The 57,671-nt window shown below is 38.4% G+C and carries 41 protein-coding genes and 1 tRNA gene (1 of these 42 cut by a window edge); 21 read left to right on the forward strand and 21 right to left on the reverse strand.

Going from position 1 to position 57,671, the window contains the following annotated elements; all coding sequences use genetic code 11:
- A protein-coding gene (gene murF, locus LQ227_RS09870) for a UDP-N-acetylmuramoyl-tripeptide--D-alanyl-D-alanine ligase (RefSeq protein WP_230149198.1) crosses the window boundary here: on the reverse strand, positions 1-506 show its 5' end (the start). Its footprint begins 796 nt before the window's first position; 506 of the gene's 1,302 nt are visible here — the first part of the coding sequence; the start codon lies at positions 504-506; its stop codon lies off the left edge, out of view.
- A gap of 181 nt (positions 507-687) precedes the next feature.
- Here murF and LQ227_RS09875 point away from each other — a divergent pair, with 181 nt between their 5' ends.
- The 10 genes from LQ227_RS09875 (at position 688) to LQ227_RS09920 (ending at position 24,291) form a co-directional block, all read left to right on the forward strand.
- Positions 688-3,735, forward strand: coding sequence for a SusC/RagA family TonB-linked outer membrane protein (locus LQ227_RS09875; protein WP_230149199.1), 3,048 nt, complete (start codon positions 688-690; stop codon positions 3,733-3,735).
- An 11-nt stretch (positions 3,736-3,746) separates the two neighbouring features.
- The gene (locus tag LQ227_RS09880; RefSeq protein WP_230149200.1) at positions 3,747-5,177 is read left to right on the forward strand and encodes a SusD/RagB family nutrient-binding outer membrane lipoprotein; all 1,431 of its coding nucleotides are present in this window, start codon (positions 3,747-3,749) and stop codon (positions 5,175-5,177) included.
- A gap of 184 nt (positions 5,178-5,361) precedes the next feature.
- Positions 5,362-7,851 (forward strand): M14 family metallopeptidase, encoded by a 2,490-nt coding sequence (locus LQ227_RS09885; protein WP_230149201.1) that lies wholly within the window; start codon positions 5,362-5,364, stop codon positions 7,849-7,851.
- Between the two features lie 359 nt (positions 7,852-8,210).
- Positions 8,211-11,381, forward strand: coding sequence for a SusC/RagA family TonB-linked outer membrane protein (locus LQ227_RS09890; RefSeq protein ID WP_230149202.1), 3,171 nt, complete (start codon positions 8,211-8,213; stop codon positions 11,379-11,381).
- A gap of 16 nt (positions 11,382-11,397) precedes the next feature.
- Positions 11,398-13,068, forward strand: a complete 1,671-nt coding sequence (locus LQ227_RS09895) for a SusD/RagB family nutrient-binding outer membrane lipoprotein (protein WP_230143109.1) — start codon at positions 11,398-11,400, stop codon at positions 13,066-13,068.
- A gap of 22 nt (positions 13,069-13,090) precedes the next feature.
- A complete protein-coding gene (locus LQ227_RS09900; protein WP_230143111.1) occupies positions 13,091-13,966 on the forward strand; it encodes a hypothetical protein in 876 nt (291 codons plus the stop codon).
- Between the two features lie 578 nt (positions 13,967-14,544).
- Positions 14,545-17,478, forward strand: coding sequence for a TonB-dependent receptor (locus LQ227_RS09905; RefSeq protein ID WP_230143113.1), 2,934 nt, complete (start codon positions 14,545-14,547; stop codon positions 17,476-17,478).
- A gap of 17 nt (positions 17,479-17,495) precedes the next feature.
- The gene (locus LQ227_RS09910) at positions 17,496-18,980 is read left to right on the forward strand and encodes a RagB/SusD family nutrient uptake outer membrane protein (protein WP_230143115.1); all 1,485 of its coding nucleotides are present in this window, start codon (positions 17,496-17,498) and stop codon (positions 18,978-18,980) included.
- Between the two features lie 634 nt (positions 18,981-19,614).
- Positions 19,615-22,776, forward strand: a complete 3,162-nt coding sequence (locus tag LQ227_RS09915) for a TonB-dependent receptor (RefSeq protein ID WP_230143116.1) — start codon at positions 19,615-19,617, stop codon at positions 22,774-22,776.
- 18 nt (positions 22,777-22,794) lie between these two features.
- Positions 22,795-24,291: a RagB/SusD family nutrient uptake outer membrane protein gene (locus LQ227_RS09920; RefSeq protein ID WP_230143118.1), complete on the forward strand. Its 1,497-nt coding sequence runs from the start codon at positions 22,795-22,797 to the stop codon at positions 24,289-24,291.
- 90 nt (positions 24,292-24,381) lie between these two features.
- On the opposite strand, the gene LQ227_RS09925 is transcribed toward LQ227_RS09920, so the two are convergent.
- Positions 24,382-25,059, reverse strand: coding sequence for a hypothetical protein (locus LQ227_RS09925; protein WP_230143119.1), 678 nt, complete (start codon positions 25,057-25,059; stop codon positions 24,382-24,384).
- A 336-nt stretch (positions 25,060-25,395) separates the two neighbouring features.
- On the opposite strand from LQ227_RS09925, the gene LQ227_RS09930 reads away from it, so the two are divergent.
- Genes LQ227_RS09930 through LQ227_RS09940 form a run of 3 tightly spaced genes read left to right on the forward strand, consistent with a single transcriptional unit; the run spans position 25,396 to position 30,476 of the window.
- On the forward strand, positions 25,396-28,524 hold the full coding sequence (locus LQ227_RS09930; protein WP_230143121.1) for a SusC/RagA family TonB-linked outer membrane protein: 3,129 nt from the start codon (positions 25,396-25,398) through the stop codon (positions 28,522-28,524).
- Positions 28,525-28,542: 18 nt separating this feature from the next.
- Positions 28,543-30,018 carry a SusD/RagB family nutrient-binding outer membrane lipoprotein gene (locus LQ227_RS09935; protein ID WP_230143123.1) on the forward strand — a complete coding sequence of 492 codons (1,476 nt, stop codon included), beginning with the start codon at positions 28,543-28,545 and terminating at the stop codon, positions 30,016-30,018.
- Positions 30,019-30,026: 8 nt separating this feature from the next.
- Positions 30,027-30,476, forward strand: a complete 450-nt coding sequence (locus LQ227_RS09940) for a hypothetical protein (protein WP_230143125.1) — start codon at positions 30,027-30,029, stop codon at positions 30,474-30,476.
- Between the two features lie 66 nt (positions 30,477-30,542).
- On the opposite strand, the gene LQ227_RS09945 is transcribed toward LQ227_RS09940, so the two are convergent.
- Both LQ227_RS09945 and LQ227_RS09950 read right to left on the reverse strand, forming a co-directional pair.
- Entirely contained in the window at positions 30,543-30,950 is a 408-nt protein-coding gene (locus LQ227_RS09945) for a DoxX family protein (RefSeq protein WP_029274842.1), read from the reverse strand.
- Positions 30,951-31,850 carry an LD-carboxypeptidase gene (locus LQ227_RS09950; protein ID WP_230149204.1) on the reverse strand — a complete coding sequence of 300 codons (900 nt, stop codon included), beginning with the start codon at positions 31,848-31,850 and terminating at the stop codon, positions 30,951-30,953.
- 40 nt (positions 31,851-31,890) lie between these two features.
- Between LQ227_RS09950 and metG the strand changes: the two genes are divergently transcribed.
- From metG to LQ227_RS09975, 5 genes are all read left to right on the forward strand, one after another.
- Positions 31,891-33,999 (forward strand): methionine--tRNA ligase, encoded by a 2,109-nt coding sequence (gene metG, locus LQ227_RS09955; RefSeq protein WP_230149205.1) that lies wholly within the window; start codon positions 31,891-31,893, stop codon positions 33,997-33,999.
- 193 nt (positions 34,000-34,192) lie between these two features.
- Positions 34,193-34,264: transfer RNA gene (locus LQ227_RS09960), tRNA-Arg, on the forward strand.
- Between the two features lie 144 nt (positions 34,265-34,408).
- On the forward strand, positions 34,409-35,419 hold the full coding sequence (locus LQ227_RS09965; protein ID WP_230149206.1) for a site-specific integrase: 1,011 nt from the start codon (positions 34,409-34,411) through the stop codon (positions 35,417-35,419).
- 388 nt (positions 35,420-35,807) lie between these two features.
- A complete protein-coding gene (locus tag LQ227_RS09970) occupies positions 35,808-36,137 on the forward strand; it encodes a JAB domain-containing protein (protein ID WP_230149207.1) in 330 nt (109 codons plus the stop codon).
- Between the two features lie 290 nt (positions 36,138-36,427).
- On the forward strand, positions 36,428-37,114 hold the full coding sequence (locus LQ227_RS09975) for a hypothetical protein (RefSeq protein ID WP_230143131.1): 687 nt from the start codon (positions 36,428-36,430) through the stop codon (positions 37,112-37,114).
- 313 nt (positions 37,115-37,427) lie between these two features.
- On the opposite strand, the gene LQ227_RS09980 is transcribed toward LQ227_RS09975, so the two are convergent.
- Complete coding sequence (locus LQ227_RS09980) at positions 37,428-38,279, reverse strand: hypothetical protein (RefSeq protein WP_230143132.1); 852 nt, start codon at positions 38,277-38,279, stop codon at positions 37,428-37,430.
- 331 nt (positions 38,280-38,610) lie between these two features.
- Positions 38,611-40,416: a sulfatase-like hydrolase/transferase gene (locus tag LQ227_RS09985; protein ID WP_230143133.1), complete on the reverse strand. Its 1,806-nt coding sequence runs from the start codon at positions 40,414-40,416 to the stop codon at positions 38,611-38,613.
- A gap of 140 nt (positions 40,417-40,556) precedes the next feature.
- On the opposite strand from LQ227_RS09985, the gene LQ227_RS09990 reads away from it, so the two are divergent.
- Entirely contained in the window at positions 40,557-41,168 is a 612-nt protein-coding gene (locus tag LQ227_RS09990) for a GIN domain-containing protein (protein WP_230143134.1), read from the forward strand.
- A gap of 319 nt (positions 41,169-41,487) precedes the next feature.
- On the opposite strand, the gene LQ227_RS09995 is transcribed toward LQ227_RS09990, so the two are convergent.
- Genes LQ227_RS09995 through LQ227_RS10005 form a run of 3 tightly spaced genes read right to left on the reverse strand, consistent with a single transcriptional unit; the run spans position 41,488 to position 44,356 of the window.
- A complete protein-coding gene (locus LQ227_RS09995; RefSeq protein ID WP_230149208.1) occupies positions 41,488-42,516 on the reverse strand; it encodes an ABC transporter permease in 1,029 nt (342 codons plus the stop codon).
- Entirely contained in the window at positions 42,461-43,474 is a 1,014-nt protein-coding gene (locus LQ227_RS10000) for an ABC transporter ATP-binding protein (protein ID WP_230149209.1), read from the reverse strand. Before LQ227_RS10000 ends, LQ227_RS09995 begins: the two co-directional genes overlap by 56 nt.
- Positions 43,475-43,498: 24 nt before the next feature.
- Positions 43,499-44,356 (reverse strand): NEW3 domain-containing protein, encoded by an 858-nt coding sequence (locus LQ227_RS10005; protein ID WP_230149210.1) that lies wholly within the window; start codon positions 44,354-44,356, stop codon positions 43,499-43,501.
- A 372-nt stretch (positions 44,357-44,728) separates the two neighbouring features.
- On the opposite strand from LQ227_RS10005, the gene LQ227_RS10010 reads away from it, so the two are divergent.
- Positions 44,729-45,340, forward strand: coding sequence for a GIN domain-containing protein (locus LQ227_RS10010; RefSeq protein WP_230143138.1), 612 nt, complete (start codon positions 44,729-44,731; stop codon positions 45,338-45,340).
- Between the two features lie 1,038 nt (positions 45,341-46,378).
- On the opposite strand, the gene LQ227_RS10015 is transcribed toward LQ227_RS10010, so the two are convergent.
- The 11 genes from LQ227_RS10015 to LQ227_RS10065 form a co-directional block, all read right to left on the reverse strand.
- The gene (locus LQ227_RS10015; RefSeq protein WP_230143139.1) at positions 46,379-46,906 is read right to left on the reverse strand and encodes a thermonuclease family protein; all 528 of its coding nucleotides are present in this window, start codon (positions 46,904-46,906) and stop codon (positions 46,379-46,381) included.
- 267 nt (positions 46,907-47,173) lie between these two features.
- On the reverse strand, positions 47,174-48,022 hold the full coding sequence (locus tag LQ227_RS10020; protein ID WP_230149211.1) for a hypothetical protein: 849 nt from the start codon (positions 48,020-48,022) through the stop codon (positions 47,174-47,176).
- A gap of 10 nt (positions 48,023-48,032) precedes the next feature.
- The gene (locus tag LQ227_RS10025; protein ID WP_230149214.1) at positions 48,033-49,361 is read right to left on the reverse strand and encodes a hypothetical protein; all 1,329 of its coding nucleotides are present in this window, start codon (positions 49,359-49,361) and stop codon (positions 48,033-48,035) included.
- Positions 49,362-49,415: 54 nt separating this feature from the next.
- The gene (locus LQ227_RS10030) at positions 49,416-49,787 is read right to left on the reverse strand and encodes a DUF6804 family protein (protein WP_230149216.1); all 372 of its coding nucleotides are present in this window, start codon (positions 49,785-49,787) and stop codon (positions 49,416-49,418) included.
- A complete protein-coding gene (locus tag LQ227_RS10035) occupies positions 49,787-50,425 on the reverse strand; it encodes a PH domain-containing protein (RefSeq protein ID WP_230149218.1) in 639 nt (212 codons plus the stop codon). Before LQ227_RS10035 ends, LQ227_RS10030 begins: the two co-directional genes overlap by 1 nt.
- A gap of 161 nt (positions 50,426-50,586) precedes the next feature.
- The gene (locus LQ227_RS10040) at positions 50,587-50,925 is read right to left on the reverse strand and encodes a hypothetical protein (RefSeq protein WP_230149220.1); all 339 of its coding nucleotides are present in this window, start codon (positions 50,923-50,925) and stop codon (positions 50,587-50,589) included.
- Positions 50,926-51,094: 169 nt separating this feature from the next.
- Complete coding sequence (locus LQ227_RS10045; RefSeq protein WP_230149222.1) at positions 51,095-52,159, reverse strand: type I restriction endonuclease; 1,065 nt, start codon at positions 52,157-52,159, stop codon at positions 51,095-51,097.
- 11 nt (positions 52,160-52,170) lie between these two features.
- The gene (locus LQ227_RS10050) at positions 52,171-52,503 is read right to left on the reverse strand and encodes a YegP family protein (protein WP_230143151.1); all 333 of its coding nucleotides are present in this window, start codon (positions 52,501-52,503) and stop codon (positions 52,171-52,173) included.
- 224 nt (positions 52,504-52,727) lie between these two features.
- Positions 52,728-53,393: a response regulator gene (locus LQ227_RS10055; RefSeq protein ID WP_230149224.1), complete on the reverse strand. Its 666-nt coding sequence runs from the start codon at positions 53,391-53,393 to the stop codon at positions 52,728-52,730.
- A 10-nt stretch (positions 53,394-53,403) separates the two neighbouring features.
- On the reverse strand, positions 53,404-55,071 hold the full coding sequence (locus tag LQ227_RS10060) for an ATP-binding protein (RefSeq protein ID WP_230149226.1): 1,668 nt from the start codon (positions 55,069-55,071) through the stop codon (positions 53,404-53,406).
- 124 nt (positions 55,072-55,195) lie between these two features.
- Positions 55,196-55,405, reverse strand: coding sequence for a hypothetical protein (locus LQ227_RS10065; protein WP_230143157.1), 210 nt, complete (start codon positions 55,403-55,405; stop codon positions 55,196-55,198).
- A 365-nt stretch (positions 55,406-55,770) separates the two neighbouring features.
- Between LQ227_RS10065 and LQ227_RS10070 the strand changes: the two genes are divergently transcribed.
- The gene (locus tag LQ227_RS10070; RefSeq protein WP_230149228.1) at positions 55,771-56,796 is read left to right on the forward strand and encodes a hypothetical protein; all 1,026 of its coding nucleotides are present in this window, start codon (positions 55,771-55,773) and stop codon (positions 56,794-56,796) included.
- A 91-nt stretch (positions 56,797-56,887) separates the two neighbouring features.
- On the opposite strand, the gene LQ227_RS10075 is transcribed toward LQ227_RS10070, so the two are convergent.
- Entirely contained in the window at positions 56,888-57,439 is a 552-nt protein-coding gene (locus tag LQ227_RS10075) for a hypothetical protein (RefSeq protein WP_230149230.1), read from the reverse strand.
- Between the last annotated feature and the right edge of the window lie 232 nt (positions 57,440-57,671).

Here is a 57,671-nt window from a genome sequence, read left to right on the forward strand (position 1 = left end):
TGTGTGGGCTGAGCAATGGTACAAAGCAGCTCTATTTCCTTCTGATGGTTTGCTCCCATTTCGATTACCGCGATCTGCACCTCACCGGTGATGGACAAGATAGATAACGGAACACCAATGTGATTGTTTAAATTGCCGAATGTGGCAAAGGTTTTGTATCGTTCTGCTAAAACAGCATTTACCAATTCTTTGCTGGTTGTTTTGCCATTACTGCCCGTTAAACCAATTACCGGGATATTTAATTGTTTGCGGTGATAACGTGCCAGATCCTGCAGAGTGCTTAATACATCGTCAACCAATAGGCATTGACTGTTTTTGGCATACTTTTCTTCATCTACAACTGCATAAGCTGCGCCTTTTTCAATAGCTTGAGCAGCAAATTCGTTGGCATTAAAAAGATCTCCCTTAAGCGCAAAAAAGATACAACCCGGGCTAATGTTTCTGGTATCGGTAGAAATAATATTATGCTGTAAGTAATGCTGATAAAGGGTTTCTGTATTTGTCATTTTAAATAGATTGCGAAGGTAAAATTACGAATCAAGCCCAAATAAAACACTCTTTTTCCAATCTTCACTATTTCTTCATCAATTTCCTTCAGAAAGACTCTACATTCATTGCTGAATAAACGAATTGCGGCAGTTTTTGAGCATTGCTTTTCGATCATTATTAACTAAACTAATTTAAATCATGAAGAAACTATTACAAAGTTTGTTCGTTCTGTTGCTATTTGCATCCATCGCAATGGCACAAGAAAGAACCATTACGGGTACGGTTACCGCTAAAGAAGATGGAACGCCAATTCCCGGGGTAAGTATTAAGGTAATCGGTACCAATATAGGTGTGTCATCCGGAGCAGATGGGAAATTCTCTCTAAAAATTTCGTCGGGTGCAAAAAGTTTACAATTCTCTTCCTTGGGATTCTTGATGCAAACAGTAAACATAGGTTCTTCTAATGTAATCAACGTGGTGCTACTTCCAGATTCGAAAATCTTAGGAGAGGTAGTAGTAACAGCCTTAGGTATAAAAAGGGAGAAACGTACGCTTACCTACTCTACACAAGAGGTTAGCGGAAGCGCGTTGGTAGATGCAAAAGAAAATAACCTGGTTAATGCCCTGGCAGGTAAGGTTGCTGGTGTGCAGATTACCAATTCAAGTGGTGCTGCGGGAGGCTCCTCAAAAATTGTAATTCGAGGAAATACTTCATTAACAGGAGAAAACGGCGCGCTTTTTATTTTAGACGGAGTGCCAATTGATAACTCCGAAGCAGGTAATCCTGATGGAGCATTAAGTGCCGGCGGAACATCGAACCGTGCCATAGATATTGATCCAAATATTATTGAAAGTGTAACCATCTTAAAAGGAGCTGCCGCGAGTGCCTTGTATGGTGCTGCTGCCGCTAGAGGCGTAGTCATTATTACCACCAAAACAGGAAAAGGAAAACCTTCTGTGACCTTAAGCTCAGGAATAACATTTGATAACCCTATTTTTCCTGAGTTTCAAGATAAGTATGCTCAAGGCAGCAATGGCGTTTATGTTGATGGGAATAATGGCCAACTCAGTTCATCTTCATGGGGGCCACTTATTGATGGTTTAACGGTAAATGGACAGCCGGTGCAAAAGCACGACCCTAGAAAGGAGTTCTTTAAAACAGGCTTTACAACTGATAATACTTTAGCAGTAAATGGTTCAACAGATAACTCAACTTATCTGGTTTCTTATTCCTATCTAAAAACGAACGGAACAGTGCCATCAACAGATTTTGGAAGACACTCGTTATTCACGAAATTTTCTAATAAAATCACAAAAGATATCACTGTTACCGGACAGTTTAATTATGTTAATTCTGTAAATAACCGTTTAGCAGAAGGAAATGGATTGGCTAGCCCTTATTGGACTGTTTATGCTGCCCCTATCTCCTGGGATCCATTCCCAACCACAAACCCTGATGGCTCGCAACGTGTATATAGAGCGGCCAGAAACAATCCATATTGGTTGGTAGATAATACTAAGTTTGTATCTGCAGTTAACCGTTTTTTACCTGTACTTACTGTGAGTTACAATCCTTTACCATGGTTAACCATAACTGAACGTGGTGGTGCTGACATTTACAATGATAACAGTAACTACCATGAGGCACAAGGAATAGTAGGTGGAGAATCTGAAGATGGTAAGATGTATAACCGTGAAATAAATTATAAGCAATTTAATAATGACATTATTGTTGAGGCCAAGAAGAACTTTAATGAAGATTGGTTTGGTAGCATATTAGTAGGTAACAACATTCTAAGCAACTCGCAAAGGATTGTGTTTGATAAAGGAGTAGGTTTATCGGCGGCTGATTTTTACAATATTAACAATGCCTCTACTCAAATATCTTCCATAAATAATTACACCAGAAGAAAAGTTGGGTATTATGCACAATTAACAACCGAATATAAAAGAATGCTATCCTTTTCATTAACCGGGCGTTATGACGGAACTTCGGTTTTGAGTCAGGATAAAAATTATTATCCATATGGTTCAGCATCGGCAGCTTTTATTTTTACCGAGCCACTTCATTTAGAAGATAATGACATATTAAATTTTGGTAAGATCAGACTGTCGTACTCTTATGTAGGAAACGATAACGTAGGCCCATATGCACTAACTACACCTTATCTTCATCCTGTAATTTCGAACATCGAATTCCCTTACGATAAAAACAATGGGTTTTTAATGACCAATACCTATGGTGATCCTAATCTTAAAAATGAAGGATTAAAAGAGTTTGAAACAGGGCTTGAGCTAAAGATGTTCAGAAGTAGACTAAGTATAGAAGCGACTTACTTCGACAAAAAAAGCGTTGATTTGATTACCACTACTCCAATTACGCCGTCATCAGGTTTTAATGCTGCAACAATTAATGCCGCCAGCATGTACAATAGGGGGATAGAGTTAATACTTAACGGCACACCGATTAAAACAAAGGATATTACCTGGAATATTGGACTTAACTTCTCAAAAATTAAAAATGAAGTTACAGAACTGGGTAAAGATTTGGATAATATCCAATTTGCCGGCTTTACAAACCCAGGTATTTTTGCCTACAAAAACCAACCTTATGGTGTAATATATGGTTCCAGGTATAAAAGAAATAACGATGGTAAGTTATTAATCGATGATGAGGGCTATCCGATTATTGATGATCAACTTGGCGTAATCGGAAACACAACACCAAAATGGAATGCCGGTTTAACTACAAGTTTCACTTATAAAGGTTTTAGTTTATCAGCCGTATTCGACATGAGGTATGGCGGCGATGTTTATAATCTAGATGGCCATTATTTAGATTTTTACGGGACAACCAAAAAGACTGAAGATAGAACGGCAACAACAGTTTTCGACGGAATCAGAGAAAGTGACGGGAAGGTAAATACAACGGTTGCAAAACTGGATCAGGGATACTACCAAAATAATGAGAGCGTGGTAGATGAAACAGGTGTAGAGGATGGCACTTATTATAAATTAAGACAGGTAACCTTATCTTACAGTTTTAATCCATCGCTTCTAAAGAGAACTCCATTTAAAGGATTGAGTATAGCTGCCACTGGCAGAAACTTATGGATCTATGCCCCCCATTATACTGGTTCAGATCCAGAGGTGAGTTTGTATGGAACAGGTAATGGCGCAAGTTTTACCAATTTTGTTACCCCAACAAACAGGAGTTATAATTTTGCAATAAAAGCAACCTTTTAATCTAAGCAAACATGAAAGTTATATATTATTCAATAGCCACTTTATTACTGCTTTCTTTTAGTAGTTGTAAGAAATTCCTTGATATCAATCAAGATCCCAATAATCCATTAAAAGTACAGGAATCGTTAATTTTAACCCCTGTTGAGCTTTATACCACTACGCAGATTGCTGGGGGGTACCCGTCAATAACGACGGCTTATTGGACACAACAGCTGGCGCTAAATCAAGAATCGCCAAATATCGATACCTATCGCATTACTCCAACAGATGTAAACAATACCTGGAGCTTTGACCTTTATCCTGCTATTTTTTACAACCTGCGCAATATGATCAGCGATGCGGATAAGAAAAGTAATACCAGTTATTCGGGTGTAGGTAAAATTTTATTGGCCTATAATTTAGCCGTTTGTACCGATTTGTGGGGTGATATACCTTACACCCAGGCTTTTAATGCTTTGGATGGACTTAAGCCAGTTTACGATTCGCAAGAAAGCATTTATAAAGTTATTCAAACAACTCTTGATGATGCCATTGTGAAGCTAAATGCACCAAATACGAATAAGGCTATGGGCGGAGATGACCTTATTTACGGGGGGGATTTGGCTGCCTGGAAAAAATTTGCTTATACCCTTAAAGCAAGGTACTACCTGCGTTTAAGTAAAGCAGCAGGCTACAATGCGGCAACTCAGGCAGATTTGGCACTTACCGCTCTTCAAAACGGTTTCGAGTCAAATGATGATAATGCCAAGCTAATCTATGCTGGTGGACCAAAAGCCGAAAATCCTTGGTACCAGAATACTTTACCAGGTGCGGGAGGTGTTGTTTTGTCCTCATATTTTGTTAATGCTTTAAAATCAAACAACGATCCAAGATTACCAATATTAGCAAATCCAGGTTCTGGTAAAGATTATATTGGCAGAACGAGCGGTACTGCTGCGGCCACGGACCCAGCTACTTACGCTACCGTCGGTTATTTTTATGGAGGGTATGTTGACAAAGATGAGATCAAACAGGGCATTGCACAAGCAGCCCCGGTTTATCTGGCTACCTATGCAGAAGCATTATTTATTAAAGCGGAGGCTACACTTTATAAATCAGGAGCGGCAGCGGCTACGCCGATATATAACAGTGCCGTTGCTGCCCATATGGATATGCTAAAAGTTGCTGCAACAGATAAGGCTACTTATCTGGCAACTCACGCAACACTTGATGCTGTTACTCCGTTAAAAACTATAATTGGCGAAAAATATGTTGCTGATTTTTTATCTCTTGAAGTGTACAACGACTGGCGTAGAACAGGATATCCAAGTTTATCTGTGGTACAGAATGCCTTTAAGCCTTATATCCCACAGCGCTTTCCTTACCCTTCACAAGAAATCACGTCAAATCCACAGCCCCAGCAAAGTATAGCTACGTCAACTAAAGTTTGGTGGGCCAATTAGATTTGGTTTACATGGCAGGCCAATATGGTGTAGCTATATGATCTGATTTTAAAATAAAATAAAGCCTCCGGTAATGGAGGCTTTATTTTTATTAAGAAGAAGTACTTGACCACAAAAATGATATGAATGTGGGTGTTCAAATCATATTTATTTTATGTATTATTGGTTAAACAATTATTTTTTCATGAGATACGTTCTGTTCTGCCTTGCTTTATTCATTAATCTAAACGTTTATAGCCAAATACAAAGTCCTGATGATTTTTTGGGCTACCAGTTAGGTTCGCACTTTACTCCACACCATAAAGTAGCCGATTATTTTAGGCAAACCGCTGCGGCTTCTACTAAAAACATCAAACTGATAGAATACGGTAAAACCAATGAAGGCAGACCCTTAATGGTGGCAGTTGTTTCTTCACCAGAAAACATAAGCAAACTCGAACAGATTAGGAACAACAATTTAGTTTTAGCAACGGGCACTACCAATAGTGTCGATTTAACAAATCAGCCTGCTATACTTTGGTTAAGTTATAATGTGCACGGTAATGAGGCAAACTCAACTGAAACTTCAATGAAGATGCTTTATACCTTAGTTTCGGGTGATAATAAACCTGCAACTGAATGGTTAAAAAATACAGTTGTAGTGATTGACCCTTGTTTAAACCCCGATGGAAGAGACCGTTATGTGAATTATTTTAATAGTGTAGTGGGGAAAACCCCCAACTCCGATCCATTATCAAGAGAACACATAGAGCCATGGCCAGGTGGTAGGCCAAATCATTATTATTTCGATTTAAACCGCGATTGGGCCTGGCAAACACAGGTTGAAAGCGTGCAAAGGTTAGCGTTGTATAACCAATGGATGCCTCAGGTGCATGTCGATTTTCATGAGCAAAGCTATAATGAACCTTACTATTTTGCACCGGCGGCAGAACCGGTTCATCAGGACATTACGCCTTGGCAAAAAAGTTTCCAGGTGGTAGTCGGTAAAAATAATGCCAAATATTTTGATGCAGAAGGATGGCAGTACTTCACCAAGGAACGGTTTGATTTGCTATACCCATCTTATGGCGATACTTATCCTTTATATAACGGATCAATTGGTATGACCTATGAACAGGGAGGAATCAGGGCCGGGTTATCTGTAGTAACTAATGATGGCGATACGTTAACCCTAAAAGACCGTATAGCACACCACTTTACAACAGGGATGTCGACCCTTGAAGTAACCTCTTTAAACCATAATAAATTATTAGAGGAGTATAAAAAATATTTCCAGCAAGAATTGGCCAATAGTCCCGGCATTTATAAAAGCTATATCATCAAAGCAACTAATTTGTCACGCTTAAAAAAACTGGCTGAACTGCTAACAAAAAATAAAATCGAATTTGCTTTTGGTGGTGATAAAACAGGAAGAGGTTATGACTATGATACCCAAAAGGAAGAAAATTTTAGCATCACCCGTAACGATTTAATTGTTAATATTCAGCAGCCAAGGGCAGTTTTGGCTAACGTTTTATTAGAGCCCCAAACCCTCGTAACGGATTCTAATACTTATGATATTACAGCCTGGGCCCTACCTTATGTGTACGGATTAAAGGGCTATGCCAGCAAAGAAAGCATAAAAGGAAAATTCTCAGTGATTGAAGAGCCAAAGATAATCAGTAATGAACTTGAGAAGCCCCTAGCCTGGTTGTTTAGTTGGGGAACAAGCGAAGATGTTCAGGTTTTAACGGCACTACAAAAAGAAAACATAAAAGTTAGGCAGGCCGATCAGCCCTTTTCTGTAAATGGTAAAGACTATCCTGCAGGAACCCTAATTGTGTTGAGGGCAGAAAACGAAAGACTGATCAAAGGGATGAAAGATAAGGTTGCATCGATCGCCAAAAACTTGAACAGACCAATTCAGGCAATTAGCAGTGGTTTTGTAGAAAAGGGGAAAGATTTTGGCTCTAACGTTTATCCATTGTTAAAACAGCCTAAAATTGCCATTGTATCTGGTATGGAGGTTTCTTCTCTTGCGTTTGGCGAAGCTTGGTTTTTTCTTGAACATGATCTAAATCTTTCACCAAGTATTATTAATGCCAAGGATCTGAATAACCTGGATATTAATAAGGTAAACACCTTGATTTTACCAGATGGAAGTTACAGTGCTTTTATAGGCGATGGTTTAACCGCGTGGCTGAATAAAGGAGGAAGATTGATTTTGATGGAAGATGCCATCGAAAGTGTATTCGAGAAAAAGGGATTTGATATTAAAAAGAAGGAGGCCGTTGTAAAAAAAGATGAAAAGCCAGAGGCAAACAAACTTCTTTTCAAGGATAAGGACAGAGATGATTTCGAAACTACCATACCAGGTGCCATTTATCGGATCAATCTCGATGCTAGTCACCCGTTTTCCTATGGTTTGGGTAAAACTTACTACAGTTTAAAAACAGACCGGAAGATTTATGAGCCTTTTGTTAAAGGTTGGAATGTGGGTTTAATTAACGAAAAAAGCTTAATGGCAGGTGTAGTTGGTAAAAAAGCAAGGGAAGAGCTTAAAACCGGGCTCCTTATCGGCGTACAAGATTTCGGGCGTGGCCAGGTCGTTTATTTGGCTAACGATCCGCTGTTTAGAAACTTCTGGGAGGGTGGGAAAACCTTATTCGGGAATATAATTTTTTGTAATTATTAAAGTTATAAATTCTATCATACATACCTTTTGATTTCTAAATCGTTAGGCAAAGCGTACGCCCAATTAGATGAATTTTTGTAGATTTTATTAGAATAGTTGAGCTAAAAATTACATTTAGCTCCTGAATCTCTAGTTTGAACGGTGGAATTTAAGGTTAAGGAGGACATGAAATCGCCATTAATTAATATTATATTAACATTTTTTGTCGCTAAAATAATATTTAACATTTCGTAATGTATTGTATTAAAGGCTATTAGTTTTTGTTTTGTTGCTTTTGTTAAAAATTGTTAAAAAAAATTTTCTAACATCCTTTTCATCCCTTAAATTAGGCCCATCATTAACTAACCTATTTTCTAATTATGAAAAAACTTCTACAAAGTTTGTTCATTCTTATGTTTTTTGCTGTAAATGCAATTGCACAAGATCGAACGGTTACTGGTACTGTTACTTCTCAGGATGATAAACTTCCGATTCCTGGGGTAAGTGTAAGGGTAAAAGGAACACAGAATGGCACTACGACAGATGCCAGCGGTAAATTTTCAATTACTGCAAAAAACGGATCAGTTTTGGTCTTTTCTTACATCGGATATGCCGCATCAGAATCAACTGTAGGCGCATCAAATTCGATTAATATTTCATTAGCGCCAGATGCAAAACAATTAAATGAGGTAGTAGTTACTTCTTTCGGTGTTGTGCGTCAATCAAGATCTCTTGGTGCAAGTGTTGGAAAAGTAAACAACGAACAAATTACCCAGGTTTCTGAGCCCGATGTATTAAAAACACTTCAAGGGAAGGTAGCGGGTGTTGATATTCGTGCGTCTCAAGGTACACCTGGATCGGCTACGCGTATACAGATTCGTGGTAATACCTCTTTTACTGGTGATGCACAACCATTAATTGTTGTTGATGGGGTACCGTATAGCAATGATCAGGTAACTACATCAAGCCAATTAGGTGGTGGTGGTGCTTACGGAAGTGGTTTTGCGAACATCGATCCAAATGATATTGCTTCCATTCAGGTACTTAAAGGATCTGGTGCTGCAGCTTTATACGGTTCCAGAGCCTCAAATGGTGTATTGTTGATTACCACAAAATCGGGTAGTGCAACAGCGGGAAAAAAAGGACTGGAAATCAATTTAAAGAGTTCAGCTTCATTGGAGCAAATCGCCAAATTGCCTGAGCTTCAAAACAATTATGGTACGGGTTCTTATGGCAACTATTCTGCTTCCAACGGTTCATGGGGCCCTAAATTTGGTGGAGCGCTAAAAGAAATTCCAGCTTGGCCTGCCTATTTAGCCGCCTATCCAGAATTATTCCCTACGGGTAAGGTTCCTTATCAGGCTTATCCGGATAACGTGAGCAGCTTGTTTAAAGATGGTTATGTTTTAGAGAATTCCATCAACCTAAATGGTGGTAACGAAAAAAGCGCTTTCGTAGTTACGGCATCGCAATTAGATCAAAAGGGATATGTTACCAACTCAGATTACAATCGTACAAATATTGCGGTTGGTGGTAGTTCTAAATTGGATAATGGTTTAAATATCCGTGGAAACTTAAGTTATAGCCGCTCTGTACAAAATGGGGGCTATTTCGGTGAAACCCAGAATGGTGCGCCTTCATTGTTTTCAAGAACATTATTTTTAGGACGTAACTGGGATTTAAGTCTTCCTTTTGAGGATAAAAACGGAAACAGTATTATTTACGCTGGTGCTGGGCAGTTTGATAACCCATTGTGGTCTGCTAAATATAATACTACGAATACTGCGGAAGAGCGTTTTATTGCAAACTTAAAAGCAGATTATGATATTACCAAATGGGCTAATTTTTCTGTTGCTGTAGGAACAAACGTAAATACACTTGGTAGACGTGAGGTGATCGAAGTAAGCTCTAGAGCTGCTGAAGGATTGGGTAGATTAACACTAGACAATTATCGGAAACAAGAAATCGAATCAACTGCTTTATTAAACTTAAAACCAAAAATTAACGAGGATTTTACTTTCAACGGTTTACTTGGTTTTAACTTTAATCAGAGAACGACCACTAGACAGGCTAATAGAGGAAATCAATTTATTGAGCGAGGGATACATAATCTAAACAATACGGTTCAGCAGTCGTTCTTAGTAGATTCGTACGGCAGAAGAAGGATTTTTGGTGTCTTTGCTGAAGCAACATTTGGCTATAAAAACTACGCCTTCATTACTGCCACCGGACGTAATGATTGGTCTTCAACCCTACCAACAGATAACAGAAGTTATTTCTATCCGGCAATTTCAGGAACATTCATCTTTACTGACGCTTTTCAGTTGAAAAGTAAAGTGCTTGATTATGGAAAGTTAAGAGCAAGTTATGCAAAGGTAGGACGTGATGCGAACCCATATGGAATAACCAATGGTTTTAGTTTTAACACAAATTTCTTAGGTGTACCTAATGCAAGCTCAAATATTACAGCAAACGATCCTAATTTAAAACCAGAGTTTACCAAAGAGTTTGAGGTGGGTACAGAATTAAGTTTCTTTTCTCAAAGAATTAACTTTGACTTCACTTACTATAACAAAATCTCAACCAATTTAATTCAGGCAATAGATGCACCTGCAAGTTCTGGGTATCAATTTTACAATACCAATATTGGACAAATCAGTAATAAAGGTTTTGAGGTACAATTAACAGGAGTGCCTGTTAGAACTAAAGATTTTAACTGGAATCTTACTTTAGCCTTCACCCGTAATAAAAATATGGTTGATAAGTTGAAGGATGGCGTAACTAGAATCGATTTAGCTGGTTTCGCAGCTTCAACAGGTTATTCTGCTTATGCAGAAGCTGGGATGCCATATGGTTATTTAAGAGGTACTACAAGTGCACGTGATAATGAAGGTAATCTATTGATTGATCCCAATACAGGTACGTTGATTGATAATATTGAGCCGAGTTTTATCGGTGATCCTAACCCTAAATTTAAATTAGGCTTTACCAATACCTTTACTTATAAGGGGATTGTGTTAACCGCTTTGTTAGACTATACTAAAGGTGGAAGTATTTACTCTACAACTATCCAAAATGAGTTGGGTCGTGGTACAGGAAAGCTAACTGATGATAGAGAAACGACATGGGTAATTCCAGGTGTTTATGGAGATGCCAATACATTTCAGCCAATTTTAGATGCTAACGGGAACAAGATCCAAAACATTACCAGATTAACTACTAACGATCTTTATTTTAATGGAGGTGGAGCACCTACTTTCGCTACAAACGGAGCAAATGAGTGGAGTGTGTATGATGGAACAGTGTACCGGTTAAGGGAAATAAGCTTAGGTTATAATCTTCCAAAAGCTTGGTTTAAGAAAACGCCAATTGGCTCGATCCGCGTAAGCGCAACAGGTAGAAATTTATGGTTTTATGCTCCTAATATTCCAAAAGGAACCAATTTTGATCCAGAAACCAACAGTTTTGGAGCAACCAATATCCAGGGAATTGAACTTTCTACTGCACCTACAGTTAAGCGCTATGGTTTTAATGTTAACATAACTTTCTAACAAAAAACATACGATAATGATACGTAAATTAAAATACTTTATACCCGCGGTGATTTTGTTAGCGACCTCTTGCAAAAAATCACTGGATATTAATACAGACCCTTATAGTCCTACTTCTGTAAGTGTAAATAAATTACTGCCTGCAGCTCAATTAAACCTAGGTGTAAATTTGGCTACTTCAAGTGGGATCTCCCAAGTGCTGGAAGTGTATATGCACCGTCTGGTAGTTAGAGAAGATCCGAATCAGTACAATGCTACAGGAGCGAATTTCAATATTGTGAATAGTTGGACGGGCATGTACACTGCTGTTTTTACCAATTTGGATTTCATCATTTCGGAAGGTACTGCAAAAGGTAACTTGAAGTATGTTGGGATTGCAGAGATATTGAAGGCCTATGGTTACAGCCAAATGGTTGATATTTATGGAGATGTTCCATTTAGTGATGTGAACAAGTTAGTCTCTGAAAATAAATTTGGTGCAAAATTCGACAAAGGGTCTGAGATCTATCCTCAATTAATTGCTTTATTAGATAAAGGTATTGCTGATCTGAATGCGACAGCATCAAATCTTATTGTGCCCGGTAATGATGATGTAATCTATAAAGGCAACATCTCTAGATGGATTAAGGCTGCAAATACCATTAAATTGAAGCTATTGCTGCAACAGCGTTTAACCAAAAATGTGACGGCTGATGTAAATGCATTAATTGCAGCTAACAATTTAATTAGTACAACGGCTGAGAGTTTCTTATTGCCATTTGGCCCTAACGGTGCAACGGATGATCGAAATCCAGGTTTTGGTGATTATTTTGCCGCGCAAAGATCACAATATCAAAGTCCTTGGTTTTATGAAATTTTAAAAGGATATAATCCCAACATTTATACAGGAATTAAAGACCCACGTCTTCCTTATTATTTTTACAATCAGATAAAAGCAACAGCTTCAGCAACAAATCCAACGGAATATAGAGATGGTGGTTTTCTATCTATCTATTTTGGTTCAACAGGACCAAACGCTGCACAGTCGCAACAAAACTTTATGACACTGTTTGGTATATATCCAGTTGGTGGTCGTTATGATGATGGTGCAGGTGGTACAGCGAGTGCGGCAAGTGGTACTGGAGCAGCTCCTTACCGTTTTATTACTTATGCTGATGTATTGTTTATGAAAGCAGAGCTAATGAAAGCAGGTGTGATTGCCGGTGATGCAAAGGCAACTTTACAGGCCGCCATTACCGAGGCATTCGCCCAAGTTGATTATGTGGTCACCACCTATGTAAAACCTGCTCAAACAGTTCCTGCTGTTGCAGGTACGCCAGCGGCAACGGCTTACATTGCAGCAGTTATGGCTCAGTATGATGCAAAGCCTGCGCAACAATTAGAATCTATTATGACACAAAAATGGATCTCAAGTTATGGTAGTGCAGTAGATGCATATACAGATTATAGAAGAACTAAATTCCCTGTGCTGTTTGATCCTTCTAACCCTGCCCAAGCGCCAGGAGGAAAAGTTCAACCGCCAATAAATGGAGATCCATCTCAGGCCATTCAACCAGCAGTAGATGTTCAGGTATCTAAAAAGTACCCATTAACTTTACCTTGGTCTAATACAGAATTATCTGCAAATGGTAGTGCTCCTGCACAGAAATCAGATCCATCTACTTTTAAGCCATTCTGGTTACCATAAAACATTATTAAATTAACTTAATATGAAAAAATTAGTCATATATCTATTAATGTCATCGTTCTTTATCGCGGCATGCCGTAAAGAAGATAACCCTAAATTGCCGGCACTTGAAAGGGTACCTCTTCCACAGTTAACGGTTGATAAAACGGGTGATGCTACAATTTCTGCATTAGCTCCAGATGCTTTTGTTGGAAAATTTTCGGTTTCATTGTTTTATCCAGAAGATGTAAAGCCTTCTAAATTGGATATTGTTGTAATTAAAAATGGTAATGCTGCAGTTGTTAAAACTATACAGGCTGGTGTTACCTCTTATCCGACAAACATTACACTTACTGGTGCCCAGATTAAATCGCTCTTTGGCGTATCTTCAGTTCTTGGTGATTCTTATACCATTGGTGCTAATATCACGACAGAAAGTGGGAAATTTTATCCTGCCTTCTCAACTTTAGGAGAGACCAATAATGGTGGCTTATCTTCAGTTGCAGGCTCTACACCTCAAATTACCTTTGCTGCAGTTTGTCAGTTTAAAATGAGCGATTATGGTGCTGTTGGTACAATTGTGCCTTATACAGTGGTAACCGATGAATGGGCTGATTATTCAGCTGGACAAACGGTTCCTGTAACCATTATTGATGCTACACACCTATCTTTCTTTTATGGAACTGATGTGAGTGTTAAGCCTATTGTAATTACGATAAATCCTACAGATAATACTACATCAGCAGCAAGTGTAGCGTATGGTGGCTATGGTGGCCCGCCAATATTCACTGCTGTTAGTGTGGCTGGTAGTGCAGCAAATGCTGTAGCGCCGTGTGATTTAACAGTTGGTGTAAGATTATCACATACCTCTCCTTTGGGAAGTTATGGTGATTTTACAATAAAACTTAAAAAGAAATAATAACAATAAGTAGCTAATCCTTTAGCAGCTTACATAAGCTTACCTTTGCGCCGCTCTAAAATGATTCCTTTCAAAGGCTAATCATTTTAGAGCGGCGCTTTTTTATATTGATCTTTTATAAATTGTATAGAAAATTGCTATAAATTTTCATAAACGAATTTGATAATTGTTTCTATCTGTTTACCAATCTGAGCTAACCTCACTAAGCATTTAGAACTACAACAAATAGGATTTTCTTAAGATGAAAATCCTATTTGTGTTTAAAGCCTAATTTAGCGTGTAAAGTGCGTGCACATAAAATTTGATTTTTTGGCACAGTTTTTTTGGATTATTATTATATAATATATGGACATAAATGGGCAGTTTTCGCCTATTTGGGGATAAAATACGATTATAATCGCCCATAATATTCTACGTTTTGCGGAAAAACTCCCCAAAAACGCCTTTTTAATCAGACAGGATCATTGTCAAAATAGCGTCATTATGAGGGTTAATTTTGTTAAATTTTGTTAAACTCTTACCAAACTATTTTATATTTAGCGCTTCAAATAACTATATCATTATCTAACTTAAATTTCATGAAAAAACTTCTACAAAGTTTGTTCATGTTCTTGTTTGTCGCGGTTAGCGCAATGGCACAGAACAGAACAATTTCAGGAACAGTTACATCGTCTGAAGATCGCCAACCTCTTCCCGGTGTAAGTGTTAAAATCAAGGGCTCCAATGCTGGTGTTTCAACAGATAGCAAAGGAACCTTTAAAATCACAGTCCCATCAGGACAAAACGTATTGGTATTTACTTTTATCGGTTATAATACCGCAACCAGACAGATTACAGGCTCAAATGATATTAATGTATCGATGAGTCCAGATGCAACCCTGCTTAATGAGGTCGTAATCAGTAATAACTATATCACTAAAAGGAAAGGTGCTGAAACTGGTTCTGTATCTTTAGTTGATGGAGATAAAGTAGCATCAAGGCCTTCAGGAAATATGCTCCACAACTTACAAGGTCAGGTTCCGGGTGTTGTAGTAGCAGCAGGAAGCGGTAGACCAGGTGCGGCTCCTCAAATTTTTATCCGTGGTCAGGGATCGATCAACTCTTCATTGGCTCCGCTTTATGTTGTTGATGGACAGCCTGTTGATGCCAGCGATTTTGCACAGCTTAATCCTGAGGATATGGACTCTTTCAATGTATTGAAGGATGCATCTGCAACAGCAATTTATGGTTCGCGTGGTGCAAACGGTGTAATTTTGGTAACAACCAAAAGAGGTATAAAGTCTGGTACTGATATCAATTATCAAGCTTATTATGGTTATGAACAAATTAATAACCAAAAATTTAAGATGATGAACACGCAGCAAAGATTGGATTATGAAGTTGCGATTGGTCGTCGTGCAGCCAACGATCCTGCTATTCCTGAACTGTTAAAGTCGGATTTTAACCAGGTCGATGAAGTTTTCCAAAAACCTCAAACACAATCACATTCTTTAAGTATCAGAACAGGTAACGAAAAAACACAGGCGTTTTTCTCTGGAGAGTATGCGCAACAGAATGGTATCTATTTCGATTCTAAATGGGAAAGGTACGGTGCCCGTGTGACTGTTGACCACAAAGCAAAAAGCTGGTTGAAGATGGGTATCTCATTATATGCTGGTAATACCAACGAGCGTCAGCCAAATGAGACCAGGAATAGTACTGCGAACACTGGTATGATGGCTTATCTGTTACTGCCTTATGAAAATATCCGTGATGCTGAAGGTAACTTTAAACAAAGGCTACAGTATGGTGGATATGCAGGTGCTTATAATAATCTTTGGGTTCGCGCGAATGATTATCAGCATACTGATTATCAAAACTTAAAATTGCTTGGAAATACTTACCTAGAAGCTGATGTAACAAAGGATATCAAATTGAGGTCTAGTTATGGGGCAAACTACACCAGTTATTATGGTGGTGGATATAATGCACCTCTAATTGCTGCAGCTGATAATGGTAATGCCAACAGGTATTATTCATCATGGATGGATGGTATTCAAAGGAATACCTTAAACTATAACCATACTTTTGGAGATCATTCAATCGCAGCCGTAATTGGGTCCGAGTACAATTTCCATAACGATATTGTGTTTAGTGCAACTGCAAAGAACACCTCGTCACCACTATTGTTGGAATTCGGTTCTTTTCAAACCCCGTCAGCAACGAGCGGTTCTTTAAATAAATACAGAATGTTCTCTGCATTGGCAAACGTAAACTATGGCTATAAAGATAAGTATTATGTAGATTTGAGTATCAGACGGGATGGTTCATCTAAATTCGGAAGAAATAACCGCTGGGGTACTTTTTGGTCAACAGGTTTAGGGTGGAACATCAAAAAAGAGGCATTCTTGGAAGATGTTAGCTGGTTATCGCTTGCAAAAATCCGTGGATCGATCGGAACAACTGGTAATGATGGTATCGGTTATTATCCTTCCTACGATCTTTTCGGCTCAACAACTTATAACGGCGCTGCGGGTTTAACTCCAACCCAAGCAGGAAACCCAGATCTATCATGGGAAATCAAACGTAAATTTAACGTTGGTTTCGATGCGGCATTCTTTAAAAACAGATTAACATTCACTGCTGATTTTTATAATGACGTAACATATAATATGGTACTTAATGTGCCGGTTTCGTACCTTACAGGTTATTCTTCAATCTATCAAAATATGGGAAGAATGTATAACAGGGGTATTGAATTGGGCTTAGGTGCACAGATCGTTAAATCTAAAGACTTTACTTTAAACTTTAATACAAACTTTACGTATAATAAGAACCGGGTTACTGAACTTTATGGTTTCAGGGATGAGCTGTTAGGAACTGGTACAGGTGTTTATACTGCTGTAGGCTACATGTATGGTCAGTTAAAATATAACAGATTCTCACATATCGATGGACAAACAGGTAATGAGGTCTATTTGGATAAAAACGGTAATCAAACAACAAATTTCGACGGTGGCGACGCTGTAGTATTGGACGGAAAAGGTTTCTATGCACCATATAATGGCGCAGCTTCTGTAGATTTTTCTTATAAAGGCTTTGGTCTATTTATGCAATGGAACTACGTAGTAGGTAAATATACGATCAACAATACCAGGGCATGGATGGAGTGGAACAACGCTTCTTGGAGTAACTACAACAGGGTTGCAGATCTTTATGAAAGAATGTGGAAAAAACCTGGTGATAACGATGCCAAATACGGTAAGTATGGTACAGGTACAAACTTCGACGATCGCTATATTGAAAATGCTTCTTATTTAAGGCTGCGCGATCTTACTGTTTACTACAACTTTAATAAATCTTTGTTGAGCAAAACCAAGTTCTTAAATAAAGCAAGAGTTTATGCTAGAGCCAATAACTTAGTAACCATCACAAAATATAGCGGTTACGATCCAGAGTATTTCAACAACCTTGAGCTGGGTATTTATCCTGTTTCTCAAAAATTCACTTTTGGTGTTGATGTAACATTTTAAGAAAGGAGAAAATTCAAATGAAATTAAATAAGACAATTATATGTACGCTAGCAGTTGCATTAACTTTATCTAGCTGCAAGAAACAACTGAACCAGTTGCCCCCTCAGGCACTAACATCAGATTTGGTGTTTACTAACATTACGGCTGCTGAATCCGTATTAAATGGCACTTATGCGCCTTTAAGATCTGGTAATTACTATGGACGTAACTTTGTTGTGATGAACGATATTACTACTGATAACCTTATCGCAACATCTTGGTTTAGCAATAACTATTCAGATTGGCAAAGAAACACTTACAATTCATCGACATACGAAACAAGGGATTTCTGGTCAACTTTATATAATGCTATCCATAGGGTTAACACATTTTTGAAAAATGTCGATAATGTAAGTCCGATTGCTGGCGAAAATGCAACTACAGTTGCGGCATCAAAGCAGTCATTCAAAGCGCAGGCTTACGCTTTGAGGGCACTTTATCTTTTCGACTTGTTGCGTACTTACTCTAAAATTGATCTGAATGACCGACTTGGTGTACCTATGGTATTAGAGCCAACAACGGAAATCCAGATCCCTCGTCAAACGGTTAAGCAAAATTACGATCAGATCATCAGCGACCTTAATCAGGCGGAAAGTTTAATCGGAGAAACAAATGTAACTTCACAGATTAAGGTAAATAAATACTTTATTGCAGCACTTCAGTCAAGGGTTTATCTATACTATAAAGATTACCAAAAGGCTTCTGACGCAGCAGATAAAGTAATGGCTGGCAGCTTTGGCTATGAAACCACAGCCGCTGGATTAACAAGCCTTTGGACAAATGACGTGAGTACCAAAGAGATTATCTTCAAAATTGGTATCGAAGCGGTTCAGGAATCTGGTGCAGTTAATTATGGAGTGTTCTTTATCAATGATAACGGAGGCTCTTTGTTACCAAATCCTGATTTTATTCCATCTAAATCTGTTATTGATCTATTTTCTGCTACGGATCTGAGAACAGCTCAATATTTGAAGAGCTATACGGTAAGGCAATTTGCTACCCCTCTTACATTGGTGCAGAAATACCCAGGTAACCCTAGCTATAAGTCTTATTCCGATAAAGCTAATGCCCCTAAGTTATTAAGGTATGCAGAAGTTGCTCTTAATAAAATGGAAGCGCAATACTATTTGAGTAAAACAACTGCGAAAACGCTTCTAAAAGCACTAAGATCGGCGCGTATAACCGGATATAATACCGCTTTGGTAGATGCCTATGATGATGCAACCTTACTAAATGAAATTAGGATCGAAAGAAGAAGGGAGCTAGCATTTGAAGGACACGAGTTTTTCGACCTTAAGAGATGGGGATTAGGCTTTTCACGTCCTAAGGATGGCACTTATATGGCAACCGAAAATGCTATCGGTGATGTTCCTGCAACGAATTATCGTTTCCAATGGCCTATTCCTCAGGCTGAGAGAGAATCGAATAAAGCAGCAGAGCAAAATCCTGGATATGCAAACTAATTAATTGAATTTTTCTCTATGAAAAGCCTGAATGTATTCATACATTCAGGCTTTTTTTATTATTAAACAATTAGATTCTAAAGTTTCGTGGCTATTCTAATGCGTTTTTAATCTACATGTATCATGTTTGATAAATAAAAAATTAATTTAGGAATCAAATAACTATTTCCTGGATAAAAAAGTTCGTTTTTTTTTTGATATGGCAACTTTTTTTAAATAAAAATCAAGAGGAAATCTATTAGTTTGATCTCATAGTATTTGCATTATAGAATGAATACCTGTATATTGTGATATTAACCGAAACTAGACAAACTTGTATGAAAAAACTCGTGTAGAGATTGTTCTTCTTTGCTGTTTATTGCAACCGGAGCAGTAATCAACATCGAATAATCATGGGCTCTAAATGCTCATAACCAGTTCCAGATAAATACCAATCTAAAAATGTAGCTTTCGAAAACTACATTAGTTGCATATTGAGGTATATTATGGGGGGGTACTCATTGTTCCTAATATCAGTTGTTTAGCTCGATTTAATCAGGATACAATAAAAAGTATTATTTTTTATTGTAAAATTTGCATTACAAACCACTTAGTCCTATATTGGATTATTATTAACTAAACTAAATTATTTTTTATGAAAAAACTTCTACAAAGTTTGTTCATATTGCTATTTATTGCAACTTCGGCAATAGCGCAAGAAAGAACAATCACTGGAACAGTTACGGGTAAGGAAGATGGGATGCCACTTCCAGGCGTAAGTGTTAAAATTAAAGGTACAACAGGCGGAACCACAACTGGCGCCGATGGTAAATACACGGTTCGTGTAACTTCAAAAGCAACAGCTTTAGAATTTTCTTACATTGGTTATATTACTCATTCAAGATCAATTGGAGGAGGATCAACAATTAATGTTGCTTTAGAGAGCGACTCTAAAACATTAACAGATGTTGTGGTAACTGGTTATGGTATTGTAAAGAAGAAAGACTTCACAGGTTCTGTTTCGACAGTTAAAGGTGACGATCTGAAAAACAAACCAGTACAAAGCTTTACGCAAGGACTAACTGGCCAGGCGGCTGGTGTTAGTATTGTGCAACCAAATGGTTTATTGAATAATCCTCCTGTTATTCGTGTGAGGGGTGTGAGTTCAATCTCCTTAAGTTCATTCCCATTGGTTATTGTTGACGGAATTCCTTTCCCGACAGGCGATGTTTCTGCCAACTCTTCAGCAAATAACCCGTTGGGCGACATCAATCCTGCTGATATTGAGACTATCGACATCCTTAAAGATGCAGCTTCAACCGCATTATATGGATCAAGAGCTGCTGCCGGTGTATTGGTGATTACCACTAAGAAAGGTAAATCAGGATCAGCAAAAGTAAGTTATGATGGATGGGTAGGTGTTAACAATGCTGTTAGATTACCTGAGTTATTAAATGCAGAGCAATATATCCAGTCGAAAAATACAGCGATGAAAAATGCTTTGGCTTTGAACCCAAATACAGTTCCTGCGTCTCAGAGAAATGCAAACGGCGAGAGTTTCTTTCCAACATTAAATGCTGATGGATCGATTGTTGATACAAAGTGGTATGATGTAATTTATCGTACCGCCTATTCTCAGAACCATGCTGTAACCGTTTCTGGAGGAACAGATAAAACAACTTATTATCTCTCAGGAGGTCTTTCTGATCAAGACGGTTTCTTAAAGGCAAACTCATTTAAAAGATATTCAGCCCGGGCAAATCTTACCCACCAGGCAACAAGTTGGTTAAAATTAAACGCAAACATCAACTATAACAATAGTTTAAATAGTTCGCCCAATAGCGGTTCTATACCGGGAGCTGCCTTTAACTCATCTGGCTTAGGTCGGATCGCAGTTGTAATGGCTCCGAACATTAAGCCGTTTAACAACGATGGTAGTTATAGCGTGTCTGGTAATAATATTGGTAGCGGCGCCAACTTAGTGCCTATTACCTATGTTAACCCTCAGGTTATTATTGATAAAGATCTTAATACATCAGAATCAAACAGGTTTCTTACTAATCTAGGTGCAGAAATTAAGATTGCAGAAGGATTAACGGCAAAAAGTACTTATTCTTGGGATAGAAGTAACACCGAAAATATTCAGTTTTGGAATCCTATTAATGGTGACGGTTTTTCTTATCCAGGTTATGCATACAACAATTCGGCAAGAAGAAACAACTGGAACTGGATTAGTACTTTATCATATAACAAAACTTTTGGCGAAGGCCACAACTTAAGTTTGAACGTAAGTTCCGATATCCAAAACACAAGAACGGTAAACTGGGGTTCTGTTAGACAAGGGTTGGCAGATCCTTCATTCTTTACCCAATACCAAGGTACTTTCACTACAAACGTAGCTGGTGGTAACGGAATTAATGAGCAATCGTGGCAAGCATATATTGGAAGTGCTAACTACAACTATAAAGGACGATATTTCTTAAGTGGTAACATCAGAAGAGATGGTAACTCGGCATTCTATATCGATAACCAATGGGGAACCTTCGGAGGTGGATCTATTGGATGGGAAATAGGGCAAGAAGACTTTTTCAAAAACTCATCACTAGGGTCAACCATTAATTCTTTACGTTTACGTGCAAGTTACGGTAAAGTTGGTAATGCTAATGTTGCTGCTTACCAAGGCTACACCACTTATGGATCTAGTATCTACGGCGCTGGAGTATTGGCGTGGTCATTTACTGGTGCGGCAAACAAAGAACTTAAATGGGAAACCAGTAAACAAACAGATATAGGTTTAAATGTTGGCTTATTAAATAGCCGCATTACCTTTGAGATGGATTATTTCTACAAAGATATCGATAACCTGATTTTAGGTGTTACTCAAGCACCATCGAAAGGTATTCCGGGAGGTGTAATCAATACCAACGTAGGTTCAATGTACAACCGTGGATTTGAGTTTGCTTTGAGTGGTTCGCCAATTAAAGACAGCAATTTTACATGGACTTCGAGCCTTAACTTTACAACAATCAAAAATAAGGTTACGGCACTTGATCCATCACTTCCTAAGTTAACTGAATCTACAGGAGGACTTGAAACAGCAAGTATAACCGTAGAAGGCAAGTCGATCGGAGGAATCTATGCCGTTGAGACTAGAGGTGTGAATCCAGCAAATGGAAGAAGAATCTTTGTTAATAAAGATGGCAGAGAAGTTCAATACTTACATCAAGGTGGTGTAAATGCCTGGACTTACCTAGATGGTACTGCTGCTAATCCAGTTAATGCAAATGATCAAAAATACATTGGCAACACACTTCCAACCTGGTATGGGGGCTTTAACAATACATTTACCTACAAAAACTTTGACTTTAATTTCATGTTCACTTACTCTGGCGGAAATTATATCTACAATGGTTCTAAGGCGGGTTTACGTGATCAGCGTTTTTGGAATAACTCGACAGATGTGTTAAATGCCTGGACAACAGCCGGCCAACAAACCAATATTCCAAGAGTGGTTTACGGAGATAACATTTCGAACGGATCGTCATTCCCGATTTCTGAAAATGTTGAAAAGGGAGATTTCTTACGCTTACAGGCTGCTACTTTAGGTTATAAAGTCCCTACCAGTGTTTTTGGAAAAACAGGAATCACAAGCTTAAGAGTATATGCATCTGTAAATAATGCTTTCATTATTACAGGATACTCTGGTGTTGACCCTGAAATCTCGACGAATGGTAACTCAAACTTAGCTGCAGGTGTTGAGCGTAACAGTATTCCACAGGGTAGACAGTTCACTTTTGGTCTTAGCTTAGGTTTGTAACAATTAAATATTAACTACATGAAAAAATACTTAAAATCATATAGGTTACAATTGGTCAAAGCGGCTATTGTAGCTATTCCTCTAATTACAGGCATCACATCTTGTAAAAAAGAAACATTGCAAATTGCACCAGAGTTATCATTATCTGATGTAAATGCTTACGAAACCCCAGCACGTATAGAAGCTTTGGTGACGGGATTATATTCAACCGCAAAAAGCGGATCTTTATTTGGCGGACGTTATCAGATTTATAATGACATTAGAGCTGAAGAATTTATAAATCGTACTTCTAATGGTGTAACCGGCTCAACTGTTTATAATTCGACCAACAACAACGGCGATACTTATGTTGCTAACTTTTGGAACCAGGGATATTTACTAATTAACAGGGTAAATGTTTTCCTTGATGGACTTGAGGCTAATAAAAGTAAAGTAACGCAGGCGCAATACGATCAATTTGCATCTGAGGCCAAGTTTTTGCGTGGTTTGACCTACTTCAGCTTAGTTCAAATCTTTGCCAAGCCTTATATTTCAAACGCTGGTGCTTCAAGAGGGTTGCCACTACGCTTGCTTCCTGAAATTGGTACAGCGAATAACATATTAAAAAGCAGTAGTGTTGCTGAAATCTATACTCAGATTCTTAAAGATCTCGATGCTGCAGAAACCGGTCTTCCGAATACGTATTCAACAGCTTTGCTTCGCACAACAAGAGCGCATAAAAACACAGCTATTGCATTAAAAACCAGAGTATATTTAACGATGGGCAACTATGCTAAAGTTGTTGAAGAGGGCGATAAAATTGTTCCCGCAGCGGCCCCTTTCTCTACCTCTGCCCGTGCGCCACATGCTTTAGCAGCTTCAGTTAGAGCGGTGTTTACTGCACCATATACAACATCAGAATCTATCTTCTCTTTTCCTTTTGCTGATACAAATGCCCCAGGCACTCAAAATCAGATTGGCTACTACTTCAGCTGGGACGGTGGAGGTAACTTAGATTATGCCCTAAACACCACTACAGGTACTTATTCTGGTATATATACTGATCCAATTTGGCCTGCTACTGATGCAAGAAAAACATCAGCTTTAATCTCTACAGCTACTATTAGTGGTACGTTATATACTTACCCAACAAAACATAGTGCTGTAAGTCCTTTTGTAGATTATGTAACCATGATCAGATACGCAGAAGTGTTGTTGAATGTTGCTGAAGCAGAAGCTTTACGCGCAGGAGGTAACCTGGTTCGTTCAAGAGCTTTGCTTGATGCTGTTCGTAAGCGTTCGGATGCCACTTATGACTTTGGTGTTTTGGCAACTGGTGCCCAACTTGCTGATGTGATCCTTAAGGAAAGAAGAATTGAGTTGTTAATGGAAGGATTCAGATACAATGATATCGCCAGAAAGAACTTACCACTGAAATCATATGGAGCCAACGCTACTATTCCTGTAGCAGATGTTAGATATTCATTACCTATTCCTGCCCAGGAGATTATTAGTAACCCTGCAGCTGAATGGTAAGGTAACACAGTATAAAGTATTTTAAACGAAAAACAGCCTTTCAAATTTAATTTGAAAGGCTGTTTTTATTATAGGGACTCCTTGAAATGATTAAGTAGCAGAGAGAGAATTGTAATACTCAAGCAACATTTGAATATCCTCATCCGATTTGAAACTTAACTTTTTGTCGACGATAAATTTAGTCAATGGCTCCTTTTTATCATTCAACGCATTCAGCAAACTTTTCTTGTCTTTTTTCACCTTAAGCAGCTGTCCGTTGTTGTAAATGAAATATAACTCACTGTTAACAACCGTTTTTTGACTTCTTGCAGATCCATAGGGTGTAACTTCAACAATAGCTTTTACAGGTTTTTTTAAAGCAATAGCCTTTCCTGAATTTAAAACCATGTAATAGCTTTTCTCTGTATAAGTGCCATAGGGTGGAAACCCATTTCTAAAAACTTCGAGATATATAGGTGATGTTTTAGGCTTAATAAGCTGGAATTCTTTAACTGGGTTTTTAAAGGCCATCTCTTGCCCCCCGCTTAAAAAAACTAATCTATCAGACATTACGTCATAATTGAGATCCATGTTGTTAAAGTATTTTTCATCGGCCTGAAGAACATGACCTTTAATAAAGCTGTCGTAAAGGTATTCGGTACCAACAAACGTCCTTTCTTGCTTGGTACCGATAGGAGTTCCTACAATATCTTGCGAGATTTTAAATTGTGCCTGTGCAGTATAAACAGAAATGCTAAGCAATGAAGCTAAAAAAAATCCTTTGTTCATTTTAAGTACGGGTTATATGTGTATAATTTAAGAATATCTTTCTGATTATCAAAGTAGATATGTTTATTTCTTAGCTCCACTATATTTCGCTAGCTGGATAAAGAACAATCCGGAAAATACAATGCCTAATTCATTTCCAGGTTATCATCTTTTTATATGCATCTAAATAGCAGCAATCATTTTCTTTAAAACCAGGGGGTGCCTTCTAAAAGCGAACTTGCTTGCTATAAGCGCTTTAATAATATATAAATGGTTGCAAATTTAGGAGTGTAAAATTTGCATTACAGAATACTAAACCATATCTTGGATTATTATTAACTAAACTAAATTATTTTTATGAAAAAACTTCTACAAAGTTTGTTCATATTGCTATTTATTGCCACTTCAGCAATAGCGCAAGATCGAACAATCACTGGAACAGTTACGGCCCAGGAAGATGGATTACCCCTCCCGGGCGTAAGTGTAAGAATTAAAGACGCATCAAACTCTGGCGTCTCAACAAATGCCGCAGGTAAATTTTCCATCAAGGTAAGTGCAGAAGCCAAGGTGCTAATTTTTTCTTCGGTTGGCTATTCCACACAAGAAATTGCCATTAGAGGTAGTGTCGTAAATGCATCTTTAGAAACAGATTCAAAGTCTCTATCAGAAGTTGTGGTAACGGCATTGGGCCAAAAAAGAGAAGCCAAATCGTTAGGTTATGCTGCTACAACAGTTAAGAATAGCGATTTAACGGCAGGCCGTTCAACCAATGTGGTTAATGCATTGGCAGGTAAAGTAGCAGGTGTAAAAATTCTATCAACAGGCGGTGCAACAGGAGCATCATCAAACATTAATATCAGGCAAGCCACAACTTTTACCGGATCGAACCAACCGCTATGGGTATTAGATGGTATTCCGATTGATAATGGTGGGGGTGCACAAGGTGTTAATACTGGTAGTACAAATTCAAACAGAGGTATTGATCTAAACCAGGATGACATTGAATCTGTAACCATTTTAAAAGGACCTGCTGCTGCGGTGCTGTATGGTTCAAGAGCCGTTGCTGGTGCGGTAATTGTAACCACTAAAAAGGGAAGCAAAGGCCAGGCAGGAAGAGTAGAATTAAGCAGTAACTACAATTACATAGAGGTTAACCGTTTACCAGATTATCAGAACGGATACTCACAAGGAACCAATGGGTTATACGATCCTTTCTCTCAAATGTCGTGGGGAACAAAGGTAACCGGGCAAACAGTTACCAATTACCTTGGTAATGCTGAAACCCTTACCGCATATCCAGATAATGTTAAGGATATATTTAAAGGAGGTTATAATTTACAGAACAATGTTACTTTTTCTGGTGGTACCGAAAAAACAGCCTACTACTTTAATTATGGAAATTTTAAAGAAAGTGGATATATGGATAATAACACTTTGGCTAAAAATAACTTTACTGTTAATGCAAGTACACAATTGAGTAAAAATTTAACCATTAGTTCTTCAATTCAGTACATCCACAATAATTCTGTGGGTACTCCTACGGGTAATGCAAGGTCTAATCCTTTATTTGATGGTATGACTTTGCCCAGAACATACAACCTCGCAAATTATCCATTTGAAACAGCAGCAGGTTTAAATAATATACCAACAAGTCGTGTTCCCAATGCAGGCTATACTTATTACAATATTTTAGGATCAGATAATCCATTATGGTCTATCAAATATGTTCTTTTTAAACAAAAAATAGACCGTGCCATTGGTAATGTTGGTTTAGATTATAAAATAGCAGACTGGTTAAGTGCTAATTATAAAATTGGTATAGATCAATATACAAATGTATCGAAAACAATTAATGAGAAATCATCTAACAATAACCAATCGGCAAGCAGGGCTGGTTCTATTATTGATAATACCACCAATAGACGTGAGGTAAGCTCGTATTTCAATTTAGTGGCCAACAAAAGGTTTTTAAAAGATTTTGGTGCCAGATTTTTATTGGGTAACGAGATTAACTATAGAAGAACAGATCAATTACAGGTCACTGGTAACGGTATACAGGCTGCCCATAACTACAATATTTCTAATACCTTAACGTATGTTCCGTTTCAAGCCATAACAGAACAAAGCCTGGTTGGGGTATATGCCGATATTAGTTTAGATTATAAATCTTTTGCATACCTGTCTTTTACAGGCCGTAGAGATGTTTCTTCAACTTTTGCTCCTGATAAAAGAAGTTATTTTTATCCTAAGGTTGATGCCAGTTTCATTGCTACAGAGGCTTTCCCTGAATTAAAGAAAAATGACATTTTAACCTATTTAAAAATCAGGGCCAACTATGCGAAAGTTGGTAGAGAGGCACCAGTTTATAGTACCGGCACCTATTTTGGTACTGCAGGCCCATCTGATGGCTTTGGTCCAAATTTAATTTTCCCGTTTAATGGTGTAAATGGGCAAACGTATTCGGATGCTGCTGGTAACATTAATATCAAGCCCGAATTTACGGCTTCAAGAGAAGTTGGTTTAGAGGCCAAGTTTTTAAAAGACAGGTTGAGCATCGATGTTGCCTACTATAGTACAAAAAGTACCGACATTATATTTTCTGTTCCCAGTGCGCCTTCTTCTGGTTTTAGCAGTACTTTACTTAATGCCGGAACCTTAAAAGCCCATGGTATTGAGTTGTTGATCAGTGGAACACCGGTAAAATCTACTGACTTTATCTGGGATTTATCTGTAAACTTTACTAAAGGAAGAAACGAAGTAGTAGAATTAGCGCCGGGTGTACCTTTTATCGGTAACGGTGGTTTTACCAATCCCCAGGGCCGTATTGTTACTGGTTATCAATATGGAACGTTATTCGGACAGGTATTTAAGAAACTTAATGGGATGGATGTTGTGGATGCGAACGGTAGGTTGAGTTCTGGCCAGATCAATACCACAGAATTGCAGCCAATTGGGGATCCAAATCCAAAATGGACAGGTGGTGTAAATACTACATTCTCTTATAAAGGTTTATCATTAAGTTTATTTGCAGATATCCGCTATGGTGGTGATATTTATTCGAGAACAATTACCGACTTAAGAAGATATGGTGTTGCTGAAGAAACAGGAAATAGAGATCGTTTATATACGCACAATGCAGTATATGCTGATGGTACGCCAAATAATACATTAATTACAGCCGAACAATATTATAGTGATTTATACTCTTCGGCAGCGCAACAGTATGCGGTTTTTGATGGTTCCTGGATCAGGTTACGTGAAGCTACATTATCTTATCGTATCCCAAGCAAATTATTAAACAAACTGAGCTTTATAAAAGGAATTAATGTTGGGTTAACGGGAAGAAATCTTTTGATGTATGCACCTAATTTCCCTCACTTAGATCCAGAGAATAACCTTTTAGGTGTTGGTAATGGGCAAGGTATAGAGTATAATGGCCAGCCTCAAACTAGAACCTATGGTGGATTTTTAAAATTATCATTTTAGTATTAGGAGAGTTTAAATATGAAAATTAATATAAAGAAAATAGTTTTTGGACTGGCATTAGCCATGACAGGACTGAGCTCGTGCAAGAAATTTGTAGACATTAATGATGATCCTACACGATTAAAAGATCCTGATGCCAGTTTGGTTTTACCTGCAGCACAGGGCAGAGTGGGCTTTACAATGGGCTCTGATATTCATCGGTTTACATCCTTATGGGTACAACAGTTTGCGGCACAAGGTGGTGGCGCGGCTCAACCTACTCAATATGATAAATATGCAGTAGGTGAAAGCGACGTCAATAATACATGGGCAGCTACTTTTTCGGGAACATTGGCAGATTTGCAGAAAGTGATCGAAAAAACCAAAGCAACAAGCCCAAAATATGCGGGTGTTGCAGAGTTGGTAAAGGCTTATGTTTATCAAACCCATGTTGATGCATTTGGAGATCTTCCCTATTCAGAAGCCATTGGTTATGAAGCGAATTTAAAACCCAAGTTTGATGGATCTTCAGCTATATATGATAATCTGTTTGGTTTAATTGATGAGGGAATTGCAGATATCAAAAAGGCATCTTTACTGGCACCTACAACCGATGACCTATTTTATGGTGGTGACATGGATAAATGGGAACGTTTTGGAAATGCTTTAAAACTAAGAATGTTTATCCACTACTTTTCTACCAATGGAACAGCTGCAGATGCAACAAGAGCTAAAACAGGCATAACTGCTATATTGGCTGCGAATAAACTGTTAAGAGCAAATACCGACAATTTTCAGATGCGCTTTTTAACTTCTGCCAATCAAACCAACCCAATTCACCAATTTGAAGGATCAAGACCAAACCAGTTTTTCCCGAGTAAAACATTGGTTGATATCATGAATGCCAAGAGCGATAGTAGAAGAAATTCATTTTTCACCTTACAGGGAACTGCATATGTTGGCGCAACGAATGGCAATGGTGATGTAGTGGTAAGTACTGCTTTTTCGCGCATGAGCACTTATCTCAGAGGGAAACTTTCAGCAGGCGCATATTCTGGTGAGGCACCGATAAGAATGTTAACTTTTGCTGAGCAAAATCAGATTTTAGCTGAATATTTTGCCAGAACAAACGGAGGTAATGATTTAACCACAGCAGATACCTATTATAAAGCAGGTATAACCGCTTCATTTGCAAGTGCAGTTGAATTTTCAGATGGGACGGAAGCTGCGGCCGTAACCGCCGGTTTAGCTACTTATCTGGCTTCAACTAATGGAACATTGGCAACAGGCAATGCCCTGCAAAAAATTATCGAAGAAAAGTTTGTATCCAACTTTGGGGTTGCTATAGAGCCCTGGACGGACTGGAGAAGAACAGGCTTTCCTGTACTATCACCAGTGTCTCCTGCAACAGCCATTCCGCGTATATTACCATACTCATTCAACGAAAGAAGCTACAATCCTAACACACCAGCCCGACCTTCAGTATTTGTAAAATCTGTATTTTGGGATAAATAATTATAACTATGAAAAGAATTTTAATCATACTATTTGCATCAATTTTAGGCTTGGCCTCATGCAAAAAAGACCCAAAGCAACCTGAAACGCTTGATACACCCGCTACAATTACATTTGATGGCAACTTAAATACGGTATCCGGTACATATTCAAGCTATGCTAGTGCTACTCCTTCCACAAAAGGAACAGGAACAGTAAGTATTGTAATTACCTATAGTGGAGATGTAAAAACACTTTCGTTTACTACACCAACAGGCACAGTTATTAACAACCTGGGTACAGCTACAGTAAGTGGCGGTTCTTACACTTTTACCAAACTCGTAAAAGATTTACGTGGTGCGGCTGATGCCCCACTCCCAACCTCTGGCACAAGTGGAGCAGTTGTTTTAACGGTTACCGCTACCCTCGGGAATGGACAAACGGTAAAACGCTTTTTTACCATTAACATTACCGGATAATTTGTTCGAAAGAAAGGCTTGGAAATTTTCCAGGCCTTTCTTTTTTAAATTGAAAAGAATTTAAGCTTATTTCTTATCCACACTATACTTGCCCGGACCAATAAAAATCAGTCCGAAAAATACAATGCCTAACTCTATTGCATGACTGGCACCGCCTAATCCATCTCCTTTACCAAAATGAACCAGTGCTGCTATAATCATCGTAAAGATTAATAAAATTAGCGCCGGACGGAAAAACAATCCTACAATTAGCAAGAAACCACCAAAGGTTTCGGTAGCGGCGGCCATAAAGCCCCAAAATATAGGTAAAAAGTCTATGCCGATTACTTTCATACTTCCTCCCAGTCCAGTCCAGCCATTTGGCCCCCCTGCAAGTTTCGGGAAACCATGAATAATAAACATGGTGCCTAAACCAATGCGTAGCAGCAACAAGCCCGTATTGCGGTATTTTCCTAAATTATCTAAAATTGCCATCTATAAATATTTAAATTGAACGTTATTTGTTTCTATTTTTAAGTTCACCTCAGCACCTAAAACCATACTGAGGTTGTTATCGATATGTCCCGTTGGGAAATTAAAGCAGACTGGAAAATCATAGTCCTTAACAATATCCCAAATTACCTCATCGGCCGTTTGCCCGAAAGAAATCTTTTCTTCTTCTATTTCATTAAAGGTACCAATAATCAAACCCTTTAAGACTTTTAGTTTACCCGCCCTTTTCAGCATCCGCAACATGCGGTCTATACTGTATTCTTGCTCGCCAACATCTTCCAAAAAGAGAATTTTATCTGTAAAATCCATTTCCGAAACCGAGCCCTGTAACATGGTAAGCAAAGTTAAATTGCCTCCAATCAAAACCCCGGTTGCCTCTCCTGTCCGATTTTCAAAGGCACTTTGGTAAGAATAGGTCGGTTTCTCACCAAATAAAGTCTGCCGTAAAGAAATTAAAGCTTCTGTGGTAGATTCGTCAAAAGTATAGGGCATTTGCGCGTGCATGCACTGGGTATTACATTGCGCAATAAGGTGCGACAATAGTATGGTAATATCGCTGAAACCCACAAACCATTTAGGGTTCTTGTTAAATTCAGTAAAGTCAAGGTCATCAATAATCCTGATGGTACCATAACCGCCACGGCCCGAAATAATCGCTTTTATAGATGGATCGTCTAAAAAACGCTGAATATCTTTGGTTCTTAACGCATCAGTTCCTGCAAACTGGTGATGACTGGCGTATACACTTTCGCCAACAATAACCTCCAAGCCCCAGCTTTCTAATCGTGCTATGGCATGGTCTATAGGTTTAGGTAATTTCTTTGCCGGACATACCAGGGCAATCTTATCTCCTTTTTTTAAATACGGGGGCTGCTTAATCATCTTCAAAACACTTATCTTTGCCAAATTAATAAAAATTGTTTTGGATAATAGTAAAATTAAAAGATATACCGTAACTGCAGCGCTTCCATATACCAATGGACCAGTTCATATTGGACACCTGGCGGGTGTTTACATCCCTGCAGATATTTATGCCCGTTATTTAAGGTCGAATAAACGCGATGTAAAGTTTATCTGTGGATCTGACGAAAATGGTGTGCCCATTACTTTAAAAGCCAAAAGAGAAGGTATTACGCCTCAGGAAGTGGTAGATAAGTACCACAAGATTATTGGCGATTCTTTTAAAGAATTCGGCGTATCTTTCGATATCTATCACCGTACCTCATCGCTTACCCATCACCAAACCGCTGCCGATTTCTTCGAAACGCTTTACAATAAAGGTGTTTTTACCGAAGAGGTTACCGAGCAATATTACGATGCCACTGCGAAACAATTTTTAGCCGATCGTTATATTACCGGTACCTGTCCTAAATGTGGTAACGAAAATGCTTATGGCGATCAGTGCGAAAACTGTGGCTCTACACTTAATGCGACCGATTTAATCAATCCAAAATCTACCCTGTCTGGCGATAAACCAATTTTAAAGGAAACTAAAAACTGGTTTCTGCCACTAGATAAATACGAAGACCGTTTACGCACCTATATCGAAAGCCATAAGGAATGGCGTCCAAATGTGTACGGCCAATGCCAAAGCTGGTTAAATGCAGGTTTGCAGCCAAGGGCCATGACCAGAGATTTAGATTGGGGTGTTCGTGTTCCGCTTCGCGATGCCGAAGGTAAAGTGCTTTATGTTTGGTTCGATGCCCCTATTGGATATATTTCTGCAACCAAAGAGCTTTGTAATTATGCCAAACTCGATGTTTGGAACCCCAAAGCTGAAGAATATTACATCAGCAGTTACGAAAACGATAAATGTGGCTGGGAAGAATACTGGAAAAGCGACGAAACCAAACTGGTTCACTTTATCGGTAAAGATAACATCGTTTTCCACTGCATTATTTTCCCTGCAATGTTAATGGCGCATGGCGAATATACCCTGGCCGATAATGTGCCGGCAAACGAATTTTTAAACTTAGAAGGACAAAAAATATCGACTTCTAAGAACTGGGCAGTTTGGCTGAACGAATATTTAAGAGAGTTTGAAGGTAAACAAGATGTATTGCGATATGTATTAACCGCAACAGCTCCCGAGACCAAGGATAACGATTTTACCTGGAAAGATTTTCAGGCGAGAAACAATAATGAATTGGTGGCTATTCTGGGGAACTTTGTAAACCGGGTTGTGGTACTTACGCATAAATACTTCGGTGGCTCAGTGCCTACCTGTATGGAAATTACGGATGTAGATCAGGCTGTTATTGATGAACTGGCTTGGTACCCTGCTAAAGTCTCTGCGTCTATCGAGAATTATCGCTTTAGAGAAGCCTTATCAGAAGTAATGAATGTTGCCCGTTTAGGAAATAAATACCTGGCCGAAACCGAGCCGTGGAAATTGATTAAAACGGATGAAGACCGTGTAAGAACGATATTGAATATTGCGCTTCAAATTGCCGCCAATATTCAGATCCTGATCGAACCTTTCTTGCCATTTACAGCAGAAAAGTTAATGAAGATGCTTCAAAACGGCGGTCATGATTGGGATGATGCAGGTACGGTGAGCCTGTTAAAACGTGGCCACGAAATTGGCGAAGCTGTGCTCTTGTTTGATAAAATTGAAGATGCAGAGATCGACTTCCAGATTGAGAAACTAAACCAAAGCAAGGCCAGTAATGCAGCCAGTAGTATAGTTGCTGTTCCGGCAAAAGAGAATATCCAGTTTGATGATTTTTCGGCAATGGATATCCGTGTGGCCACCATTGTTGCTGCCGAAAAAGTAGAGAAAACAAAAAAACTATTAAAATTAACCGTAAATACCGGTATCGACGAAAGAACAGTGGTTTCGGGCATAGCCGAATATTATAAACCTGAAGATATTGTTGGTAAACAGGTAAGTATGATCGTAAATCTTGCTCCACGCGAAATCAAAGGGATTTTATCGCAGGGAATGATCCTGATGGCCGAAAATGCCGAAGGCAAACTCACTTTTGTGGCACCTGTAGAAAAATTCCCAGAGGGTAGTGTAATTAGATAGTGTTTGCCTGCCGTAATTAAGATATAAAGCCGTTTGATTAATTTCAAACGGCTTTTTTTTATTGCTTATCCTTATGCAATAATCCTAAATGCCGTTTGTTATAACTTATTTTTTAAAGACAATTTCCTTAGGTAAATGCTTGTTAAAATGAATTCTCTTGCGACAAAACTTTTGTTATATTTGCGCAACAAATGGTCCCGTAGTTCAACGGATAGAATAGAAGTTTCCTAAACTTTAGATATGAGTTCGATTCTCGTCGGGACCACTTGGAGAGGTAAATCTCCGCATTAAACGGCTTTTCTATTGCAGAGAAGCCGTTTTTGTTTTTACTGATCTTCTTATGTAGTGTGTTTCCGACAACCAAAACGACAACCGATTTTCCGTTGTCGTGGTTGCTCAATTCACTTATATGGCAGAGATTAAATTAAACCTAAGAGAGCCTAACGCAGAAAAAGAAACACCAATCAATGTGATCATTAGATATAATGGTCAAAAGCTAGTTTACTCAAGTGGTAAACGAATTCACCCTAGTATGTGGGACAACCTATCGCAGAAAGCAAAAAGGTCGAAGGATTCTACAAGTTCAGAACTTTTGAACGGAAACCTACGTCTCATCACTCAGGGAATATATGAAGAAATAGAACGCTATCAGAAAGATAATCAGCAGCAATTTCCAGAGCCTAAACAACTAAAGACAATACTCGACTTACGTTTTTCAAGGGTAGCTGAAACCACAAAGAAAAACTTCTTTGAATATATCGAATGGTTTAGTCTAGTATATGCTCCCAAGAAACAACTTATAAAGAGTACCGAAACAAGTGCCACTAGTCCAAATACATTAAAGACGTATGTAACTACTCTTAGGCTATTAAAAATATTTGCGAAGGTCAATGGCACTTTCGATTTTAAGGATATCAATTTGGAATGGTATCAGAACTTTACCGAATGGTGTAATTCTACCAAGAACTATAACCCGAGTACTATAGGTAAGCATATTAAAGTTATTAAAACATGGTTGAGAAAAGCTGAAGAGGATGGTTTACATTGCGCTACTTTCTATAAGCACCAAGATTTTAGGAAGCCGTCCTATTTATCAGAAACAATATATTTAAATAGGGATGAATTAGCACTGATACAAAAGTTAGATCTTTCTAAGCATGTCGAACTAGATCGTATTCGCGATTTGTTTTTAGTTGGGGCATGGACAGGTTTAAGGTTTAGTGACTTTAATCGTTTAAACGCAGATAATATCTCTGATGGTTTTATAAGGATGAAGACAAGTAAAACCAGCTCTCAGGCTGTTATTCCTATCAACACGGTTGTTAGAGATATACTTGGGGATTTCGCTAAAAGTGTGCACCAGTTTTCATTCCAAACTGTACACCCCGCTTTTTACCATCCGGTCTTGATGGAATCGTAAAGACTGAGCCAAATATATTAAATCCTCCCAGATTCCTTCCCTTCATTTTCCAATCTATCTTTCCTGCATTTGATCAACCAATCCTCCACAGAAGATGGTTTTGCAACAAAAACGGCCTTCCAGAACAAGATTTACAGCAAATCAACCCGCTTTTAAAAACACATTAGAATAAGAAATATAATTTTTGATTTTAAGGCTATTAGAACATCTCCGTTTCGATTTCTCTAGGCGAAACAATCATTGAATCCACCCCCGCTTTTCAGAAGCTTAAAACCGCTTAAAATGAGCCGAGTGGCCACTTTCAAGCGAAATCTAGTGAACAATATAGGCCGAAAAAGATGGCCACGATGGATGAAAACCAGTGGCCACTTTTAGCGGAACCCCCAATATGGGTAGGATTGCGTTTCTAGAAGAATTCAAAATCATACTCCTTAACCGAAGTAACCATGTATTGGGGATTGTCGATATTTCAATGGGTGGTGTTAGCGGTACTTATGTTGATCCTAAGGTAGTGTTTGCTGTTGCTTTAAAAGGTAATGCGTCTGGAATAATACTCACACATAACCATCCTAGTGGATCAGTTAAGCCAAGTGAGGCAGATATCAAGTTAACGAAACGACTGGTAGAATGTGGTAAGCTACTTGATATTAATGTCTGGGATCACATCATTTTGAGTGAAAATAGCTACTATAGTTTTGCTGATGATGGCATGATGTAGCTTATAAAATTATTAACTTAGTAACAATTAACAGATTTATTAATAGGTTATACATTATATAACTCTAGGGTGGTTGAAGACAACGAAACCGACAACCAAGCCTTTAGAATAAAGATAGAGAAGCTAAAAAAGTGCCCTGAGACACGGATAGAATAGAAACTACCTATAACTTTAGATATGAGTTCGATTCTCGTCGGGACCACAAAACAAAAAGCCTTTGGATTTAAATCCGAAGGCTTTTTGTTATTTTAGGATTATTATTAATTAAGTTTCTAAACAATAACTTCAGCATGGTCAAAAACTTTACCTTTTTATTTATAGCAATTCTTATTTCACAATTTGGATGTAAATCTGGTCGAGGATCTGAGCATAAAGAGGTTAAAGAATTTGAAGGAGTAATCACATATCATGAAATGGATAAAAGTATCGAAGGAATGAATGTGGATGATACGGTTACGGTCTATTATGCTAACGGAAATTATGCTGCCTTTCACTCAGAGAGAAGTTCAAAATTCCATATAGTTAAAGATTATTATTTTAATGGTGCTTATCCCTTAAGGTTGTTTGTTGATAATACTTCTGATACTCTTCGGTCGTTAAAGTTAAATTCCTCATTTGGGAAACTTGAAAGCTTTAAAATAAAAAAAGCGGAAGAAAAAATATTTTCACGTAATTGCGAAGCCATCGAACTTACCATTAGTTTTGACGAAAACGGTTCTACAAGTTATACCGATAATACGATTATATTTTCAAGAGGTTATTTAAAAATAAAGAAAGAGCATTTTAAAAACTGGAATTTGGGGTTTTTTAATAAAATAATAGATGAATCTGGAGCTTACTATTTAAAATCTAAATCAGTTCATTTTGATAGTTCACACAAAAATATTTTATCAAGTAAAACTTATGAAGTTATTTCTGTTAAAGAACAAAAAGTAGATCAAAAGATATTTGCGATAGATTTATTAAAAATCAGATAGGTTAAGTAAGTGTGCTTTTTTTAAAGTTAATGCCAAAGGGAGTAAAAGTTTAAAATTCGTTTCGTTAAGATATTTAAAACCGACCTCTTTGAGACCACTTCCTTAGATTCAAACCAGAACATTGTCGCGCAAATCGTTGATTTTCAAGGCTTTGTTTTGGTTTTTATAACACATTAAGACTCATCATTGTTCATTCTGAATGGCTGGTTTTAGTGAGGCGAAAACTTGCCAATTTTTGTAAAGCACTTAGGCCAGAAAAATTCTAATGGTTGTTGCACAGCTTATTTATTTCAAAATACTTGGATTGTTAATATTATTGGATGGTAATGTTAATTTCCCCGCTTAGAACATTTCCTGAAACTTTTGTTGTCTTATTTCTTTCAATTGGAATGAAGACGGGGATCGGAAGTGAGCCCGGGGGATCAATATCTATAAAAAGAGTTCTTCCAGTTGTTAGCAGCTTAAGTTTGAATGGCCCATTGGCTGCTGTATTGACCTGAAAATGGGGCCTTTTGGTTACGCCATTAAAAGGATTATATGTATCAAAACTTATGGCGGTAGATTCACGGAATAGCTCCGCAATAAAAACATGAACATCAGAAAAAGAAATCTCGACTTCTCCGATTACACGTTGCATCATCAGATCCACGGTTTTGTTTCCCGTAATGCTAACGGTGTCTTTTGCGAGGAATGTATCAGTGGTTCTATAATTTTTTTCGCCCTCGTAAGGATCTGGATAAAGATACTGCATATAAGCCTGTGCAATTTGTAGTTTTACTGGTACTGTAGCAGGTGTTTGGTAAAAAAGATTAATGCCAAAAGGTGTATTGGAGCCTGCCGCAACAAAAATGTAATTTGTTGATGGTAGGTTAAAGGCAATTTGTCCAAAATTTAAATCAGTTGAACTTTGCGTTTGCCTTGCTACTTCTTCACCGCTACCGGCATCGTAAACAATAATGCTGAGTTGTGTAATATAGTTTTTTATCGGTTCGTTTTGGAATCCAACATTAGGCTCCCCGACAGTGTGATTTAGCCCACCAATACGAAAATTGACAGTATATTTTTTTTGATTTGGACCATTATTTATTAAATCAATAAGATCCATTTTACAGCTCATTAGTAAAATCAACTGCGACAATGCCAATAGCAAAAATAACTTTCTCATACTGCGAATGTATGGTTAATTTAATTGTATATTGCTGTAAAGCAGGTTGTTGTGAAGTTGTTTACAATTGTAAATAAACTGTTTTTTTATACAGAAAGGATAATAGGTTGATTTTCTATGAGTTTAATCTTCCTGTTGGTTTAAAAAATGATCAATAAGTGTACACTGCGCACTTTCCAAATTCACACCAATTAAACTAGAATGCTACACCAATGATGGCAACTAATTGGTTTATCTTATTTATTAGTTTTGAGCAGATCTTCACCACCGAACGCTTAAATAATTAATTCGAAAAACTGAGAACTTGCAGGTATGATTTCATATCTTCTAATTAATTTTTGAGTTTAGGCAGAGATTCCCACCAGGCAAGCAGTTCGGTTTTTAATTGATTGGTTATTTTAACCTGTTTGGCGCTTAGCTCGGTAGTTTCATTTTTATCTTTCACAATGTTATAAAGCTGCACATCAGAGCCATCACTATTCATAAGCAATTTCCATTCTCCAGCGCGCACCGCCAGGTTTGGACTTCTATTGGGTTTGGCAGGATATTTAAAGGCAATATCATTTCTGCCATACTCCCAAAACATGTTTTTTTTCCTCAGTGATGATTTTCCAGCGAAAACCTTACTCCGGTCTAACCCATCTCCCTGATAATTTGCCGGTAACTTTACCCCGGCCATACCGGCTAATGATGGCAATAAATCTATCGCATTTACTTCCGAGCCCGCATCTATTTTTCCCTGGGGAATATGCCCTGGCCAGCTAATTAAAAATGGCATTCTGGTGCCACCCTCGTATAAAGAAAGTTTAGTACCTCTTAAACCACCAGTCCGGCTCCCTTTAAAACTCGGTAAAGGGCCATTGTCGCTGGTAAAGATAATGATGGTATTTTTGTCTTCACCCATTGTTTTCAAACCGTCCATTAATCTTCCCACCTGCAGATCAAGTTCCTTCAGCACTAGTTTAAAGGCCTGCTCAGATTCTTGTCCCAGAGGGAACTTACCTATATATTCATCTCCAACATTGGGTACCCATGGCGTATGTACATCATCTGGCCAAAGATTTACAAAACATGGTTTATTTTTATTTTCTTTAAAAAACTCGAGTGTTTTATCAACAAAATATTTGGTTCTGTTCCAGCGCTTTATGCTGTCTTTATCCGACCATATCCAATTTGTAGCAGTAAGCAGTGGGTCTGGCTCGGGACTTTCGTAAGTACTGGCGTGGGCATCGTAACCATATTTTTCAAAAACCGGTGCATCTTTCACATCTCTTCCTCCGCCCATGTGCCACTTACCAAAATGACCAGTTGCATATCCGGCAGACTGGAAAATTCGGGCGATAGATGGCGCCTGGGGATTTAAGTAATCTGCTTGTTCTGCATTTTTATTGTGCTTTTTATTATCCAGATAAGTATTAAAATTCCACCTTCCGGGGTACATACCCGTAAGCAAGCTGGTTCTTGATGGCGAACAGATTGGTGCGCCACTATAATATTGGTTAAGCATTAACCCATTTTTCGCCAAACGATCTATGTTGGGTGTAGGCACAAAATTTCCGCCGAAGGTACTTACATCGCTAAAACCCATATCATCAACAAGAATAATAATGATGTTTGGCTTGTTGTTTTGAGGGAAAGCCGAATAGCTAAATGCAAGCAGGAAAAAGGCAAATAATAACTTTAAATATTTCATATTAATCTTTTGGTTGATGTTCGGCTGACGGCTTATGACATCCAGCTCCGTGGCCAGGCCTTTATCGTTTTGTTGTTTCATAAAAGTAGGCAGTTTAGATGAAAGTTCGCTTTTTACTTTTTTAAACTTAGGATCTGCAATCAGGTTTTGGAGATTAAATGGATCTTTGATCACATCATACAATTCTTCTTTTGGCCTCTTTTGATATGCATTTGCCCGGGTTGAATTTTTCTCCATCCAAGTTTTAACCAATGCTCCATTGGTTACGGTGTTCTTGAAAACCCCATCGTAATTTAGGTTTTCGATATAAAGAAAATACGCACTTCTTACCGATCTCATGGCGTAGGCGTCGCTACCGCGAATAATTCCTCTAGTATGTTCACCATAAACATCATCTCTGTGGCAAGCAGGATATTTAGATTTACGTAAATCTGGCTGGAGCATCTGCAACTTTCGTCTAGAAATTACAGGCGTTGGTCTAGTGATTACCAACGCTGGTATAATACAGGGTTTTTGCCTGCAACGTTTGGTGTATGGCTGCGTCTTAATAACAAACAATAGCAAAAACCTAAAATATAAAAGATATGAAAACCTTGGCAAAAACATTATTCGCAGCAGCATTAACAGCAGTAGTATTTACTTCATCAGCAATGGCAACTTTTGCCGCTGAGCCAGTTAAAGCAGAAACAAAAACTTCTTCATTATCAAAATTCAACAGGATCTGGGTGAGCGGGAACGTTAAAATCATCTTAACACAAGGTGACAAGCAAAATGTAGAAGGTGCCGGCAACTACGATGCTGCAAAAACCTCCGTATCAACTGATGGACAAACCTTGTTTATCAATTCATTGGAAACAAGTCAGGTAACGCTGAATATTACTGTAAAAGATTTAGAAAGAATTGAAGCTTATGGTCAATCGGTTGTGGTAACCAGCAATAATTTTGATGTAAAATACCTTCAGTTATTTTTGGGCCAAAGTGCTACAGCGAAGATCAAAACTACAACAGGCAGTTTATATACAACCGTTAAGGATGATGCGGTATTAAAATTAAATGGTACCGCTAATCAAAGTACAATGATTGCCAGCAACATGAAAAATGTAAAATTAGCAGACTTTGCCAGTCTTAAATCTGCATCATATGCTTCTGAAACGATCATGGAAGCTGAACAAAACGCAATGGTTTTAGCAAAATAAAAAATCTGTTTTTAAGATGGATCAGAGCTGCCCATTTGGGTGGCTTTTTTTATTTATTTAGCGAAAGTGGTATTGGGCAATAATGATTCTGTTCTGTCTTGGCCTTCAACTTTGATCTTTAAAAGAAAAACGGGAACCATCTAATAGACGGTCCCCGTTTTAATCTAAATTAACGCTCTCGGTATATAATACGTGTATTGAGATAAATTATTGCCCTACTGGTATAATAATTTAAAAATTTCCATGCATCAGGGTATTTTTTTTCCAAATGAGCAACATAAAAACCGGATGACGGGAGTATGCAAAGCAGTTATCCGCTTTAACTTCTAATTTCCCTGCGCATAAAAAGGTAATAAGCAATGGCAAAACAACCTGTACTGGCGGCAATCATGCCGCTTAACTGGGGCCATACAATCATCAGGCTCTCTTTTACCGGCAGCGGGCTGGGAATGGCACCTGCCATTTGCTCCATACTCATCGGGCCGAGGCTCCGTATCGATGGCATCAATAGTGTGGTGGCCGCATCGGTATAAAGCTGGTTAGGTGCAATCCGCATAATAGCTAAGATAAATTCATTGTAACCCATTACCTGTGCCTGCGTAAGGTAGGCCGGGTCGGGTAAAAAGGCCCTTATAACCAGGTTAACGATAATCGGATAAAAAACGGTAAAAAACAGCCACAGCCCCAGTGCGCTCAGCGCTGCAGTTGCCGGTTGGCGAAAAACAATAGAAAGCAGGATCGATAAACTTAAATAGAATGCAACGTAAAGAAGCGTTACAAAAACAAAACCCATTATTCTGATCAGTTCCTGGGCTTCTAACCTAACGCCTGTTAACACCAGCCCCCCACCAATCATAAGTAAGGTAAGCGAAAGAAAAAGCATGCCTACTATCAGTATTGCACTGCTAAATTTAGCCAGCAGCAGGTTGTCCCTGTAAATCGGCTGTGCCAAAAGCCGGGTTAAAGTTCCGTTGTTCTGCTCCGAATTAATGGCATCAAAACCCATGCTAATGCCAAGCAGCGGTGCAAGAAAACTGAGCAGCACATGGAAAGGCGGCATCGAATTATCTGTTGATGTAAGCAGCTTTAGGTACATAAAAGCATGGTCGGGATCGTTTGTATTGGTAAAGGCTGCCCTGATATTGCTTACCGAAACATATAAAGAAGCCACAAAGGTTAACAGCACCAAAGCAACCAATACCAAAAAGCGCCAGCTCCTAATGTGATCGGCAATCTCTTTTCGGATGATTACGCCAAAGACCCTGTTTGGCTGAGGTGAGGCTGTATATTTTTTATCTTTTGTGCTGCCCGAAGAAAGCGCGCTTGAAGATACCACTTGATTTTCCATGATTTAGATTTTCATTAAAACTACTTTCAAAATATTTCTGATAGATCTCATCCAGGCCATACTCCTTACGGCTTACCTGTAAAATGTTGTAACCCTTTTCTACCAAATGGCGAACAATGCGGGGGGTAATATCATGCTGGGTGGTAAACTCCAGCGTATCGCCCAAAATGCCAATGTCTGTAACTTCTCCCCATTGTCTCATTTCGGCCTCCAATGGCCATGGCTGCTCAATTAAGTGTGCTGTTTTAATTGTGGTAATCGCTCCTTCTTTGCCAAAAAGATGGGTAGAAAGCGAGGCAATATCGCCCTGGGCCAACAGTTTGCCGCCAACAAATATGCCCACCCGATCGCATACCTGTTGTACATGGTGCAGGTGGTGCGAAGAGAGCAAAACGGTTAAGCCCTGCTGCTGGCTCAGGGTTTTAATCAAGCTTAAAAATTCCTTTACCCCTGCAGGGTCTATGCCCAGTGTTGGCTCATCGAGAATAATTACCTCGGGGTCTTTGATCAATACATCAGCCAAACCCAGCCGCTGTTTCATGCCCCGCGAAAAAATGCCGGCTTTTTTATCCATGCTGCCGGCAAGCCCCACTATATTAAGTACTTCTTCGGCCCGGTCTTTTAATGTGCTTTCGTCCAGGTTGTTCAGCCTGCCCAAATAAATTAAATTTTCGAGGGCCGTCATCTGGTTATAAAAGCCCACGCTATCTGGCATATAGCCCACCTTTTGCTTTACTGCAATGGGGTTTTTGGTGGCATCATAGCCGCAAACATGCGCAGTGCCGCTGTTGGGGTCGGTTAGCCCAAGCATCATCAATATGGAGGTGGTTTTGCCCGCGCCGTTTGGCCCGAGCAATCCAAAAATCTCACCGCGGTATACTTCCAGGTTCAGCTCATCAACCGCTTTAAAGGTTCCATAGCTTTTGCTTAGGTTCCTGAGTTGTATAATAGGTTCCATCTTATTGTGCTGTTAAAGGATGGATTATCTTCTGCCGTACTTGCGTATAAGGTAGTATACACTGCCAATGGCAAGCACAATCACCAAAATCCCGATCCAGCCAGAAAGCAATGAAGTTTTAACAAACATGCGGAACGCCAGCTGTGTGTTCGCATTGGCACCAGAAAGGCTAAAGGTTGCGGCATAATCTCCGGCTATTGTTTTATCGGGAACTTTTAAAAAGGCGGTAACGGAAACGCTTTTTCCTGCCTCAAGTTTACTGATCTTGGCCGGCTCAAAACGGACTTCCCAGCCGCTCGGCAGCTGACTGCTCAACTCCAGATCGTTCAGGGCCAGCGTTCCGGTGTTTTTAACCTCCAGCTGGATATCTTTATGCCCGCCCGAGCTTACCTCCTCACTCAGCCTTCCACTCGGTGTATTCATGGCTACGCCATACGAGCCTTTTACTACTGCTTCGAGGTTAAGTAAAAGGGTATCATCGGCCGAAACGGCTTTAAGTGGGATATTGTATTTTTTAGGTGATGCATTTGCACTGGCATTAATCTCCACTGCAATTTCCTGGCTTTTGCCTGCATCCATATTGAGCGAGGTAACCTGGCTGCCCTCTACTTTGTAACTCACCACCCAGCCCGCTGGCAGTGCTGCCTTCAGCTCGTAAATGGCCTGCTTGTTGGTGCCATTGTGAAGGGTAGTGCTGTACCTGAAAACCTCATTCGTGGCCGCCTCGATATTAATCAGCTTTGCCGTAAAAGCCGATGGGCCAGCCTTGGCTTCGTTTAAGGGTTGGGCAATAGTGGCCACGGATGGCGCAAAAAAGATGATGAAAAAAAACGCAAATCTTCCTGATAAGCGAAAACGGTTAAATGGTAATGCTGATAACATGATCTAAAATCAAAAAATAAATAATTGCTCTAAAAAATGCTTTCCTGTTTGTTTATCTGATTGGAGGATCAAAAAAAAACAACAAAATAATATTTTCAAATTCCTTTAACATTTTTTAACAATTGGAGGATTAAGGCAGGCTGGCGCTTTTCGGCATTACACACGTTACAAAAGCTGCGCTTTAAGTTTACACGGTTTTCCCGAAAACTATTGCATCAAACCGTTGATGATCAATAACCGTTTGTCTAGGAATTACAGGCGTTGGTCTAGCGGTTACCAACACTGGTATAATACCAAGTTTTTGCCTGAAACGTTTAATGGGCAGCTGCGTCTTAATAACAAAACAATAGCAAAAACCTAAATATAAAAGATATGAAAACTTTAGCAAAAACAATATTCGCAGCAGCATTAACAGCAGTAGTATTTACTTCATCAGCCATGGCAACTTTTGCAGCTGAGCCTGTTAAAGCAGAAACCAAAACTGCTTCATTATCAAAATTCAGCAGGATCTGGGTAAGTGGTAACGTGAAGCTTATCTTAACACAAGGTGATAAACAAAATGTAGAAGGTACCAGCAATTACGATGCTACAAAAACCTCTGTATCAACTGATGGGAAAACCTTATTTATCAATTCATTAGAAACAAGCCAGGTAACGTTAAATATTACCGTAAAAGATTTAGAAAGAATAGAAGCTTACGGACAATCGGTTGTGCTTACCAGCAATAATTTCGATGTAAAATACCTTCAGTTATTTTTGGGCCAAAGTGCTACAGCGAAAATTAAAACTACAACAGGCAGTTTATACACCATTGTTAAAGATGATGCGGTATTAAAATTAAATGGTACCGCTGGTGAAAGCAAAATGATTGCAAGCAACATGAAAAATGTAAAATTAGCAAACTTTGCCAGTCTTAAATCTGCATCGTATGCTTCTCAAGCGATCATGGAAGCGGAACAAAACGCAATGAATTTAGCGAAATAACAAATAGGTTAATATAGTAAAGGGGGAGCGTATTCCTCATAAATCCAGAGTCAAAACCACACTAAAATTAATAATTGGCTGTGGATAAATAACATCTTATCTTTAATAAATGCCGCCTAACCTACGGGCGGCATTTTAACATTCGGGCGAAGAGCCGTTTTCACCCAACTAGATAGGAAAAATGCTCATATAATCTTCCAGTAGCTTTTCTTTGAGCATTTTTCCTGACCTGGAAAGTGTTTAGGAATTACCAGCTGAATATAAGCTTAAATTTAAAACAACCCTTGAGCACTTAATTACGATTGCAGGAAATAATGGGTTTGAGTATATGTTGTAGGATGTAAATAGCACTAGTTATTTAGCCATAGGAGTTGAACCTATCCTACCCAAGTTGATAACCGAGAGAAAAAGATTCTCCTTAACGGGAAGCTGTAATATTTTGAATCTTTCACGAAATTCTTATTAGAATCCGCAAAAAAAATCTGGTAATTGTAAACAAATTTATGAGCGGCGTTGTTCTTAATATTAATGCTTTCAACTGTTATTATAAGAATTAAGTAGAAAGTATCAAGAATCCATGAACAGATTAAAGTTCAAAATAAGTCTATCATTTTTTAGCATAATGATTTTATTATCATTAACAGTTCAATCCCAAACCTATACCGGCTGTGTAATATACGAAGCATCAGGAGATCCACGTCTTTCCGACGGCATTTATACAACTTCTTTAGGAAGCACTTCCAGTTGTAATGGTTATACTGTTCAAAATTATTCTTCAACCCCAACAACTGGTGCACTCTCTAGCTTTTGTTACACCCCAACTTTAAGTAATGCTTCGCCTGCGCTATATCGGAATTGTGTAACAGGAGGCAGATGTGGAATTATCACAACAATCACGATAGTAAACTGCCCTATAGACGATTACATTGTGTATTTTGCATTAACATTGTCTGTAGCTGCCATAAGCATGTTGAAAAAACAATATTAGGCGCATCCGGTAAGTTTTGTACGGATCAACTGGATATGTCGCGCTACTATCTACCTCGCCAAACTATGCTTCGTTTCCCGCCATGCCCATGGTGCTACAGCATCTTTCTCTTGCCACAAGCCTACTTTATTTTTCCTGGCGGTTATTTCCAGTTGTGAATAAAGTAAATCGCTGGAGTATTTTTTATAATGCCAGGCCATGCCCTGTTTAATCATTTCCTGGTTCACCACCTGTTTTTTGCGGTTAATTACTACAGCAATTAATCTTTTATACCGGTCGTATTTCTGGCCTTGTACACTCACCATTTGCCCGAAACACAAATCGGAGAGTGCTTTTTTAGCATAATTTCCAAAAGGTTGCGAGCCGCGTTTCTCAGGACAATCAATATGCGCTAAGCGGATTTTAATAGGCTGGTTTTGGTATAATACCTCCATGGTATCGCCATCCATAATGCGGATTACTTTGGCGGTAAAAACAAGCTGATTGTAGTTTATTAGTGATTTGCTTTCGCTTGGCGGGATGAAACAAGCCTGGAGCGTTAACAATAAAACCAACAAACTTACTTTTCCCAACCGCATAATGTTTTTCCGTCTTTTTTTGCTTTATCTATTGTGCTTTGTACAATTTTATATGTGCAGTTGCTTAAACCACGGCAACTGGTGCTATAATGATATTTTTTGGCGTTACCACTGTTGCAAATGTACACGGTTGTATTTTCTTTACAAGTAATGTTGATAAAGAAAAAGAGGAGTAAGGAGAGCATTTTCATGATTGAGGGATGGGTTATGAAAAAGATGAAGAATGAACAATCTGTGTATAAACAGAATATGATAATGTAGAAATAATTATGGTTTATGATTTCCTTGAATGAAATCATTGATTACTGGCTCCAGGCTAGAAGCCAAATCGGTTGTTCGTAGATCAAATTTCTTCACCTTCATGGCCTTGAACCAATCTGTCCAATATTGCTTAATTACATCTTCCTCGTAAGGATTTTTAACAGAAGGATTGATGCCTAAAACAATGATTTCCAGGTTTTTTAAGTTATAGGGAAAAGAAATAAAGCCTAGGTTGTTTTTCTTCATTATACTTTGGTAATTTGCTGTGTTGAGCTTTTTTAAGCTTAGAAATTCTGGGGTGATATAAGAGCTTTTACCTTTTATCTCAATTTTACTGTCTTTATGGTACATGTAACCATCCGTTAATATCACCAGAATATTCCGGTGTTGCGGTTTAATACAGTACTGCTGTACATTGTTTTTAAAGAATCTCCAGATGTCGGAGCCAACGTAATTGCCATCTTTAATCGCATACTGATAAATTTTGGCAGGATTATCGGTATAAACCCTGTCTATATTCTGGAATTCCTTTTTGCTCGTTTTAGGATTAAAATCAACCTTTAATTTTTGACTTAACTGATCAATGTCCGTGATTTTAGGAATGGGATTAAAGAATACTTGCATCTGGTCTTTTAAAAGAAGCATCTTCTTTTTCATTACATGATCTACAAAAACCTTTTCTACGGATTTAATATATTGAAGGTCGCGCTGATAAAGGCCAGGGTTTCTTTTAGGGTCGATCCGATCAGATAAATCGAGTAAAAAGCTGATGTTCAGGTTTTGGGCATTACTTTCTTTTATGAAAACACTAACAAATAAAGGGATCAATAAAAAGGTTAATAATTTCGGTTTCATAGTGTTGGTTTTATAAAGTAGACAGGTAAACTGAATTTTGAGAATCTTCACTGGCGCCAACATTTTTAAGGTTTTCATCATAACAGGCCCTGCATTCATTTTGAAGCTCAAATTTTTCGTGCTGTGAAATGCGAAGTTTTTCGTTAATAAACGTAATCCAGCCTTGCATGTACTCAGAGGCATACAGTACGTATTCTTTGGTGGGAATAATTACAGCATCGATGATTCTTTGTAGGGTAATGACGCGACCATGTGCTTCAAGCGAAAGTTTTTTGATATCGCTGAGTTCTGCGATCAGTTTTTCTTTTTGGATTTCGATATCCGTTATCCGGTCCTGATGGATCTGGATATCTTTTTTTCTACGGAGCTGTTCATGTTTTATTTTGTCTTTTTCACGGTGCTCTTTCATGATAAAATCGAATACTACGCCCCAGATGATGTAGACCACAAAACCCGCAAATATGATTCCCCAGAATTGGATTTTACTAAAGGCAATAGGGAGATTAAATGCAGGAGTTTCGAAGGTTTTGGTTAGTTCGTAAATCTTTTCTTCTATCTGATAGGCCAGAATAGCATCGAACACGAAGGTGGTAAGCAAAAGAAGACCGATTTTAATATAGTTTACCACACTTTTAACTTCGCCAAACATATGGATTAAGTAGCCTAAGCCTAAAAAAACGAAAGGAATAAAGGTTACAAAAGCACCTTCTAGCGATCCATCCTGCCAGGCCTTTGAAAAAGCCTTTGAATCTAGCACATTCATGATGATAGTACTATTGGCATCAAAAGGTTTAAAAAAGGCAGAATAAGAGGTAGAAATATAAAAGGTAAACAGATATAAGCTTAAAGGCATCAGGATGATTAAACCGATCCAGAATTTGGTTGAGGCACCTTTTGAAGCGCTGATGTGGTATTTTTCGGGATCCCTGGCCAGCTCGTTAATTTCGAATTTTAACTCTTCGATATTGTCTTTTACCTTTCTGATATTGGTTTCAACCAGGCTGATTTGCTGTTTTTTGCTCTCTTCACTGATAGAAAGGGTTTTGATTTCCGTTTCCTTTGTTTTCTGCTCGTTGATATAGGGCTCTTTAGCCAATTGCTGTTTTTCTACCAGCTCTTTTTCTTCATTTTGAAATTTCGCATAAATAGCATTCAGGCATATCGAAAGCGCCAAAGGGCTGCCGCTGTTTCGCGATCCATCTCTAAAACCTGCTTCGTGATAAGTTCTTTTTCTTACTTCCTCTGCTTCTGCCGTAAGGGGTTCTTTGATCTCCACATTTTCATCTTGAGGTGCTTCAGCTGTTTTTGGGTTAAAAAATTCTTCTATTTGGGCAATCATAACGTTAAATTTTGAGTTTGATTTATTAATTCATGATTATATTTCTCGCTTCGCCTAAATAATCCGGTCTCTGGCGTATGTTTTTTGAACAGGTAAAACTTCTGCGGGTTTTTCTTCTTTTTTTGCTGGTTGTTTTTTGTTATAAAAGGCGATCAATAAAAAGAGTAAGCCGGTAATTATATCGAGCGGGATCCAGATGCTTTTTCGGTGCAGATAAATGGGGAAAAGCGGATTAAAAAGGATAAGTACAATTATAAAAATGATTGCCCACGGGATGTGTTTTTGTTTTACCCAGATGTAAATCAACAGTAATGCGCCCAGCGAAACTATTGTTCTCAGAAAGGTGTAATATTCGATGGGCAATTTAAATATGGCTGCGAAACAGCAGATCGAACACGCAATGAGTATATACTTTATAACTTTCATTATACACGCGCTAGAATTTCATTTTTCTTGTTATCAAATTCTTCCTGGGAAAGAATCCCATTTTCTAATAAAGCCTTTAGTTTTTGCAAAACGGCAAAAGGATCTTCTTGTTGGGTAATATTTTCACTTGATGGAAGAGGAGTATTATTTACAACAATACCGCCACCTGCTGCAGCTCTTTTATCTTCCAGTTCCTTTTGTCTTCTATACTCACGCATTTCTTCCTCTTTCTCCTGAGCATATTGATAAAGTTTTCTGGCTTGATTTTTTGGAAGATAATCCATCATGTTATTGAAGTTTCTTACAGTCTTCATTGTAAATGTTGCGCCTAATATCCCCTCTTTAATGTGGCAATCTGCAACATCTTTCCAGCTGTAATCCTGAAAATCCATCGACAAACCAAAGTTCTTTGGTTTACAAAATATTATTCGCCTATTCGTTAAGGCAATACAATCTGGTGAGAAGTTTATTGCAGGTTTCTTTTGTACTGCAATATATTCTACCTGTTCGTTAGAAGTAAGCAGGCTATTAATTCGTTCTAAAATCTTTTCTACGGCTTTAGGATCTTGCTCTTCATTTAAGAACTTTTTTAAATCATTTATCATAATTTTTTGTCTAGTGTTGTATTTAGTTTTCATATCAAAAGTATGAAGGTACTTACTGCTTTTTTTACGGGAAACCGTAAAGTAAACAACTATTTGAATAATGATTTTCTTAATGTGATTTTAGTTTAATTAACTCATTATAAGTTATTTGTGAATATGATTTAATGTGGTGTAAGTTGGCAGATCTTCCTTCATCAGTTGGTTTTTGGCTTCACATAATCCTCTGATTTTTCTTTCTTCCACCAGCTATTATCGAGGCGTTTAATGGAAAAAAAAGCGCGGTTTACACCTGGTTTCATGGTTGCTGTATCGAGGTGCCTGCGCCATACGTGGATTAGGGTGTCGGTGCCTATACGTACCCACCAGAAAGTTTTGCCATAACGTTTTGTGGTGTACACTTCGCTTATGGTGCCCTTAATTGTTTTGTTGTTGAAACCGGGTTCCATTAACTGATAGGTGATCACTTTCTTTTTTTGTGCATGGGCATTGCCTATTATGACTGTTAATAATAGCAGTGTAACTAGATGTTTCATGCCACTAAGGTATTTCGGCAAAAAATATATTCCTTACGGCTAACAGTAAGGGAATGATAACTTAATAGAAAGGGTGATGGAATGAGTGAATATAGTTAATGCAAAAATGAGAGGTTGCCCTGCCTGATTCGAAAACAACCTCTACATTTTTTGAGAGATGAGCGGATAATTAGTAGTTTTCTATAGTTTGATGCAACTGGTTTCTGTAATCGTAAAGCTCATCGAGGTTAAACAGCTGCTTTTTCTCGCCAGCATCTTTTCCTTTCTCGAAAGTTTCGATGTACTTGTTAATGGTATTAAAATGGAATCTGCAAATTGGTTTACGGTTATTGTCGTCCAGCAATACGCCAAAGTAAGATTGGGTATCACGCGCAGCGATCCTGGCAGATGGAATCTTCTCGCGCAAGATGGCTTTTACAATCTGGAAAGCTTCTAATTCTTCTTCAGTAGTTACGATTTTAGAAGCATCGGGATCATCATTAACAGGAATCACTTTGCCTTCCTCCTTTTTCTCAATTTTCTCGTTAATATTCAATGCCGATTTTAAGCGGTCGCTGATAGATTCATTGATCGAAATGGTAAGGGCTTTTTTGGTATAATCTTTAAAGGCAATCATCCGGTTTGCCGTTAAGGGTTTGTCGAAAAAACGGTTTACTAAGAGCTTCACCATTTCATCGGAAGGGCTGTCTATTTCTTTTTCAAATTCCTTTCTGATGGCTTTAATGTATTTTAACCCTTCGGCCGAATCGAGGATCGTTTCTAAATTATATTCGTTTTTGGTGAAACTTTCGAGGATTTTAATGGCATTATCTTTCAGGTCTTCGATATCGATGGTTAAAAATGGTTTTTCATCCATAATGTTCGGCTTTTCCAAATCGGCGTAAAAATTGTAAACTGTACCGTTGGTTAATACCCCAAACCGCGCTTTAGAAACATGGTAATAGCGGTGCAATTGAGAATTATGCGCATCGGCACTTTCCTTCCAGTGTTTACATTCGAAAATGAGGATGGGTTCGTTGTTTTTACGGATCACATAATCTACCTTTTCGCCTTTTTTGGTGCCGATATCGCAAATGTGTTCGGGTATAACTTCTGTAGGGTTAAAAATATCGTAACCGAGGATTTGAATAAAAGGCATTACAAATGCATTTTTCGTAGCCTCTTCGGTATTGATCTGCTCTTTTAAGCCCACCACGCGCTGATGAAGTTGTTCTAACTTTAGTTTAAGATCCATAACTTATCGCATTAAATGGTTTCATCTTTTACTGATGCATCAGGCGCATTTTCTTTGACCGATTCGATGCCGCTATCTCTGGCATCAGCAGTGGTATACATTTGGCTGGTACCGATAATTTCGCCATTGGCAGCTTTTAAATTGAAATAGTAGGCTCCGTTTTTGGCAATTTTTCTGTCGTACCTGGCATCTGTTGGCGCATTGGTTTTTACCGATTCGATACCTTTGTTGCAGCCAGCTTTTGTGGCGTAGCCCTCGCTGGTGAGGATAACCCTGCCGTTTGCTGCTTCGAGATTAAACTGGTATTCGCCGTTTGTTCTTTTGGTAATGATAAATTTCCCCATAGTTGTTTTTTAAGCTGTTCAAAAGTATGGGAGGAATATGGTGCATCCTTACGGGAAACCGTAGGTTGGTTCATTAGTCAATTGGTTCAAGGTTAATCACTCTATACAATCGCCCGTTTTTAACCACAAAGCGCACAGAGAGAAGGCACAAAGGTTGCAGAGCTGGGTGCTTAGCGGTGCGGAGATCAATCGACTCCCGACTATGGACTGAAGACTAACCTAAGCTAAATCACCTTATTTGCGATGCAATAAGCAATTAGCTGACCATTATTTGAAATATTGAGCGCGGTTTTAATATAATTTATCCGTTTTTCGATGCTGCTCAAGCCAGACGGTTCCATATTTTTTTGTTTCAAAATGCCCGACATTTCTTTTTGGGTTTTTCCATCTAAAATGAGCGAAACGATTGTTTTATCATAGGGCGTAAAATCGTGCAGGTATTCTTCTTTTTGCCTCAGGTTGGGTGAATGGTATTTCTTGTTTTTATAAATGCTTTCTAAAGCCAGTTTAAGATCTTTTGCATCATGGCGGGCTTTAGGTACATAAGCATCGATATTTAATTCTTTAAACAGTGTATTCGCAATTAGTGCCCTGTTTTCTATCGAAAATACCAGTACTTTTAAATCTGGCTGTATTTCTTTTAAAGCTTTGATCAGTTCTCTGCCTCCTGCTATTTTTTGTTTCGGATAGTCTTCATCAAAAGAAAGGTCGGTAATGATCAGTTCATAAGGATCGCCATCGCGCTGTGCTTTTTGTACGCGTGTAAATGCATCATCACAATAAAACACATAATCTTTATCTGCTATGGTAATGCCAAGATCTGTAAGGGCGCTACGGAGCGATTTGCTAACAATTTCATGATCTTCGGCGATGAGTACGTTTTTGAACATATTTATATTTTTATAAGGTTGGAAATGAAAATTCAACACGAAGCCCTTCATCAGGCTTGGTCTCAAAAGTAATATGGCCCGAAATACTTTCTATACGGGTTTCCGTATTTCTTAATCCATTTTTAGGTGTTAAAACCTCCATTCCTTTTCCATTATCTACATATAAAATAGTTATACAATCATTTTCACGCTTAAAATTTATGGTAACGGTATCTGCCCCACTATGTTTTTTCATATTGGTCATCAGTTCCTGCAAAATGCAAAACACTTCGGCTTTAGTATCATCATTAATAGCTTCCCAAAGTTTTTCGCCGCCACCTTCAAGGGTTATGTTAGTTTCCGCCGAGGCATAAGCGTATAACATTTTCGACAGCTCAATCGAAAAGCTTTCTTCGTTGTTAATGTCTTTGCTATCGTAAGAAAGATCTCTCGATATTTTATAGATTACATCAAGTTTGTCGGCAAGATCATTCTTATCTATTTCGGCTGTGTTCTCTACCTCCGACATTACCTGGTATACCCTATTGGCTACACGGTCGTGAATTTTTTTTACATATTTGAGCTCTGTTTTTTTAACTTCTATTTCTTTTTCCTGCCTTAGGTTTTTCTGCCTTCTTTGGTATAAGAAATAACCCAGTATTAAACAGAGTGCCAAAGTGCCAATCCCTATATTTCTTAGGAGTATATCTTTTTGTTTTTGGATATTCTCTGCTTTAGCCTTCAGAAAATCGGCCTTGCTTTTTTCCGTTTCGTAACGGATGAGGGCAAATTGATTTTTGGCGGCGTTGCGGGCCGTTTGCAAGCTGTCGTCTAGGTTTTTATAAATATTGAAATATTGTTTTGTTTCTTTTACTGGGCTTAATTTTATAATTTTTAGTAACGCTTGCAATTGATCATCAGGGCTTTTTAGTTTTTTAGCACCTTCATACATTTTGTGTGCATAAAATAAGGCTGTATCTGGTTGGCTTAGGGTGTGGTAGTCGGCTAAATGCGCGAAACTGGCGTTCTGTCCCCAAAGATCATGATCTCTTAGGCGAATATGTAATGCTGCTAAAAGTTCGGGTTTGGCATTATAGTGAGGATTTTGCTTCCATTTGTTAAAGGCATAATTGGATAATGTTCTTGCGAAATTTTCATCGCTCATCTTCTTTTTTAAAATGCTGCTAAAGAGTGCCAATGCTTTTTGATAGGCACCAATTTTACCATAGGCATTTGCAATGCTATTCTTAGTTACGAGTACTGATATGCTATCTTGTGCATAAGTTATTGATTGGTTATAGAATATAATGGCTTGCGAATAGTTTTTTAAGTTGGAAGACGCTACGCCAAGCTCGTGAAAGGTAGATTCTAAATATACAAACTGCTCTTTTTTGTCCTTATTGAAATAAGTTAATGCTTCGGTCGAAATTTCCTGACCGCCAAAATAATCTCCTTTGTCAATAGAGGTTATGGCCATATTTACCAGGCACTTTGCGACACCTAAACTATCTTTTTGTTTTAAGAAAACGTCTTTAGCCTTGTTAAAATATATAAAGGAACTATCAGGTACTTTCTTTTCCCTAAATTCGAATGCCTTATCATAATCTGGATTGATTGTTTTTTTTTCTTTTGTTGCTTTCTGTTCCGAACAAGAGAGAAAAAACAATATTGAGAAGAGCGTAAAATAGTAATATTTCAAGGTTTTTGTTTTTTACCCTAAATTATGAAAATAATCATGATTATTCTGAATTTGAGATAAACAATCAAGATGGCGGTGTTAAAAGAAAAAAGACGGCATTGCTGCCGCCTTTTTATCAACTGTACTAATCACCTATTTTGGGTGGTGGCAAGTGGCCATTTTCGCCACCCGTATCTCCACCAGTTTCTCCTGTGCCGTCGCCTGGGGTACCAGGATTGGTCGGATCAGTATCGGCAGTATTTACGGTTGTACCGCTGTTAGGGTTACAATTGTTATTTGTATTTGCAGGCGTTGCCAATCCCAATAGGATCGCAATAAATAAAGGAATGAACATTTTGTCAAAAATTTAGAAATCGAATACTAGGCAGAGTACCCGCGAACCATTCGCGGGCCTTTCTACGGTTTGTATCAGAAGGCCTTCTGAAATTTTTGGGAAGTGATGAGTGTCTGTCGCGGAAGCCAATAACTGCTTCCCAAACCGGCTATTCACAACCGCGATTTCTACTCTTTTATTAATCAGTTTTTTAAATTAGCTTTGATAATGAATCGCCGCCTGTGCTGATCAACGATACAAATATGGGGGCTTCAAATCGCTAGTTATCAAAAGATTCCGTTCGTTCCTGTCATTCCGTTAGAATTCCGGTTAACCGTAAAAATTCCGGAAATTCCACCCTATTTTTACGCTAAATTTTTATAGAAATGTTTGAGGAGTATAAAAAAGACCTATTAAAATTCTTTCAGATCAAGAAAGAAAATCATCTTCTTGCTGAGAATTTGGAATCTCTTGGGCGGGAAAAATTAAAGAAAGAATGTATTAGGATATTTAGACTAAAAAATACTCAAAAGGATAAAGATTTTGTCCGATCAGTGTTTGATCCTACAAATGAATATGAGGATCAAATGAGAAGCATTGAAAAATTTGACTTGGATAAGTTTAGGCCTTTAATAAGTTTTTTAACAGAAAAAGTAAAAACGATTAGAGACGATAAACTCGTTAAGCTTTTTGCATGGTTAATAGATTTTCCTGCTAATGAAGAATGGAGAGAACTTAGTGATGAGGAAAAAAAACGTGTCTTTGAGGATGCAACGAGGAAAAAGAAAATAACTAGAAAAACTGGTGGAGGTAAAACGACAGGCCCTAAGATTGGTCGATCTGGAACAAGACTAATCCCCCACACCTATATTGTGATTACATGTATTCTTTTGCTCTCTATCGGCAGCATCTCTTTTCTGGCCTGGGAGCGCATGGCTACAAGTGTTAGGATGCCTAAAGCAGGTGAAACCTTTATGTATTGGGATGGCGATCATTACGAGCCCGTTAAAGATGGTGAACAAAAAGCTGGTGTTACGATCATCCCATTAAATCTTAAAATACTGAAACAGCAAAGAAAAATTAATCTGCCTGATACCATGACTACTTATTCCTTAGGTAAAGTGTGGTATAAGGGCTATAAAGACAACCACGAATATTTTACTGCGGCCGGCTCGTATCCACCAGATACGCTTAGAACATTAAAAAAACTTTCGCCTGATATATTAAAGTACCATACTTCTAATTACAGGTATATGCTTACCCGATTAGTATGGTTTATATGTGCAGCGTTTTTTGTAGGACTTTGTGGTTATGGAGCAAGCACGTTAAAGAAAGAAGTTAAACAGCCCGTGGATGAAGGGGAGACTGGTAATGCTGCAAATTTTTCCGAAGCCCAATTCGCCCAACAATAGCTTAATCTATTATTGGACTATTAGATGCATTTAGCGACTAAGCAATGTTTTAACCCAAATGCATCGCACCTGGATTAACCCATTACTTATTTTATTGGCCCCAGTTTACCTGAATGTTATTTTTTTGGGCGTAAGCTTTACCTTTTTCCATTAAGGCATTAAAGTTTTGCTCAAAGCGAGCGCCATATTTCTGGTCGATGCTGTTAATGATTTCATCTTTGGCACTTTGGCTGCCTTTGCTGTCGCACAGTTTGGCGTAAGCCAGGTATTCGTTTTTATAAACGGGGATGACCAGTTCGTACAATTGCTGCGAAAGGGCTTTAATTTCTTTTTCTTCATCGCCAGAGGTGGAGAGTTTTTTTACCTTTTCGAGCGATTGCTCGAGGTATAATATTTTGTTGTTGAGGTTGGTGGCGGCTTCATTGCCTTTCTTTTTATTGGATGGGATATCGGGATATTCTTTGGTTTCATCGTTGATGTGGCGGGCCAGATCGGCGCTGGCAAAATCGTTGATCATGTTGGTGTTTAAGATCGTAATGTCGAAAAAATGTGCTGGTGTTTCAGAACAGGCCGAGAGCAAAAGGCTAAGCAGGATTAAAAGGGATACGAATGGTTTTGACGATAGCGCTGGTAATTTGTTCATGATCTAATATAGGGTTTCCTTGTCAAATTTGTTTTGGGGAGGAGCAAAGATTGAGCCGAGTTTTTTAGTCCAAAGTCGTGAGTCCGGAGTCGCTCAACGCATCATCATGAATTAACGAAATCAGTGGGCTTTTTTTGCCACGGAAACATGGAAGGCACGGAATCTTTGAGCGAACTTGTACTGAATTGGGAGGGAAGTGAAAATCGTTTAATTTGAACCACATAAGACATAA

Source organism: Pedobacter sp. Bi27 (assembly GCF_918698255.1).
In the GTDB taxonomy this organism is placed as follows: domain Bacteria; phylum Bacteroidota; class Bacteroidia; order Sphingobacteriales; family Sphingobacteriaceae; genus Pedobacter.

Coding starts and splice junctions, on each gene's coding strand:
- LQ227_RS09900 (WP_230143111.1), top strand. CDS start 13,091: ATGAAAAAATTAGTCATATATCTATTAATGTCATCGTTCTTTATCGCG.
- LQ227_RS10055 (WP_230149224.1), bottom strand. CDS start 53,393: ATGTTCAAAAACGTACTCATCGCCGAAGATCATGAAATTGTTAGCAAA.
- LQ227_RS10010 (WP_230143138.1), top strand. CDS start 44,729: ATGAAAACTTTAGCAAAAACAATATTCGCAGCAGCATTAACAGCAGTA.
- LQ227_RS09945 (WP_029274842.1), bottom strand. CDS start 30,950: ATGGCAATTTTAGATAATTTAGGAAAATACCGCAATACGGGCTTGTTG.
- LQ227_RS10005 (WP_230149210.1), bottom strand. CDS start 44,356: ATGTTATCAGCATTACCATTTAACCGTTTTCGCTTATCAGGAAGATTT.
- LQ227_RS09940 (WP_230143125.1), top strand. CDS start 30,027: ATGAAAAGAATTTTAATCATACTATTTGCATCAATTTTAGGCTTGGCC.
- LQ227_RS09995 (WP_230149208.1), bottom strand. CDS start 42,516: ATGGAAAATCAAGTGGTATCTTCAAGCGCGCTTTCTTCGGGCAGCACA.
- LQ227_RS10035 (WP_230149218.1), bottom strand. CDS start 50,425: ATGAAAACTAAATACAACACTAGACAAAAAATTATGATAAATGATTTA.
- LQ227_RS10040 (WP_230149220.1), bottom strand. CDS start 50,925: ATGAAACATCTAGTTACACTGCTATTATTAACAGTCATAATAGGCAAT.
- LQ227_RS10050 (WP_230143151.1), bottom strand. CDS start 52,503: ATGGGGAAATTTATCATTACCAAAAGAACAAACGGCGAATACCAGTTT.
- LQ227_RS09880 (WP_230149200.1), top strand. CDS start 3,747: ATGAAAGTTATATATTATTCAATAGCCACTTTATTACTGCTTTCTTTT.
- LQ227_RS09990 (WP_230143134.1), top strand. CDS start 40,557: ATGAAAACCTTGGCAAAAACATTATTCGCAGCAGCATTAACAGCAGTA.
- LQ227_RS09930 (WP_230143121.1), top strand. CDS start 25,396: ATGAAAAAACTTCTACAAAGTTTGTTCATATTGCTATTTATTGCCACT.
- LQ227_RS09950 (WP_230149204.1), bottom strand. CDS start 31,850: ATGATTAAGCAGCCCCCGTATTTAAAAAAAGGAGATAAGATTGCCCTG.
- LQ227_RS10015 (WP_230143139.1), bottom strand. CDS start 46,906: ATGCGGTTGGGAAAAGTAAGTTTGTTGGTTTTATTGTTAACGCTCCAG.
- LQ227_RS09985 (WP_230143133.1), bottom strand. CDS start 40,416: ATGCTCCAGCCAGATTTACGTAAATCTAAATATCCTGCTTGCCACAGA.
- LQ227_RS10020 (WP_230149211.1), bottom strand. CDS start 48,022: ATGAAACCGAAATTATTAACCTTTTTATTGATCCCTTTATTTGTTAGT.
- LQ227_RS10030 (WP_230149216.1), bottom strand. CDS start 49,787: ATGAAAGTTATAAAGTATATACTCATTGCGTGTTCGATCTGCTGTTTC.
- LQ227_RS10070 (WP_230149228.1), top strand. CDS start 55,771: ATGTTTGAGGAGTATAAAAAAGACCTATTAAAATTCTTTCAGATCAAG.
- LQ227_RS10075 (WP_230149230.1), bottom strand. CDS start 57,439: ATGAACAAATTACCAGCGCTATCGTCAAAACCATTCGTATCCCTTTTA.
- LQ227_RS09980 (WP_230143132.1), bottom strand. CDS start 38,279: ATGAGAAAGTTATTTTTGCTATTGGCATTGTCGCAGTTGATTTTACTA.
- LQ227_RS09910 (WP_230143115.1), top strand. CDS start 17,496: ATGAAATTAAATAAGACAATTATATGTACGCTAGCAGTTGCATTAACT.
- LQ227_RS10025 (WP_230149214.1), bottom strand. CDS start 49,361: ATGATTGCCCAAATAGAAGAATTTTTTAACCCAAAAACAGCTGAAGCA.
- LQ227_RS09895 (WP_230143109.1), top strand. CDS start 11,398: ATGATACGTAAATTAAAATACTTTATACCCGCGGTGATTTTGTTAGCG.
- LQ227_RS09975 (WP_230143131.1), top strand. CDS start 36,428: ATGGTCAAAAACTTTACCTTTTTATTTATAGCAATTCTTATTTCACAA.
- LQ227_RS10045 (WP_230149222.1), bottom strand. CDS start 52,159: ATGGATCTTAAACTAAAGTTAGAACAACTTCATCAGCGCGTGGTGGGC.
- LQ227_RS09920 (WP_230143118.1), top strand. CDS start 22,795: ATGAAAAAATACTTAAAATCATATAGGTTACAATTGGTCAAAGCGGCT.
- LQ227_RS09970 (WP_230149207.1), top strand. CDS start 35,808: ATGGGTAGGATTGCGTTTCTAGAAGAATTCAAAATCATACTCCTTAAC.
- LQ227_RS10000 (WP_230149209.1), bottom strand. CDS start 43,474: ATGGAACCTATTATACAACTCAGGAACCTAAGCAAAAGCTATGGAACC.
- LQ227_RS09915 (WP_230143116.1), top strand. CDS start 19,615: ATGAAAAAACTTCTACAAAGTTTGTTCATATTGCTATTTATTGCAACT.
- LQ227_RS10065 (WP_230143157.1), bottom strand. CDS start 55,405: ATGTTCATTCCTTTATTTATTGCGATCCTATTGGGATTGGCAACGCCT.
- LQ227_RS09875 (WP_230149199.1), top strand. CDS start 688: ATGAAGAAACTATTACAAAGTTTGTTCGTTCTGTTGCTATTTGCATCC.
- LQ227_RS09905 (WP_230143113.1), top strand. CDS start 14,545: ATGAAAAAACTTCTACAAAGTTTGTTCATGTTCTTGTTTGTCGCGGTT.
- LQ227_RS09965 (WP_230149206.1), top strand. CDS start 34,409: ATGGCAGAGATTAAATTAAACCTAAGAGAGCCTAACGCAGAAAAAGAA.
- LQ227_RS09890 (WP_230149202.1), top strand. CDS start 8,211: ATGAAAAAACTTCTACAAAGTTTGTTCATTCTTATGTTTTTTGCTGTA.
- LQ227_RS09925 (WP_230143119.1), bottom strand. CDS start 25,059: ATGAACAAAGGATTTTTTTTAGCTTCATTGCTTAGCATTTCTGTTTAT.
- LQ227_RS09935 (WP_230143123.1), top strand. CDS start 28,543: ATGAAAATTAATATAAAGAAAATAGTTTTTGGACTGGCATTAGCCATG.
- LQ227_RS09885 (WP_230149201.1), top strand. CDS start 5,362: ATGAGATACGTTCTGTTCTGCCTTGCTTTATTCATTAATCTAAACGTT.